Origin of the sequence: Intestinimonas massiliensis (ex Afouda et al. 2020), from assembly GCF_001244995.1 — a bacterium.
GTDB lineage: Bacteria > Bacillota > Clostridia > Oscillospirales > Oscillospiraceae > Intestinimonas > Intestinimonas massiliensis.
Map to the genome: position 1 here is coordinate 983688 of NZ_LN869529.1, position 57671 is coordinate 1041358.

Annotated in this window: 58 protein-coding genes (2 of these 58 cut by a window edge); 30 read left to right on the forward strand and 28 right to left on the reverse strand. The window is 50.8% G+C overall.

What is annotated here, in order from left to right; genetic code table 11:
* The 19 genes from BN2154_RS08735 to BN2154_RS08825 all read left to right on the forward strand — a co-directional run.
* Positions 1-718 carry the 3' portion of a VirD4-like conjugal transfer protein, CD1115 family gene (locus BN2154_RS08735; RefSeq protein WP_050618445.1) on the forward strand. Its footprint begins 1052 nt before the window's first position, so the window shows 718 of its 1770 coding nt (coding positions 1053-1770); the start codon falls outside the window, past its left edge; its stop codon occupies positions 716-718.
* A gap of 134 nt (positions 719-852) precedes the next feature.
* Positions 853-1068, forward strand: coding sequence for a Maff2 family mobile element protein (locus tag BN2154_RS08740; RefSeq protein ID WP_005934794.1), 216 nt, complete (start codon positions 853-855; stop codon positions 1066-1068).
* A gap of 94 nt (positions 1069-1162) precedes the next feature.
* Positions 1163-1378, forward strand: a complete 216-nt coding sequence (locus tag BN2154_RS08745) for a Maff2 family mobile element protein (protein WP_005934794.1) — start codon at positions 1163-1165, stop codon at positions 1376-1378.
* A 39-nt stretch (positions 1379-1417) separates the two neighbouring features.
* Positions 1418-2287, forward strand: a complete 870-nt coding sequence (locus tag BN2154_RS08750; RefSeq protein ID WP_050618446.1) for a VirB6/TrbL-like conjugal transfer protein, CD1112 family — start codon at positions 1418-1420, stop codon at positions 2285-2287.
* Complete coding sequence (locus tag BN2154_RS08755; protein WP_094762434.1) at positions 2277-2870, forward strand: MT-A70 family methyltransferase; 594 nt, start codon at positions 2277-2279, stop codon at positions 2868-2870. The genes BN2154_RS08750 and BN2154_RS08755 overlap by 11 nt, the downstream gene beginning before the upstream one ends.
* Positions 2858-3346 (forward strand): XF1762 family protein, encoded by a 489-nt coding sequence (locus tag BN2154_RS08760; protein WP_050618448.1) that lies wholly within the window; start codon positions 2858-2860, stop codon positions 3344-3346. The genes BN2154_RS08755 and BN2154_RS08760 overlap by 13 nt, the downstream gene beginning before the upstream one ends.
* On the forward strand, positions 3315-3695 hold the full coding sequence (locus BN2154_RS08765) for a PrgI family protein (protein ID WP_005934790.1): 381 nt from the start codon (positions 3315-3317) through the stop codon (positions 3693-3695). The genes BN2154_RS08760 and BN2154_RS08765 overlap by 32 nt, the downstream gene beginning before the upstream one ends.
* Position 3696: 1 nt before the next feature.
* Positions 3697-6096 (forward strand): VirB4-like conjugal transfer ATPase, CD1110 family, encoded by a 2400-nt coding sequence (locus tag BN2154_RS08770; RefSeq protein ID WP_050618449.1) that lies wholly within the window; start codon positions 3697-3699, stop codon positions 6094-6096.
* A gap of 15 nt (positions 6097-6111) precedes the next feature.
* Positions 6112-6705 (forward strand): hypothetical protein, encoded by a 594-nt coding sequence (locus BN2154_RS08775; RefSeq protein ID WP_050618450.1) that lies wholly within the window; start codon positions 6112-6114, stop codon positions 6703-6705.
* A gap of 152 nt (positions 6706-6857) precedes the next feature.
* Positions 6858-7688, forward strand: coding sequence for a DNA-methyltransferase (locus tag BN2154_RS08780; RefSeq protein WP_242853726.1), 831 nt, complete (start codon positions 6858-6860; stop codon positions 7686-7688).
* On the forward strand, positions 7688-9892 hold the full coding sequence (locus BN2154_RS08785) for a C40 family peptidase (RefSeq protein WP_050618452.1): 2205 nt from the start codon (positions 7688-7690) through the stop codon (positions 9890-9892). Before BN2154_RS08780 ends, BN2154_RS08785 begins: the two co-directional genes overlap by 1 nt.
* 16 nt (positions 9893-9908) lie before the next feature.
* Complete coding sequence (locus BN2154_RS08790; RefSeq protein ID WP_006573549.1) at positions 9909-10145, forward strand: DUF4315 family protein; 237 nt, start codon at positions 9909-9911, stop codon at positions 10143-10145.
* Positions 10138-10917, forward strand: a complete 780-nt coding sequence (locus tag BN2154_RS08795) for a DUF4366 domain-containing protein (protein ID WP_050618453.1) — start codon at positions 10138-10140, stop codon at positions 10915-10917. Before BN2154_RS08790 ends, BN2154_RS08795 begins: the two co-directional genes overlap by 8 nt.
* Positions 10914-12983: a DNA topoisomerase 3 gene (locus BN2154_RS08800; RefSeq protein ID WP_050618454.1), complete on the forward strand. Its 2070-nt coding sequence runs from the start codon at positions 10914-10916 to the stop codon at positions 12981-12983. The genes BN2154_RS08795 and BN2154_RS08800 overlap by 4 nt, the downstream gene beginning before the upstream one ends.
* A complete protein-coding gene (locus tag BN2154_RS08805; RefSeq protein WP_050618455.1) occupies positions 12980-13738 on the forward strand; it encodes an adenine nucleotide alpha hydrolase family protein in 759 nt (252 codons plus the stop codon). The genes BN2154_RS08800 and BN2154_RS08805 overlap by 4 nt, the downstream gene beginning before the upstream one ends.
* A 16-nt stretch (positions 13739-13754) precedes the next feature.
* Positions 13755-15644 (forward strand): DUF3849 domain-containing protein, encoded by a 1890-nt coding sequence (locus tag BN2154_RS08810; RefSeq protein ID WP_050618456.1) that lies wholly within the window; start codon positions 13755-13757, stop codon positions 15642-15644.
* 12 nt (positions 15645-15656) lie between these two features.
* The gene (locus BN2154_RS08815) at positions 15657-16850 is read left to right on the forward strand and encodes a MutS N-terminal domain-containing protein (RefSeq protein WP_050618457.1); all 1194 of its coding nucleotides are present in this window, start codon (positions 15657-15659) and stop codon (positions 16848-16850) included.
* A gap of 1 nt (position 16851) precedes the next feature.
* On the forward strand, positions 16852-17067 hold the full coding sequence (locus BN2154_RS08820; RefSeq protein ID WP_050618458.1) for a transposon-transfer assisting family protein: 216 nt from the start codon (positions 16852-16854) through the stop codon (positions 17065-17067).
* A 13-nt stretch (positions 17068-17080) separates the two neighbouring features.
* Positions 17081-18853, forward strand: a complete 1773-nt coding sequence (locus tag BN2154_RS08825; protein WP_242853727.1) for an antirestriction protein ArdA — start codon at positions 17081-17083, stop codon at positions 18851-18853.
* 361 nt (positions 18854-19214) lie between these two features.
* Here the strand turns inward: BN2154_RS08825 and BN2154_RS08830 are convergent, their stop codons facing one another.
* A complete protein-coding gene (locus BN2154_RS08830) occupies positions 19215-19544 on the reverse strand; it encodes a helix-turn-helix domain-containing protein (protein WP_006573527.1) in 330 nt (109 codons plus the stop codon).
* A 151-nt stretch (positions 19545-19695) separates the two neighbouring features.
* Between BN2154_RS08830 and BN2154_RS08835 the strand changes: the two genes are divergently transcribed.
* Positions 19696-20271 (forward strand): SLOG family protein, encoded by a 576-nt coding sequence (locus BN2154_RS08835; RefSeq protein ID WP_008816165.1) that lies wholly within the window; start codon positions 19696-19698, stop codon positions 20269-20271.
* 276 nt (positions 20272-20547) lie between these two features.
* Here BN2154_RS08835 and BN2154_RS08840 read toward each other — a convergent pair whose 3' ends face one another.
* From BN2154_RS08840 to BN2154_RS08865, 6 genes are all read right to left on the reverse strand, one after another.
* Entirely contained in the window at positions 20548-21159 is a 612-nt protein-coding gene (locus BN2154_RS08840; RefSeq protein WP_050618460.1) for a hypothetical protein, read from the reverse strand.
* 76 nt (positions 21160-21235) lie between these two features.
* Complete coding sequence (locus tag BN2154_RS08845; RefSeq protein ID WP_050618461.1) at positions 21236-23284, reverse strand: ATP-dependent DNA helicase; 2049 nt, start codon at positions 23282-23284, stop codon at positions 21236-21238.
* A 29-nt stretch (positions 23285-23313) separates the two neighbouring features.
* Positions 23314-24705, reverse strand: coding sequence for an NYN domain-containing protein (locus BN2154_RS08850; RefSeq protein ID WP_050618462.1), 1392 nt, complete (start codon positions 24703-24705; stop codon positions 23314-23316).
* Positions 24706-24730: 25 nt separating this feature from the next.
* Positions 24731-27820: a type I restriction endonuclease subunit R gene (locus tag BN2154_RS08855; RefSeq protein ID WP_015564516.1), complete on the reverse strand. Its 3090-nt coding sequence runs from the start codon at positions 27818-27820 to the stop codon at positions 24731-24733.
* Between the two features lie 16 nt (positions 27821-27836).
* Positions 27837-29660: a GmrSD restriction endonuclease domain-containing protein gene (locus BN2154_RS08860; protein ID WP_227202768.1), complete on the reverse strand. Its 1824-nt coding sequence runs from the start codon at positions 29658-29660 to the stop codon at positions 27837-27839.
* Positions 29661-29683: 23 nt separating this feature from the next.
* Entirely contained in the window at positions 29684-30043 is a 360-nt protein-coding gene (locus BN2154_RS08865; RefSeq protein ID WP_015564517.1) for a hypothetical protein, read from the reverse strand.
* Between BN2154_RS08865 and BN2154_RS08870 the strand changes: the two genes are divergently transcribed.
* Complete coding sequence (locus BN2154_RS08870; protein ID WP_154666660.1) at positions 30042-30713, forward strand: restriction endonuclease subunit S; 672 nt, start codon at positions 30042-30044, stop codon at positions 30711-30713. The genes BN2154_RS08865 and BN2154_RS08870 overlap by 2 nt on opposite strands.
* Here BN2154_RS08870 and BN2154_RS08875 read toward each other — a convergent pair.
* The 21 genes from BN2154_RS08875 to BN2154_RS08965 all read right to left on the reverse strand — a co-directional run bounded on the left by BN2154_RS08875 (position 30710) and on the right by BN2154_RS08965 (position 47328).
* On the reverse strand, positions 30710-31246 hold the full coding sequence (locus tag BN2154_RS08875; RefSeq protein WP_094762436.1) for a restriction endonuclease subunit S: 537 nt from the start codon (positions 31244-31246) through the stop codon (positions 30710-30712). The genes BN2154_RS08870 and BN2154_RS08875 overlap by 4 nt on opposite strands.
* Positions 31247-31259: 13 nt before the next feature.
* Positions 31260-32243 carry a site-specific tyrosine recombinase/integron integrase gene (xerA, locus tag BN2154_RS08880; protein WP_050618464.1) on the reverse strand — a complete coding sequence of 328 codons (984 nt, stop codon included), beginning with the start codon at positions 32241-32243 and terminating at the stop codon, positions 31260-31262.
* A gap of 108 nt (positions 32244-32351) precedes the next feature.
* Positions 32352-33560, reverse strand: a complete 1209-nt coding sequence (locus tag BN2154_RS15275; RefSeq protein WP_195892328.1) for a restriction endonuclease subunit S — start codon at positions 33558-33560, stop codon at positions 32352-32354.
* Entirely contained in the window at positions 33550-35052 is a 1503-nt protein-coding gene (locus BN2154_RS08890) for a class I SAM-dependent DNA methyltransferase (RefSeq protein ID WP_015564521.1), read from the reverse strand. Before BN2154_RS08890 ends, BN2154_RS15275 begins: the two co-directional genes overlap by 11 nt.
* Before the next feature lie 69 nt (positions 35053-35121).
* Entirely contained in the window at positions 35122-35361 is a 240-nt protein-coding gene (locus tag BN2154_RS15280) for a helix-turn-helix domain-containing protein (protein WP_006573514.1), read from the reverse strand.
* A gap of 149 nt (positions 35362-35510) precedes the next feature.
* The gene (locus BN2154_RS08895) at positions 35511-36875 is read right to left on the reverse strand and encodes a relaxase/mobilization nuclease domain-containing protein (RefSeq protein ID WP_050618465.1); all 1365 of its coding nucleotides are present in this window, start codon (positions 36873-36875) and stop codon (positions 35511-35513) included.
* Positions 36836-37165, reverse strand: coding sequence for a plasmid mobilization protein (locus BN2154_RS08900; protein WP_005934759.1), 330 nt, complete (start codon positions 37163-37165; stop codon positions 36836-36838). The genes BN2154_RS08895 and BN2154_RS08900 overlap by 40 nt, the downstream gene beginning before the upstream one ends.
* A gap of 236 nt (positions 37166-37401) precedes the next feature.
* Positions 37402-38061 (reverse strand): SIMPL domain-containing protein, encoded by a 660-nt coding sequence (locus BN2154_RS08905; protein WP_050618466.1) that lies wholly within the window; start codon positions 38059-38061, stop codon positions 37402-37404.
* Entirely contained in the window at positions 38058-38717 is a 660-nt protein-coding gene (locus BN2154_RS08910) for a vWA domain-containing protein (protein WP_050618467.1), read from the reverse strand. Before BN2154_RS08910 ends, BN2154_RS08905 begins: the two co-directional genes overlap by 4 nt.
* Before the next feature lie 101 nt (positions 38718-38818).
* Positions 38819-39241, reverse strand: coding sequence for a YolD-like family protein (locus BN2154_RS08915; protein ID WP_008396798.1), 423 nt, complete (start codon positions 39239-39241; stop codon positions 38819-38821).
* A complete protein-coding gene (locus BN2154_RS08920; RefSeq protein ID WP_050618468.1) occupies positions 39238-40746 on the reverse strand; it encodes a Y-family DNA polymerase in 1509 nt (502 codons plus the stop codon). Before BN2154_RS08920 ends, BN2154_RS08915 begins: the two co-directional genes overlap by 4 nt.
* Before the next feature lie 22 nt (positions 40747-40768).
* Positions 40769-42301, reverse strand: coding sequence for a hypothetical protein (locus BN2154_RS08925; RefSeq protein ID WP_008396796.1), 1533 nt, complete (start codon positions 42299-42301; stop codon positions 40769-40771).
* A gap of 5 nt (positions 42302-42306) precedes the next feature.
* On the reverse strand, positions 42307-43350 hold the full coding sequence (locus tag BN2154_RS08930; protein ID WP_050618469.1) for an O-acetyl-ADP-ribose deacetylase: 1044 nt from the start codon (positions 43348-43350) through the stop codon (positions 42307-42309).
* A 19-nt stretch (positions 43351-43369) separates the two neighbouring features.
* Entirely contained in the window at positions 43370-43579 is a 210-nt protein-coding gene (locus BN2154_RS08935; protein ID WP_006573505.1) for a hypothetical protein, read from the reverse strand.
* Between the two features lie 47 nt (positions 43580-43626).
* Positions 43627-43899 (reverse strand): hypothetical protein, encoded by a 273-nt coding sequence (locus tag BN2154_RS15285; RefSeq protein ID WP_015518051.1) that lies wholly within the window; start codon positions 43897-43899, stop codon positions 43627-43629.
* Between the two features lie 38 nt (positions 43900-43937).
* Positions 43938-44417, reverse strand: a complete 480-nt coding sequence (locus BN2154_RS08940) for a flavodoxin (RefSeq protein ID WP_050005984.1) — start codon at positions 44415-44417, stop codon at positions 43938-43940.
* A 6-nt stretch (positions 44418-44423) separates the two neighbouring features.
* Positions 44424-45110: an AlkZ-related protein gene (locus BN2154_RS08945; RefSeq protein ID WP_009323471.1), complete on the reverse strand. Its 687-nt coding sequence runs from the start codon at positions 45108-45110 to the stop codon at positions 44424-44426.
* The gene (locus tag BN2154_RS08950) at positions 45110-45415 is read right to left on the reverse strand and encodes a hypothetical protein (RefSeq protein WP_015564530.1); all 306 of its coding nucleotides are present in this window, start codon (positions 45413-45415) and stop codon (positions 45110-45112) included. Before BN2154_RS08950 ends, BN2154_RS08945 begins: the two co-directional genes overlap by 1 nt.
* Positions 45416-45445: 30 nt before the next feature.
* Positions 45446-46270 carry a hypothetical protein gene (locus BN2154_RS08955; RefSeq protein ID WP_050618470.1) on the reverse strand — a complete coding sequence of 275 codons (825 nt, stop codon included), beginning with the start codon at positions 46268-46270 and terminating at the stop codon, positions 45446-45448.
* Positions 46271-46294: 24 nt separating this feature from the next.
* A complete protein-coding gene (locus BN2154_RS08960) occupies positions 46295-46759 on the reverse strand; it encodes an ImmA/IrrE family metallo-endopeptidase (protein WP_223385148.1) in 465 nt (154 codons plus the stop codon).
* A 140-nt stretch (positions 46760-46899) separates the two neighbouring features.
* Complete coding sequence (locus tag BN2154_RS08965; RefSeq protein WP_005934745.1) at positions 46900-47328, reverse strand: helix-turn-helix domain-containing protein; 429 nt, start codon at positions 47326-47328, stop codon at positions 46900-46902.
* Between the two features lie 203 nt (positions 47329-47531).
* Here BN2154_RS08965 and BN2154_RS08970 point away from each other — a divergent pair, with 203 nt between their 5' ends.
* The 9 genes from BN2154_RS08970 to BN2154_RS09015 all read left to right on the forward strand — a co-directional run.
* Entirely contained in the window at positions 47532-47858 is a 327-nt protein-coding gene (locus tag BN2154_RS08970) for a hypothetical protein (RefSeq protein WP_050619593.1), read from the forward strand.
* The gene (locus BN2154_RS08975) at positions 47855-48583 is read left to right on the forward strand and encodes an ImmA/IrrE family metallo-endopeptidase (RefSeq protein WP_008816141.1); all 729 of its coding nucleotides are present in this window, start codon (positions 47855-47857) and stop codon (positions 48581-48583) included. Before BN2154_RS08970 ends, BN2154_RS08975 begins: the two co-directional genes overlap by 4 nt.
* A gap of 516 nt (positions 48584-49099) precedes the next feature.
* Positions 49100-49516, forward strand: a complete 417-nt coding sequence (locus BN2154_RS08985) for a hypothetical protein (protein ID WP_242853728.1) — start codon at positions 49100-49102, stop codon at positions 49514-49516.
* 511 nt (positions 49517-50027) lie between these two features.
* The gene (locus tag BN2154_RS08990; RefSeq protein WP_015564534.1) at positions 50028-50270 is read left to right on the forward strand and encodes a DUF6870 family protein; all 243 of its coding nucleotides are present in this window, start codon (positions 50028-50030) and stop codon (positions 50268-50270) included.
* A 213-nt stretch (positions 50271-50483) separates the two neighbouring features.
* A complete protein-coding gene (locus BN2154_RS08995; protein ID WP_050618472.1) occupies positions 50484-52118 on the forward strand; it encodes a recombinase family protein in 1635 nt (544 codons plus the stop codon).
* A gap of 15 nt (positions 52119-52133) precedes the next feature.
* Positions 52134-53840, forward strand: coding sequence for a recombinase family protein (locus BN2154_RS09000; protein WP_050618473.1), 1707 nt, complete (start codon positions 52134-52136; stop codon positions 53838-53840).
* Positions 53841-55448, forward strand: a complete 1608-nt coding sequence (locus tag BN2154_RS09005) for a recombinase family protein (protein WP_050618474.1) — start codon at positions 53841-53843, stop codon at positions 55446-55448. It begins immediately after the preceding gene.
* On the forward strand, positions 55445-55840 hold the full coding sequence (locus BN2154_RS09010; RefSeq protein WP_050618475.1) for a recombinase family protein: 396 nt from the start codon (positions 55445-55447) through the stop codon (positions 55838-55840). The genes BN2154_RS09005 and BN2154_RS09010 overlap by 4 nt, the downstream gene beginning before the upstream one ends.
* Before the next feature lie 77 nt (positions 55841-55917).
* On the forward strand, positions 55918-57671 hold the 5' portion of the coding sequence (locus BN2154_RS09015; RefSeq protein ID WP_154666661.1) for a recombinase family protein. Its footprint extends 727 nt past the window's final position; the window shows 1754 of its 2481 coding nt (coding positions 1-1754); it begins with the start codon at positions 55918-55920; its stop codon lies off the right edge, out of view.

Sequence of the window (57671 nt, forward strand, 5' to 3'; positions counted from 1 at the left end):
GCTGGACACCATTGGAGACCGGAAGACGGCACTGTTCGTCATCATTTCCGATACCGATGACACCTTCAATTTCGTCGTGGCGATCATGTATTCCCAGCTCTTCAACCTTCTCTGCGACAAAGCAGATGACGTTTACAACGGACGGCTTCCCGTCCATGTGCGCTGTCTGCTGGACGAGTTTGCGAACATCGGTCAAATTCCGAAGTTTGATAAGCTCATCGCCACCATCCGAAGCCGGGAAATCTCGGCGTCAATCATCTTGCAGTCCCAGTCTCAGCTCAAGACCATCTACAAGGATGCGGCAGACACCATCACGGGCAACTGCGACTGCACTCTTTTCCTCGGCGGCAAGGAGAAATCTACCCTAAAGGAAATCAGCGAGGTGCTGGGCAAGGAGACTATCGACCTTTACAACACCTCAGAAACCCGTTCCAACAACAACTCTTATGGCTTGAATTATCAGAAAACCGGCAAGGAACTGATGTCTCAGGATGAGATCGCCGTCATGGACGGAGCCAAGTGTATTTTGCAGCTTCGAGGCGTGAGACCTTTTCTCAGTAACAAATACGACATTACGAAGCATCCAAAGTACCGGCAGCTCTCCGACTATGACAAGCGGAACGCCTTTGACATCGAGAAATACCGGCAGCACAAGCTGGTGGTCAAGCCCGATGACACATTCGACCTCTATGATATGGGCGAGGTCGATGCAGATTAAAGCCCCGTCGCTGCACTGCGCAGTGGGTAAAGCCTGATGGCTTATCCCAAAGCAGAACAGCGACGGGGCTTCTTTTTTTATGCCCATTTTCAAAAATACACACTCAACTTTCATCGATTCAAGGAGGAAAATCTATGGCTTTTATCAATCAGGCTGTCACGGTTCTTCAGACGCTTGTTATCGCCCTCGGCGCAGGTCTCGCAGTGTGGGGTGTTGTCAATCTCATGGAAGGCTACGGCAACGACAACCCCGGTGCCAAGTCTCAGGGCATCAAGCAGCTCATGGCTGGCGGTGGTGTGGTGCTGATCGGCACGACCCTCATCCCTCTGCTCTCCGGTCTGTTCGGTTAATCCGGCAGCCGCGCAGAAGTAACCATCGGGGCGGGTGCTGGAAAAGGCACTCGCCCTTCACAATTCACCAACGATTTAAGGAGGAAATTCAAGTATGGCATTTATCAATCAGGCAGTTACGGTTCTCCAGACGCTTGTTATCGCCCTCGGCGCAGGTCTTGCGGTGTGGGGCGTTGTCAACCTCATGGAAGGCTACGGCAACGACAACCCCGGCGCTAAGTCTCAGGGCATCAAGCAGCTCATGGCTGGCGGCGGTGTGGTGCTGATCGGCACGACCCTCATCCCTCTGCTCTCCGGTTTGTTCGGCTAATCCACGGCAAGCCCAGCTTAACCGAAGGGTGGTGAAATATTGGGCAGCATTTTAGAAAAGATCGAACAGGCTCTCAAGGATATGCTGATCGGATGGATCGAGAGCAACCTGACCAATATGTTCACCGATGTCAATGAGAAGGTAGGAACGATTGCCGCCGAGGTCGGACAAACCCCGTCCGGCTGGAACGGCGGCGTGTACCAGATGATCCGGGGACTATCCGAAAACGTGATAGTCCCCATCGCTGGTATCATCATCACCTTCGTTTTGTGCTATGAACTGATCTCCATGATCACCGAGAAAAACAACCTTCACGACATGGACACATGGATGTTCTTCAAGTGGTTTTTCAAGGCGGCTGTGGCGATCTATCTTGTGACGCACACGTTTGACATCGTGATGGCAGTATTCGACATCGGGCAGAACGTAGTTTCCGGTGCAGCAGGAGTCATCCACGGCAACACGAGCATTGACATTGAAGCGACGATTGCGCAGATGCGTACCGGTATGGAGAACATGGGTGTCGGAGAACTGCTCGGACTGTCGATAGAAACGCTCCTGATCAGCCTGTGCCTCAAAATCATGGCGATCCTCATTACGGTCATTCTCTACGGGCGCATGATTGAGATTTACTGCACCGTGAGCGTTGCGCCTATTCCCATTGCAACCATGAGCAACCGCGAATGGGGCAGCATCGGCACGAACTATCTGAAAGGTCTGTTTGCTCTGGCATTTCAGGGCTTTCTCATCATGGTCTGCGTCGGCATCTATGCGGTGCTGATCAACGGCATGATCATCGCAGACAACATTCATTCGGCTCTGTTCTCTGTGGCAGCGTACACGGTCATTCTGTGCTTCTCGCTGTTCAAGACCGGAAGCCTCGCAAAATCCATTTTCCATGCGCACTAAGGAGGTCGGCAGCATGAAGAAGTACAGCATCATCTACGCCGATCCCCCTTGGGCGTATCGGACTTACTCCAAGAAGGGACAGGGGCGGTCGGCAGAAAGCCATTATCCGACGATGTGCATTGAAGACATCAAGGCACTTCCGGTTGGCGAACTGGCTGCGAAGGACTGCGCTCTGTTCCTCTGGATCACGTTCCCATGCCTCTGTGAAGCACTCGAAGTGCTGACGGCATGGGGCTTTTCTTATAAGACCGTGGCTTTTGTATGGGTGAAGCAAAACCGCAAGAACGATGACCTCTTCACCGGCATGGGGTATTGGACAAGGGCAAACGCGGAAATCTGCATCCTTGCCACGAAGGGACATCCGAAGCGAGTTGACGCCGGTGTGCGTCAGGTCATCCTCAGCCACATCGAAGAGCATTCCAAAAAGCCGGATGAGGCGCGGGAACGCATTGTTCGGCTCATGGGAGACCTTCCCCGCGTAGAGCTTTTTGCCCGTCAGTCTCCCGAAGGCTGGGACGTTTGGGGCAACGAGGTCGAATGCACGGCACATCTTCCAATGGAGGAAACACCATGCTGCGGCTAAAACCTATCTCTCTTCGAGACGCCAACGAGTATGTCCGGAAGTATCACCGGCATCATAAGCCGGTTGCCGGTCACAAGTTTTCCATCGGCTGTGAAGCAGACGGTGAGCTGGTCGGTGTAATCATCGCCGGGCGTCCCGTCAGCCGGTATCTGGATGACGGCTTCACATTGGAGGTTACAAGGCTATGCACCAACGGGGCGAAGAACGCTTGCAGCCTTCTCTACGGCGCGGCGGCAAGAGCTGCTGCGGCTATGGGCTATAAGCGCATCATCACCTACACGCTGGAAAGCGAAAACGGGGCAAGCCTTCGGGCTTCCGGCTGGATCTGTCAAGGCAAAGCGGGTGGGCTTCGCTGGACAGGCAAGCGTCAGCCGAAGGAGGATCAATATCCCGCACAAATGAAGCTGCGCTATGAAAAGCAGCTTAGAAAGGAGGAAACAGTCAATGGCATTTGTTCCGGTCCCGAAGGATCTTAACCGCGTCAAAACGAAGGTCATGTTCAACCTGACCAAGCGGCAGCTCATTTGTTTTTCCATCGCTGCGGCGGTCGGCGTCCCGATCTTCTTTCTGGCGAAGGCGCATCTCGACTTGTCTACGGCGGCAATGCTGATGGTGGTGATCATGCTCCCGTTCATCTTCTTCGCGCTTTACGAGAAGGACGGTCAGCCCGCCGAAAAGTATCTGTACCACATCGTACAGTCCATGTTCATCCGGGACAAGGTGCGTCCCTATCGCACTAACAATCTCTACGCTGAAATTCAGCAGAAAATCAAAGAACAGGAGGAATTGCAGCTTGAACAACAGCACAGCAAAGGCAAAGCCTAAGATGACCGTCAAGAACGGCGTCGTTTACGGCGATGCCCTTTCCGCTCAGGAAAAGAAGCGGATCGTCATGCAGAAGAAAAAGGACAGGAAGGCAAAGAAAGTCCGCAAGTCCGCCCAGCAGACCATTCCCTATGTGGAGATGTGCCGCGACGGTATCTGCAAGGTGAACAGCCGCCTCTACACGAAGTCAATCGCCTTTGAGGACATCAACTACCAGCTTGCGCAGAACGAGGACAAAACTGCCATCTTTGAGAACTGGTGCGACTTTCTGAACTACTTTGACAGCTCGATTTTCGTCCAGCTCTCCTTCATCAATCAGAAGGCAAGCCTCAATGAGTTCCGCAAGCGCATCAACATTCCGGCACAGGAGGACGCCTTCAACGACATCCGCTCCGAGTATTCCGGTATGCTGCAAAACCAGCTCACCAAGGGCAACAACGGGCTGATCAAGAAGAAGTACATCACCTTCGGCATTGAGGCGGACTCCCTCCGCACGGCAAAGCCGAAGCTCGAACGCATTGAAACCGACATCCTCAACAACTTCAAAACTCTCGGCGTGAGAACCGAGCCGCTGTCCGGCTACGAACGGCTGAAAGTGCTTCATGATGTGTTCAATATGGACAGCAATGAGCCGTTCCGCTTTTCCTTCGATATGGTTGCCCGGACAGGACTTTCCAGCAAGGACTTCATCGCTCCCACTTCCTTTGACTTCCGTGAAGGCAAGTGCTTCAAGATGGGCAAAACCATCGGCGCGGTGAGCTTCCTGCAAATCCTCGCGCCGGAACTCAATGACCGTATGCTTGCCGACTTCCTTGAGATGGACAGCAACATCACGGTCAATTTTCATATCCGGACGATTGACCAGGCGAAGGCGATCAAGAGCATCAAGTCGAAGATCACCGACCTCGACAAGATGAAGATTGAAGAGCAGAAAAAGGCAGTCCGCTCCGGCTACGATATGGACATCATTCCGTCCGATCTCGCTACCTTCGGCGGTGAGGCAAAGCGTCTGTTGCAGGATCTCCAGACCCGCAATGAGAGACTGTTTCTTGTGACTATCCTCATCATGAATACGGCAACCAATCGCCAGAAGCTCGAAAACGCGGTATTCCAGACCGCCGCCATTGCCCAAAAGTATAACTGTGCGCTCAAGCGTCTTGACTTCCAGCAGGAAGAGGGGCTGATGTCCTCTCTGCCTATCGGCGTCAATCAGGTGGAAATTGAACGAGGACTGACCACTTCCAGCACAGCGGTTTTCGTGCCGTTCACCACGCAGGAGCTTTTTCAGGGCGGTGAAGCTCTCTACTACGGGCTGAACGCGCTGTCCAACAACATGATCATGGTTGACCGCAAGCAGCTCAAAAACCCCAACGGACTGATCTTGGGTACGCCCGGTTCCGGTAAGTCCTTCTCCGCAAAGCGTGAAATGACGAACGCCTTCCTCATCACGGAGGATGACATCATCGTCTGCGACCCCGAAGCAGAGTATTTTCCCCTCGTGCAGAAGCTCGGCGGTCAGGTTATCCGTATCTCGCCGGTCAGCACGGATTACATCAATCCGTTGGACATCAACACGAACTACTCCGAAGAGGAAAACCCGCTGACGCTGAAATCCGACTTCATTCTCTCCATGTGTGAGCTGATTATCGGCGGCAAGGACGGCTTGCAGCCGGTTGAGAAGACCATCATTGACCGCAGTGTCCGCATGGTCTATCAGGAGTTCCTTGCAGACCCCAAGCCGGAGAAAATGCCGATCCTCGAAGATCTCTACAACATTCTGAGAAATCAGAAGGAACCGGAGGCACAGCGCATCGCAACTGCCCTTGAAATCTATGTTCACGGCTCTCTGAATGTCTTCAATCACAGAACGAATGTAGATGTCAACAACCGCTTCGTCTGCTATGACATCCGCGAACTCGGCAAGCAGCTCAAGAAGCTCGGTATGCTGATTGTGCAGGATCAGGTGTGGAACAGAGTTACCATCAACCGCGCCCAGCACAAGGCAACGCGCTACTACATGGACGAGTTCCACCTTTTGCTGAAAGAGGAACAGACCGCCGCGTACAGCGTGGAAATCTGGAAGCGTTTCAGAAAATGGGGCGGCATTCCGACCGGAATCACGCAGAACGTCAAGGATCTGCTTGCGTCCCGCGAGGTAGAGAACATCTTTGAAAACTCGGATTTTGTCTACCTTCTGAATCAGGCATCCGGCGACCGGCAGATTCTCTCGAAGGCGCTGAACATCTCGCCCAGCCAGCAGAACTACATCACCAACTCCAACGCCGGTGAGGGGCTGATCTTCTACGGCTCGACCATCGTTCCCTTCAAGGACGATTTCCCGAAGGACACCCAGCTCTACCGCATCATGACCACCAAACCCGAAGAAACCGTACAGAACTAAGGAGGATTTTTGAATATGAACAACAAGATGATTACCATTCCCTACGCGGACGCTATCGAATACGGAGAGAACACCTCCGCGCTGTTTAAGGCTCTGTGGGAGCTGACCGATCTGATCCGACTGGAAAGCGACCTCAAGAAGCATCACCGCGCCTACCTCCATGTGAGGGAGGACATCGACGAAAAGGTCAAGGAAGCGCGTCAGATTATGATCAAGGTATCTGTGGATATGATCGGCTTTTACTTCAATGTTGATGTTTCTGAGTGCAGCAACAACGACGAGAATACCCCGTTCGCTGACGCGGCGGATGATGAAGCCGTATCTATCCCCAAGGACAAGTATGAGCTGATGATCGACGATCTGCTCACGATGTCCGAAATCATTCAGTGCGTCGCAGATATGCGCACGCAGGATGCGAAGGCAATCCGCGAGTTCGGCAAGTTCGTCCCTGCTTTTGCCGCCTTTGAGAAGAACCGGCTGAGCCTCTATCGTGAGGCGGCGAAGGAAGCCGAGGAAATCTTCGACCGTTGGGCAGACGAGATTGACGATCTCGACGAGGACTTCATGGAAGATGAGGACTACGAGCCGGACGAGTATTACTCCGACTGATATGCTCTCAAATCCGAAGAAAGGAGCTGGTTTTTATAGAGCTTGACATCATTCATACCGGCGATTGCCTTGAAATCCTGAAAGCCCTGCCCGATGACAGCGTTCATTGCTGTGTGACGTCCCCTCCGTATTACGCGCTCCGCGATTACGGCATGGAGGCTCAGATCGGCAGAGAGACAACGCCGAAGGAATATATCTCGCGCCTGACGGAAGTGTTTACCGAAGTCAGGCGCGTTTTGCGTCCGGATGGAACGCTCTGGCTGAATATCTCAGACACCTACGCCGGTAAAGGCAATCAGGGCGATTTCATTGACCCGAAGAACCCCTACGGCAGAAACGGTCAGGCTGTGGCTCTCAACAACAAGGTTGAGGGCTGCAAGCCGAAAGACATGATCGGCATTCCGTGGATGCTTGCTTTTGCCCTCCGCGATACCGGCTGGTATCTGCGCAACGACATCATCTGGATGAAGGACAACCCCATGCCGGAGAGCGTCAAAGACCGCTGCGCCCGCTGCTATGAGCATATTTTCCTGTTCTCAAAGTCCAAGAAGTATTTCTTCGACTACAAGGCGATTTCCGAACCGATTGCCCCTGCAACGGCGGAACGCCTCAAGCGCGGCATGAAAGGCGGCAACAAATACGGCAAGCCCGTTCCCGGTCAGCCTCAGCCGCAGTCCATCAACCGCCCTCGTGAGCATGGCGAGATCAAGGATTGTGACATCAATCCGCTTCGCAACAAACGCGATGTCTGGAAGATCAACACCGTTCCCTTCAAGGGCGGTCACTACGCCGCCTACCCTCCGAAGCTGGTTGAGACCTGTCTTCTCGCCGGTTGTCCAGAAGGCGGCATTGTGCTTGACCCCTTTATGGGAAGCGGCACAACCGGCATGGTTGCCTCACAGATGGGGCGTCATTTCGTGGGCATAGAGCTGAACCCTGAATACACCGAGCTTGCCTACAAGCGGATTGGAGGTGAAATCTGATGTCCAAGGAACCGGAGCTTAAAGCCCGCGACAAGGTAGTCGTGCGGATGACGCGGGAAGGCGCGGTTGAGGAAAACCTGACGGCTGGCACCGAGCAGCGTGTGTCAAAGCGGCTGGAAGAAGCAGAGCTGGTGAAGCCCGCTGAGACAGCCGAGCCTTCCGAGGCTCTTTCCCCAGAGGAACAGAAAAAGATGCAAATGCGCCGTCAGCAGCGTCAGTTTCAGGCGGAACACGCCGAAGATAACGACACACAGCCGCCCTCGGAAACGTCCGTCACAGAAGAGAAAAGGGCAGAAAATCCACCCCAGAATGTACCTGAACCGCTGCCCTCGGAAACGCCGTTCAAGCCTCCAACTTTAGAGCAGCACGGCGTTTCTTCTCATACCGGCACGGTGATTGCCGAAACGGTTGTTACGCACAAGCTGCGCAAGACCTCTGCGGTTGAAGCAGTGGATGCAGATGCCATTCTCACTCAAGCGGCGGAAACCGCCTCCGCGAAGCCGGTCTCGGACGATGCCGTTCCGCCCACGAAGCGGATGCAGAAGCTCGAAAGAAAATCCGAGAAGGCGCATGATCGGCTGGATGCCGCCCGTGAGAAGCTGCCCACGCACAAGGTTCTCAAGAAAGAGCGTGTCTTTGATGAGGAAACCGGCAAGGGCAAAACCCGCCTTCATTTTGAAGATGAGCTGAAAAAGCCGAAGGGCAAGGGCAAGCTGCAATTCGAGGCAGACAAAACCGTCCGCAAGGTCGGTGACACCCTCGCCTCCGGCATTCACGGCAAAATCCATGAGGTCGAACAGGAAAACACGGCGGTTGAGGCGGCGCATAAAACGGAGATCGCCGCTGAGACTGCCGCTCGGCATTTCAGTCATCATCGGGAAAGCAGCGTCAACAAGCCCTACGAGAAGGTCTCCAAGCTGGAATACAAGGCGGATGCTGCGGATGCGAAGCTCCAATATGAGAGAAATCAGCAGGAGCATCCTGAGATGAAGAAGCAGAACATGAACAAGTACTACCAGAAGCAGAACATCAAGAAGGAATATGCCGCTGCTCGAAATGCCGGTTCTCAGACTGCCGGGACTGCAACAAAAAGCACCAGCAAGAAGCTCGGTGAAAAGGCGTCCGACAAGATCAAGGAGTTCTTTGAGAAGAACAAGAAGGTCTTCATCTGGATCGGCGTCGGAATTGCCCTTCTCGTTTTGCTCGGTGCCGGAATCAGCTCGTGTTCGATGCTCACCTCTACCGGCTCGTCGGTTATCGCTTCCTCTTATCTCAGCGAGGATGACGCGATGCTCGGCGCGGAGGCGCAGTATTGCCGGATGGAGCAAGAGCTGCAACGCTATCTCGACACCTACGAAAGCACCCACGACTACGATGAATACCACTTCGATCTGGATGACATTGAGCATGACCCCTATGTGCTGATCTCCATTCTCTCGGCTCTCCATGAGGGCGAGTTCACGCTGGATGAGGTGCAGGGTGCGCTCCAAATGCTGTTTGAAAAGCAGTACATCCTCACCGAAGAGGTTATCGTCGAAACCAGATACCGCACGGAAACCGACACATGGACGGATGCAGACGGCAACACGCACACGGAAACCTACCGCGTCCCGTATGACTACTACATCTGCAATGTGAAGCTCGAAAACTTCAATCTCTCCCATGTCCCGGTCTACATCATGGGGCAGGAACAGCTCTCCATGTACGCAACGTATATGTCGGTGCTGGGCAACCGCGAGGATCTGTTCGGTAACTCCCCCTATGTGGACAAGTACATCACAAATCCTCCCGCCGACTACGATGTCAACCCGGAATACCTGAACGACGAGAAGTTTGCAACGCTGATTACCGAGGCGGAAAAGTATCTCGGCTATCCGTATGTGTGGGGCGGCTCCAATCCCGACACGTCCTTTGACTGCTCCGGCTTTGTCAGCTATGTTCTCACGAACAGCGGTCTTGTAAATACCGGACGGCTTGGCGCACAAGGGCTTTACAACGTCTGTACGCCGGTTTCAAAGGCGAATGCACAGCCCGGTGATCTCATCTTTTTCGTCGGGACGTATGACACCCCCGGTGTGTCCCACGTCGGCATTTACGTCGGTGATGGGGTCATGATCCACTGCGGCGACCCCATTCAGTACACATCCATCAATTCTTCCTACTGGCAGCAGCATTTCTACGCCTTCGGAAGACCCGCCTATTAAAAGAAAGGAGTTTTGCATGAATCCCAAGTATCAGAAAGTCCTCTCCGACATTGAGAAGGCTGAAAAGAAGAAGTCCGAAATCGAAGGTCAGCTCAAGGAGCTGTACGACAAGAAGACAGAGCTGGAAAACCTTGAAATCATCAATACCGTGCGCTCTATGGTGATGGACAAGGATCAGATCATGGCGTTCCTGTCTTCCATGAAGGGCGGCACCAAGCCCGCTGAAAATACGGAGGTAATCGACAATGCGTAAGAAGTTTCGTTTTCTGACCGTCCTTGCGGTCTGCGTCATGGTGCTGTCCTGCTTCTCGGTGACGGCGTTTGCCTATGCCGATGACACCGAACAGAACCTTCCCGTTACGGAGGCAACCCAGCCGGAACAGCAGCCCGCAGTCACTCCCGACCCTGAAAAGCCGAAGGGTGAGCCGATTGACGATGAGGGCAACGCCCACACCCGCGACTTGCTCTATGACAAGGCAACCAACAAGCAGTTCATCACTGTCCAGACGAAGAACGGCAACACCTTCTTCATTGTCATCGACTACGATGCGCCCATCAACGAGGATGAGGAACAGTATCAGACGTACTTCCTGAACATGGTCGATGAAAGCGATCTGCTTGCGCTTTTGGATGAGGACACTGCGGCTGCGCTGACCACCTGTAACTGCAAAGAAAAATGCGCTGCCGGTCAGGTCAACACCGACTGCCCGGTCTGCAAGACCAACATGAGCGAATGCACCGGCACAGCCCCCGTTACGCCTGAGCCGGACAAGGATGCGGAAACCGATGTCCCCGCCCCTAAACCCGAAAAGAAATCCAACATCGGCATGATCCTCGTCATCTTCGTTCTTGCTGGTGCTGCGGGTGCAGCTTATTACTACATCAAGTTCGTCAAGGGCAGAAAGCCCAAGGATGAAGATATGGACTTCTTTGATGATGAAGGCTACGAAGAAGAGCCGTACATCAACGAGGATGATGAGCCGCAGATTGCGGAGGATGCTGAAACGGATGGTGATGAAGATTGATCTTAGTCATTGCTGAAAAGCCCAGCGTTGCCCAGTCCATCGCAAAGGTTCTGGGCGCAACGTCACGAAAGGACGGCTACATGGAAGGCGGCAATTACATCGTTTCATGGTGCTTCGGTCATCTGGTGGAGCTGGCAGACGCCAGCTCCTACGATGAGCGGTATGCCAAGTGGCGGTATGACGATCTGCCCATTGTTCCGGAAAGCTGGATGTTCGAGGTCACGAAGGACAAAGCCCAGCAGTTCAAGGTGCTGTCCTCTCTCATGAAGGACAAGCGCGTCACCGAGCTGGTCTGCGCAACCGATGCAGGGCGCGAGGGTGAGCTGATCTTCCGGCTGGTTTACAACAAAGCCGGATGCACCAAGCCCTTCAAGCGTCTGTGGATCAGCTCATTGGAGGACTCCGCCATCCGCGAAGGCTTCAACCATCTCCGGGACGGCAAGGAATATGACCGCCTCTATGAAGCGGCACTCAGCCGCTCGAAGGCGGACTGGATTGTCGGCATCAACGGCACCCGCCTTTTCACCACGCTCTATCACAAGAAGTTGGTGGTCGGGCGCGTCCAGACGCCGACCCTTGCAATGCTGGTGGAGCGCGACGGGAAAATCTCCATGTTCCAAAAGGAGAAGTATTTCAACGTCCACGTCGGCAAGGGCGATCTGACCGCCGATCTGGAAAAGGTCAAAACCGAAGAGGAAGCAAAAAGAATTGCGGCGGCTTGCGAGAAAAAGCAAGCCGTCGTTTCTTCTCTCAAGCGGGAGACGAAAACCGTCAATCCTCCGAAGCTCTATGATCTGACCACCTTGCAGCGCGAGGCAAACCGATACTACGGCTTCACCGCCCAGCAGACGCTCGATCTCGTACAAACACTCTACGAAAAGAAGCTCCTGACCTATCCGCGCACGGACAGTCAGTTCATTACGGACGATATGGAGGACACCGCCCGTCAGGTCATTTCTATTGTCTGCCGCCAGCTTCCGCTTTTCTCCGGTGTTTCGGTTACTCCGGACATTGCCCGCGTAACCGACAACAGCAAGGTCACAGATCACCACGCCATTCTCCCGACCGTCCAGCTTGAAAAGCAAGAGGTTTCCGCGCTTCCTCAGTCGGAACAGAAAATCCTCAACCTTGTCGGGATGCGCCTTCTGTGTGCGACCGGCGAGAAGCACACCTACGCGGAAACGCAGATCACGCTCTCCTGCGAGGGCTACGAGTTCAAAACCAAGGCGAAGACCGTCGTTCAAAACGGATGGAAAGCCATCGAAGAGCTGTTCAAGGCTTCCCTCAAGACGAAGGAAAAGGACGATCCCATGAAGTTCCTGCCCGAAGTCCATGAGGGTGATGTTCTGGATAGTGTGTCCGCCAGCGTTACGGAACACTTCACGACGCCTCCGAAGCAGTACACGGAAGACACGCTCCTGTCTGCGATGGAGACTGCCGGAAACGATCAGTTCGACGATGACACCGAGAAGAAAGGTCTTGGAACACCCGCGACACGCGCCGGTATCATTGAAAAGCTGGTGAAATCCGGCTTTGCAGAGCGCAAGGGTAAGTCTCTCATTCCCACGAAGGACGGCTGCAACCTTGTCTGTGTTCTGCCGGAACAGATCACCTCTCCCGCAATGACGGCGGAATGGGAAAATACGCTCATGGAGATTGAACGCGGCAATGCGGATGCAGACGCCTTCCTCAGCGGCATTGTCCAGATGACCGGGGATCTCGTGAAAGCCTACCCGTTTCTCTCCGATGCCGAAGCCCAGCGTTTCGGCACGGGCAAGGAGGAAATCGGCAAATGTCCTCGTTGTGGATCTCCGGTCTATGTCGGCAAGGGCAACTTCTACTGCTCGAACAAGGACTGCTCCTTCTGCCTGTGGGAAGACAACAAGTTCTTTTCCAGCAAGAAAAAGAAGCTGACCAAGAAGATTGCAAAGGAGCTGCTGGACAAGGGCTGGTGCCGAGTGACCGGGCTTTACACGCCGAAGAAGCCTCAGCTCTATGATGCGGTCATTCGTCTGGATGACAGCGGCGGCAAATACGTCAGCTTCAAGATGGAGTTTGATCGATGACCCGCCCAAAGTATGTTGCTTCATGCAGCGGAGGCAAAGACAGCGTAGCGACGCTCCTGCTGGCTGCACAGCACAATGAGCCGCTGGACGAAGCGGTTTTCAGTGAGGTCATGTTCGACAAAGACACAAGCGGCGAAGTCCCGGAACACCGGGACTTCATTTATGACCGGCTCAAGCCCTTCTGCGAAAAGGAGCTGGGCATCAAGTTCACCATTCTTCATGCAGACAAGACCTACGATGACGTGTTCCACTACGTCATCACCCGCGGACCTCATAAGGGCATTGTTCGCGGCTTTGCATGGGCTGGTATGTGTGCAGTCAATCGTGACTGCAAAATCCCGCCAGTCCGCAAGTACAATGCCGCACTCTCGCCGGACACTGTGAGCTATGTCGGCATCGCGGAGGATGAGCCAAAACGCCTTGCTCGTCTGGATGGCTTGAAGAAGGTCAGTCTGCTTGCCAAATACGGTATGACCGAGGCAGACGCCTACAAGCTCTGTCAGGATCACGGGCTGCTTTCCCCAATCTACGCTCACTGCCGGAGAAACGGCTGCTGGTTCTGTCCCAATGCAAGTGACAAAGAACTGCTGCACATAATCACAAATTATCCGGATATGTTTGACCGGCTGATTGAATGGGAGAACGAAGACAACATATTCCATCGTCGGATGACGCGCAGAGAAACCCCGTCTGAGGTAAAGGCTCGTTTACTGAGCAAATCCCAGACGGGGTTTTCTTCGCCCAAAAGCAAATAAGAAATGGAGGTTTGAGATGGCTGAAAACAAAAATGCACAGCAAGTCCGCGAAATCACGGACAAGCTGGAACAGGGCATCAAGGAGCTTTTTGAATCCGAGCGGTTCAAGGAATATCTCCGCACGATGTCCAAGTTCTACAACTATTCCTTCAACAACACGCTGCTCATTGCGATGCAGAAGCCGGAGGCAACCTATGTTGCCGGTTATACCTCGTGGCAGCGCAACTTTGACCGTCAGGTCATGAAGGGCGAAAAGGGCATCAAGATTCTCGCACCCGCGCCGTACAAGGCGCAGGAAGAGCGCGAGAAGATTGATCCCGTAACGCAGAAGCCGGTAATCGGCGCAGATGGGAAGGCTGTCACGGAAACGGTTGAGGTCCTGCGTCCTGCCTTCAAGGTGGTAAGTGTCTTTGATGTTTCCCAGACGGACGGCAAGGAGCTTCCGGACATTATCGTCGATGAGCTGAAAGGCACCGTCGAAAACTACGAGGCGTTCTTCGATGCGCTCAAGCAGGAGTCTCCCGTCCCTATTTCCTTTGAGGACATTCCGGGCGGCGCAAAGGGGTTCTTCTCTCCGGTTGAAAGCCGTATTGCCATTCAGGAAGGCATGAGCGAAATCCAGACGGTCAAAACCGCTATTCACGAGATCGCCCACGCAAAGCTCCACGCTGTAAAGCCGGACGAGAAAGCCGCACCCGAAGACAAGAAGGATCGGCATACCAAAGAGGTTGAGGCGGAAAGCGTAGCCTACACTGTCTGTCAGCGGTACGGCATTGAAACCTCGGACTACTCCTTCGGGTACATCGCCGGTTGGTCTTCCGGCAAGGAAACCAAGGAGCTGAAAAGCTCTCTGGACACCATCCGCAAGACGGCGGCTGAGATGATCGAGGGCATTGACGCCAAGCTCAAGGTGCTGCTGGCAGAGAAAGCACAGTCCGTAGAGAAGGAAGTCGAAGCTCCCGTAAAGGAAACCGTTCCGGAGGAAAAGCCGGAAGTACCCATTTACCGCGAGACGGCGAATTACGCCTATGAAGCCGGTGAGCTGGAGTCATATCGTGCTTCTCTCGCCACAAACGTGGAATGCCGCAAAGCGATTGAAGCGGCGATCAGCTCCAACTACGGAGACAACCGGCTGAATGCGGATGCTGCCGTGAAGAGCGTCCTTGAGCAGTTCTCTCCGGAGCGTGTCCGATATGTCCTCGCAAACACCATTCAGCAGAAAGACTTTGACGGGCGTATTCCCCAACCCCTCAAGGAGTGGGCGAAGAGCGTTGAGGTCTGTCCAGAGAATGCCTCCCGCTTCCTTGTGGATAAACCCAATCCCGGACTGACGGCACTTTTCGTGGATGCGTTCCGACAGCAGACCGAAGCTCAAAAGGAAGTCATGCCTGAGAAAGCAGCGGAAAGAGACCCGGAAGTCGTTGCATGGGAGAACGATGAGATTACTTCTATTCAGGTAAAAACCGTGGAGGTCAAATCTCCCTTTGCTCTCTTGCCGGAGGAAGCAGCGCAAGCACCGAAGGCGCACCGTCTGACTGCCGAAGAGAAGGAAATCAAAGCCGCCGTCATGGACACGCTCAAGGGGCAGATTGCCTATAACAACGACGGAATGCGGGCGTCCTATCGCGCCTCTAACCATTCCTTCAATCTGCTGGCGCGGAACGGCGTCAGGATCGAAGGCAACACGGTCACGCAGAACGGTGAGCCGCTGTTCAAAATCCATCGTCGTCATGCGGCGCGGAAAACACAGGGCTGTTACCGTGAGCTGGTGCCGACGCTGGAATACGTCAAGCAGGAGCAGAAGCAGGAAAAGCCCTCCATCCGCGATCAGCTCAAAGCTGCCGCAAAAACACAGCCGGAGAAGAAATCCCAGGTCAAATCCAAAACACACGACATGGAGTTGTGAGAAAGGAGACGCATGAAGAAATACACAGACGTTGACATTATCGCGGAGCTTCAGAAGCTCGTGGACAGTCATGTAGACAGCTACAAGGAAGACTTCGACATCGACAAGCGCATCATCCGCCGCGCTGCCGAAAGCCAGAATCCCGAAGACAGGACGCTGATGTGGTTCTGCCGCCCACACGGAACGCACTGCCTCAATGAAAATCAGGTCTTCATTCAGGGAACGCGGGATCACAACACCTTCCGATTTTACGCAGAACAGACCTACGACGAGTGTATTGCCCGTGTCATCGTTCCGAAAGCCGTCAAGCGCGGCAAGGTGTTCGGAGATGTCTTTGAGATCAATTACCGGGAACAGGCGGCAAATGTAGCGCAGAACTCGGTTGCGCCGGATCATGACCGGCTGACCTTTGCAGACGGCTATGTGCTGGACGCCCCCTGCCGCAGCAGCTTCGATGCAGCAATGGCTCTGGTCGGTGAGCATGGCGGCGTCAAAACCCACCAGACGCTCCCGAAGGACGCGGATGCTCTGGCGGAAGTGCTGTCCAAGCAGAAAACCCGCCGTGACAGACTGCCGGATGCAGGAAGGACAGAGACGCTTTCGCCTCTGCCCGTTGCAGAACTTCGGAAGTATGAGGCAGTCAAAAAGGCGCATCCGGACGCGCTGGTTTGCTTTGCCCAGAACGGCTATTTTGAGCTTTACGGCAAGGATGCAGAGAAAGCCGCGCCCTTGCTCGGCACGAAGCTCCTTGAGAAGAAGGTACGCGGCAAGCCTTCTATTCCGGTCACTGGCTTCCGTGAAAGCGCATGGGTAGCCGGTTCTCACAAGCTCTGGAAGTCCGGCGTGGATGTCTTTCTCAGCAAGGACGGCGAGACATTCAAGGAACTCAAAGGCGCAGATTACATTCCTGTCGGTGCGACACTGAATGTGGATGGGATCAAGTGCAGAATCGACGCGGTTAATTTTGCCGCTGATGAAGTCCGGCTGACCAACATCGAGGACAAGAACCGCCCCATCCGCTTTTCTGAGAGCATCCAGTATGTCCGCGCCTATGTGGAGGATGCCGGAACTGCCATCTACGACACCATCCCGAAGAAGCCCGCTGCCCGTGAATCCATCCGCGACAAGCTGAAATCCGCGCAGAAAGCCCAGCCGCCCCACACACCGAAGCCGCAGAAATTGAAAGGAAAGGATATGGAACTCTGATATGAAAAACTTTACCGTGGAAGAAATCAACCTGATGTGCTGCTTCAACACGTCCAGCCGGAAGCGACTGATCGACGATATGAAGAGCGTCACCCTGAACGACATGGACGGTGAGATTGCGGAGCTGATGTATAAGACCATCCGGAAGCTCGAATCCATGACCGACGCAGAGTTTGAGGAACTGTATATCATGCCGGACGGCATGGTAGATGACTGAAAGGAGGATGCCTATGCCCGTATTAGACGGTAATTTTGAAGCCTTCGTCACAAACCTTGGAAAGTACAACGAGGGTGAGCTGGTCGGTGAGTGGGTGAAGCTGCCCACCACCGAGGAAGAGATGCAGAAGGTCTTTGAGCGCATCGGAATCGGCAAGCAGGATGAGTTCGGTCAGCCCTATGAAGAGTGGTTTATCACCGACTACGAATGCCCGATCTACGGCGTTCAGAAGATGCTCGGTGAGTACGAGAGCCTTGATAAGCTCAACTACCTTGCCGCTTTGATTGACGAGCTTTCCCTGAGTGATCAGGAAAAGTTCGCTGCCATTATGGAATCTGGCTGCGATGAGGTCAGCGACATCGACGATCTCATCAACCTGACGTTCAATCTGGACTGCTACGACATCATGCCCGGTATCAACGACGAATCCGACCTCGGCTACTATTACGCCCACGAAGCCGGTATCTACTCTGAAAAGGATCTCGGTCCTCTGGCAGATTACATCGACTATGAACGCTATGGGCGCGACATTGCGATGGATGAGCAGGGACGCTTCACCGATGAAGGCTATGTCCGCGTCGCAAGCGAGAGATGGGACAGACAGTTCGACGGCGATCTTGATGACATTCCCGATGAATACCGGATCACCGGCTCAGGGGAAGCCGCCGAGCGTGACAGCACCATCGCCGTTCTCGTCGTTGAGCCGGGAAAGGAGCCTTATGTGAAGGAGATTGACTCCGGTCTGGAGTCCTTGCAGCATGAGGTCGGCGGCTGCATCGAGGCGATTTACCCCTACGAAGACCCGGTTGCCTTAGTCTGCAACGAGGAAGGCAAGCTGGAAGGTCTGCCCCTGAACCGCGCTCTGCGGGATGAGGACGGTGACATCTACGACGTTGTTGCCGGAACATTCATGGTAGTTGGCTTGACGGATGACAGCTTCGGCTCTCTGACCGTAGAGCAAATGCAGAAGTTCTCTGACCACTTCAAGGTGCCGGAGCAGTTTGCAAAGCTGGGCGATAAGATTGTAGCGATTCCCATGATCTCGAAGGAACAGCAGAAGCAGGAGAGCATTGAGCAGAAGGACTTTGAGATGAATGCCGACACCTCCGGTCTGACGGTTGCCGGTCACATCGGGACGTGGCACACCATTGAGCAGCATGAGGTCGGCGGTCACAGCTTTTATCTGATGGAGCATGACACCTACGGCGATGAAGCGGCTTGCATCATCGTCGATGAGCGCGGCAAGCTCGTCCTTGATGATGTCTACAACGGCTTTGACGATGACACGCTCCGCCTTCTCGACCTTGAGGTCAAGGAAGTGCCGGAAATGCCCGATCCCACGCTCTCCGTTCAGGATATGAAGGACTACGGCTACGCATGGGCTGGCGTTCTTCCCGCCGGTCAGGAGGCGGCTGAGAAGGCTTTGGAGAAGGGCTGCGAGGTTTACCGGCTCTATTCGGATAACACCGAGGGCTTGTGCGTGGATGCAACGGAGATTGCCGATCATGCGGCAAAGGGCGGAATGCTCGGTATCAGCAAGGAAAGCTGGATGGCAACTCTTGAGAAGGAAAACTACCTCAAGGCAGCGGAGATGTCGATGGAGGATGACTACGGCATGATTGATGGGATCATCAACAACGGTCCGAAGGAGGACAAGACCCTTGATGCCAAAGCTCCCGAAACCGGCGAGAAGTCCTCCATCATGGACAGGCTCAAGTCCGCAAAGGCTGAAAAGCAGAAGGAATGCTGCCCTCCCAAAAAGCACAAAGGAGAGATTGAGCTGTGAGCAGAAGTCAGAAATGGCGGCAGGAGTGGTCGTTCTTCATTGGGGACAGCGGACGCCGGAGGTATAACCGCTTCTGCGTCCGCTGCGTCCATGACTGTAAGCAGAGCTTCCGTGCGGATCTCATCGCCTGTCCGCACTTCTCCCGCAAGGCATCGCGGTGTAGACAGTTAGGGGTCGAAAAAGCCTGTGATTGCAAGCCTCAGAGTGACGAGGAATGACCGCCCAGTGTGATTATATTCCCCGCACAGTTCCAGCAATAGAGCGAGAATAAGTGTCGATTTCGGCACTTGTTTGAATGCCCGGAAAACGAACCAAAAGCCTCTGTCGATGCCCGTTTTGGGTGTCGGCAGAGGCTCTTTTTTTATGACATATTCAAAATAGCGGACAGCAGCTCTTGAACCTGTTGCCGGTATTCCGGCTTTATATCCGAAATACGTCTGGCAAGCGCAAGGGCTTCCGCTTCTGGCTCATCGGTCCCAAAGATAATTCGGTCCGCACTGACGCCCAGCAAACGGCAAAGACGCTGCAAGGCTTCAAGAGAAATACCAGAAGCACCACGCTCAATAGCGCTCAGGTGATTCGGCGTCATGCCAAGCATTTCTGAGAGCGTGTCCTGCGTATAGCCCGCCTGTTCTCTTGCCACTTGAATATTGCCGCCGATTTCAATATTGATGTCCTTCTTCTCTCGCATAGCCTCACCACCTTTGCATTTAGTGTACCTAACGGCGGTGTCATTATCCACGGTACGCCGTCGTTGATTTTACTAACGACAATGCGTTGACTGTCCGTGATGAGGGTGATAGAATGGAGTTACCTACCAAAAGAGTGAAAGAAGGGGTGTCATGTCGCGCATTATTGAGTTTAGAAAGTCTGCTCAAAAAGCTGAAAAGCAATCCGTTCAAGGCAAGACTTGTGCGTTTACCGGTCATAGACCGCAGAGTCTTCCGTTCGGCTTTGATGAATCCGATAAGCGTTGTACTTCTTTGAAATCTGTTATGCGGGATCAGATTGTAGCACTCATCGAGAACGAGGGCGTCACGCATTTTATTACCGGCATGGCTCTTGGCGTCGATATGTACGCTGCGGAAATTGTACTCGATTTGAAATCAAAATACCCTCACATTACTCTGGAAAGTGCAATCCCTTGTGAGACACAAGCGATCAAATGGTCTGTGGCTTCACGGGAACGGTATTATAATATCGCGGCAAAGTGTGACAAGGAGACCATGCTGCAACGGGAGTACACGCCGGACTGCATGGACAAGAGAAATCGGTACATGGTAGATCACGCCGATTATATTCTCGCAGTATGGAATGGATGCCCCAGCGGTACCGGGAACACCGTGAGATATGCCCACAAAAAGGGCAAATCTATCATCGTTATCAATCCGGTTTCCCTTGATGTCACGCGGGAATAAGGCAAAAATCCCACTCCTGAATCAAGCGTTGCGAAAACCGTGAAGTATTTCCCGATAGTGAATACACATTGCACTACTCGGTGATTATTGGAAACGTGTACGGCGTATGCTGCCCAGTGAACATCTCCACGGAACACATCGAATTTTCACGGCTTCGTAAAACGGAAAGTGTCACCTTATGAACAGTCCCTTGCCGAGAGAAAAATAAATCGCTGGAAACGGGAACGCCCCCGGCACTGTGCGTCTGGCACAGTGTCGGGGGCGTTTTTCCGTGTCTTAGTTATGAGCCAGTTCATTTAGGAGCAGCTTTCGATAGTCCACATCCAAGACGCAGCGATGGAAGTCCATCAGACGGTGTTCGTCGAACAGCTTTTCACAGAGCTTGGTCAGAGGATGATTCATCAGCTTTGCAGAAATGCCAGTCTCGTTGAAAAACCTTGCCCATGTGAAGACCTCTTCTAAATCCTCCTGCCCAAGCGTGGCGGGAATGATGGCGTTGCAGAGGCGGACAATGGGGCTGTCCGCAAATCGCTCTGCCACTTCCTCCGGTGTGCATTCATAGCGGTCACAGTCAAAGGAAAGTGCATCCTCAATTTTAAGATAATTTTCGGTTTCATCCCGCGTCAAGGTTATGGTGTAGTCTCCCATACCGGACGGCACATCAATATTCTCCATGACATCAAGCTCGAAACGGGAGCCGCCGATGATCGCCTCAAAGGAGAAGGACTGACAGATTACTGCTGGGTTCTTGTCTATCTTGTCCTCATTCAGAAAGGACAGCGGATTGTACTCTGTTAGTTCCCAGTCGATTTTTCCTCTCTCTGTTTGCTCGGCAATCTGCTGGATCAGATGTTGTTCTTCTTCGTGCAGATTTTCATTGTACAACATGATACACCTCCGTTTTCTGATTGTCGTTTTTTGGGGGGGCTGCTCTATGTTTCCGAAGAGACTGCCGTTTGTATCATCATTCCTTGGCTGAGGGCAGACCTTCGTAAAACTTCCTAAGTTCGCCCAAACTGCTTGTCCGATTTTTGATAGGCAGGGAGTCCCATGTAATGTCATGATAGCGTTCCGGCGGCTCATCCCGCAGTCTTCGGTCGATGATGCAGACAATGCCGGTGTCTGTGAAATTGCGGATCAATCGCCCGATGCCTTGCTTGAGCTTGATAATCATTTCGGGAACGCGAACATCCATCAGAGCATCCTTAGCAATGGAACACTTATACTCGATAATTGGATCGGGGACAGGGAACGGAAGCCGGAAAATGATGACATTGGAAAGGCTTTTTCCTTCAATGCTGATACCTTCCCAATATGCGCCCGTCCCCAGAAGCACGGAGTTCGTATCTTCCTTAAACTCATTCAGCACCTTGTCCTGCGACGATCCCGGCTGTTGCATCAGGATTTTGTACGGAAGATTTTTCTCACTGAGAATGGAGTAGACCTCTTCCATGTCGGTCTTTGCCGTAAACAGCACGAGTGCCTTTCCATTGGAAATGCTCAGGATCTCAAGCAGCCGCTCCACACCATTTTCAATGAAGGCTTCATGTTCTCTGGTCGGGTGCGGGAGATCGTCGCAATAGTAGATCATGGCGTGTTCATCGTATGGATATGGGGAAGGCTTTGGCTCGGATAAGCAGCCGCGATCACCAGCGGGAAAGCCGGTATTGCTGATAAAGTAAGAATACTGTTCTTCCAGAGACCCGCTCGTGGCGTTCGTCAGCGTGGCAGAGGTCAAGATGGTTCTTTCATCACCATTGAAGTATAGGCGGCTCACAATTTCTTTTGTGTTTTTAGGGCAATAGACAAGTTCCGTGTTGCTGCCGTGCTGCTCGATCCAGATCAGCATATCGTCTATCTGGTCAAGAAGCTCCGAAAGGGATTCGCTGACGGCATCCAGATCATCAGAGGCAGCAAAGGAACGGTTGTTTCTGAAATCCATGCTGGAATAAATCTGAATGCTGGACGAAAGGTTATGTATGGCGGCGTTCATTTCAGTAAGCAGCTCAACTGCGCTGCCGTTTTGGTCAAAGAAAAAGCGGTCAGCATAGCGCATATCCTGATCTGCCTCGTTGATCTGCTTTTGGACTTGTGTTTTCAGGCAGTTATAGAAGGCGATGATTGAGCTTTCCGCCTCTCGCTTTTCTCTGGACACACTGCTCTGGTCAAAGGATCGCAGCTCATAGAATGCGCTCTTAATCATTCCAAAGAGCATACCTTGCCCGAAACGCTCCGTTGTGGCACTCCGCACCTTATCATCCAAGTTGTGTGCTTCATCCACGACAAGCAGATCAGCGGCGGCGTTAATCAGCCCGTCCTGACCGCGCCGGAGTTTCATGAGATGCTGGGTTAGAAAATCCTGATTGCACAGTACCACTCCATCCGTAAACTTTAATGCTGCGCGGACTTTGTAATACTTGCACTTCTTTTCACAGGAGCCACAATTCTTCATGCTGAACCGCTGCACGTTTACCTTGTCCCAGACTCCTTGCGGCAAAACCTCCGGGAAATCCTTGCGTTCCTCATACCCTTGCTTGATTCCTTCTTTGATCGCGTCCGGTGGGTCTGCTTTCGGGTCACACATATACTCATCTGCGCGTTTGTTGCAGAGATAATGGGTCTGTCCTTTTGCGAGGATAACATCTCTGTTCAGCCCAAGAAGGGGCATTACCGCGTGGACATCGCGCCAGAGCTGTTCTTGAAGCGCAATGGTCGAGGTTGCGATGATAACCGGCTTGTTCATGCGTTTGCTGTACAGCAGCACCGGCACAAGATAGCCAAAGGACTTTCCAATGCCCACGCCAGCTTCAATCGCAAAATGCTGATCGTTTATGAGGGCGTCCACAATCTCAAAGGACATATCCTGCTGTCCCTCACGCATTTCCAAACCATGCTGCGGGGCTTCATCCCAAAAGAAGGTGCTGACTTGCTCACTCATGGAGTACAGCTCTGCTTTTCTGCGCTTTTTCCGTTCCTCCAATGTATTGAATCCAAAATAGAATCTGTTGTCCATCCACATTCCTCCCGGAATAGAAACCAAGGCTATCCGCGTTTCAGTTCAATGCTGACGTTTCCGTTCTCGTCGATGGTCAGCGTCATGTGTCTGATGTGCTTCTCATAGAACTGCCGCCGCTCTGCGGGAGACATTTCGATCCTCGTGTTTCGCAGAGCAGCGTCAAACATATCGTTGACGTTCAGGTGAACGGAGTTGTCAATCCAGCGGTACATCTCCTTGAATAGTGCGTTTTTCTTGATGTCCTCGCTGTTGCCAGAGTAGAAGTCATCCAGATAGCAGTAGAATATCCCGGATTCTGCGAGTGCCGCCTTCATATCCGGTCCGCATTTTTCCCGCTCAATCATGACAAGGAATCTGGCGTCCGGCAAGGAAGAGATAAGCCCCCAGTAGTCGGAATCGCTTGAGACAATGACGAAGGAATCCACTTGCTTCTGGTAGTGTTCCTGACAGGCTCTTGCAGTGAGCTTGATGTCTACCAGTGATTTGTTCTGCTTGATCCGCTCAATCATGATATGTTCAACGGGGATGCGGATGTAGTTTTCAAGAATCCGCCATGCCGTAGCAGTATGCACGTCATCAAAGAGAATGATCGCCGTAATCTTCTGCATGACCTCATAATCAAGATTTTTTAGCGTGGCGCACAGCTTGTACGGGTCAGAGTTTTCGCAGTCCACTACTAATACGGTTTTCTCGCTGTCATCTATGAAGTCGTAGATATTGTTTTTTACAAAAGCCCCTGCATCAGAGACTTTACTGTATTCCGTGAAGGCGTCGCAATGCCATTGATAAAGCAGGGTAGCAAACTTCTTATCGTTATAGAGGACATTACCCTCGTCCATCGGTACCCAGTTGATATACATTTGATAGGGGTAGTAGGAGAGACTTGCGTAATAGATGTCCGCAGCATCTTTCGTTCCGTCCTCTGTCAAGCCGTTTGGCATGATGAACAGCTCTTTTATGTACGCCCAGTTAATCCAGATTGGAAAGAGGCTTTTGCAGTTGTTAATGCGGTCTGAAATCAGCCGGTTGATCTCGATAATGTGGTGGCAGAGCTTTGTACTCGACTTTTTGATAAAGCTGATTCCGTCATTTGAAAGCTGCTGCATACTGGACATTGGAAGAATCTCAGGCATCGAAAGAAGCCCACGGTATTCCATCCGCATGATGTCATTTATTTTCCGGTAATTGCGCTCAATGGCGGTGCGGATGATACATAGATTACGAATGATGCGGGCATTTTTATCCTGTTCAAGCCGGTTGTATATCTCTATCTTCGGCGGCTCGTGTTCATTTTGGAAAATACGAAGCGGGACGCCGATCAGGTAGGCGACCTTTGACACAAGCTCATAGGTGCTGTCTTTGTAGGCAATCTGCTCTCCGGCATATTCGACGCCATTCAACATGACTGAATTGCCCATGATCTACTCCTTTCTCGTAGGGGAGTTAAGCGGTCATTACATTGTCTGTCCACATCTCACACTGGCTCATGACAGTCTGGACAGCATCATCCATACCCTCAGGCGGATATTTGTGTTTTTTCAGCAGCCTTTTGACAAGACGGCGCATTCCTGCTCTTGCGCTCTCTTTCTTTTGCCAGTCTATTGTCTGGTTTTTGCGAAGCAAATCTGTCAGTTCTTTCGTGATAGCAATAAGCTCATCATGCTCGTAAAAGTCCTTGATTGCTTGCGGCTTCGTCAGAGCATCATAGAAAGCAAGTTCGTCCGCTGTCAATCCAAGTTTTTCACCCTCGGCGGCAGCAGCGGCAATGTCTTTCGCCAGCTTGAGTAATTCTTGAATGACTTCCTCGTTGGTCAGCATTCCGTTCAAATAGCGGTTCATTGCGCTCTGAATGATTTCGGAGAACTTCTCAGACTTGACGATATTTGTTCGGCGGTAAACAGAGACCTGTTCGGAAATCAGTTTTTTCAGGAGTTCGACTGCAAGATTCTTCTCCTTCATGTTTGCCACTTCTTCAAGGAACTTCGGATCGAACAACGAAAACTCAGTCTGGACATCAGAGAAAAGGTTGATAACGCCTTCGCTTTTGATACTGTGCTTCAAAAGCTCGTTAATGCGCTCATTTACTTCCGGAAGCGTAAACTTCTTTCCGGTACCGCCTGAAACCAAGCGCACGGTCATTGTTCTTACGGACTCGAAGAAAGCTGCCTCCATGCGAGTTTGCTCGTCTACCAAGCTGCTGCACAGCGAAAGTGCCTGCTTGAGAAGCAGGGCTTCTTTGATAAACACATTCTGTGTCTTCTCATGGTCGGGAAGCTCGTACTCTGCAACACTCTTGCCGAGTATGAAGTTCACTCCGCCGCTGATGAGCTTCGCCCTGTCAAGGTCGCTTCCGGTCATGAATTTCTCATAACTGAATCCGTGGAACAAATCTCTGCAAATAGAGAGCTTTTCAAGGAACTTCGGATATGCAGCCTTGCTTACATCTGTATCACCATAGTTCTTCTTGTCTCTGGCAGTATAGTCGTTCATTGCCTGTTTCAGTGCAGCCGCAATACCAACGTAATCGACAACCAAACCGCCTTCTTTATCTTTGAAGACACGATTGACGCGGGCGATAGCTTGCATCAGGTTGTGTCCAGCCATCGGCTTATAGACATACATCGTAGCAAGGGAGGGAACATCAAAGCCGGTCAGCCACATATCCACGACGATGGCGATTTTCAGCGGAGAGTTGTTGTCTTTGAATTTCCGCGCCATATCGTCCTTATGAGCTTTGTTGCCGATAATCTCACGCCATTCTTCGGGATCGTTATTGCCTTGCGTCATGACCACTGCAATCTTTTCCGTCCACGCTGGGCGTAGCTCAAGAATGCGCTTATAAATCTTCATTGCTATGGGACGCGAATAAGCAACGATCATCGCCTTGCCGGTCAGGATATTCTCACGGTAATTCTCGTAATGATCAAGAATGTCATTTACCAAGGAATTGATCGTCTGGTCGGCACCGAGGATTGCTTCCATCTGACCAAGTTCCTTTTTGCTCTTTTCAATGACATACGGATCGGCGTTGTCAGCCATAATATCATACTCATTATCGATCAGATGGAGGGTGTTCTCGTCGAGTTTCAGGTGAATCACACGGCTCTCGTAATAGACGGGTCTTGTAGCTCCGTCTTCAACTGCCTGTGTCATATCATAGATGTCGATGTAATCACCGAAGACTTCTCGTGTGCTGCGATCTTTTGTGGAGATCGGTGTTCCGGTGAATCCAATGTAGGTCGCATTAGGAAGCGTGTCTCTTATAATGCGGGCAGTGCCGATAACGGTTTTCGCCTCGACTTCGCCGTTGTCCTTCTGCTTGACCACAACCTTCTCATTGAGACCATATTGCCCACGATGCGCTTCATCAGCCATCACGATAATGTTCCGGCGTTCCGAAAGAGCTTCGTTGCTTTCTTCAAACTTCTGCATGGTCGTGAAGATTATGCCGTTTGCCTGTCTGTTTGCAAGCAGTTCTTTCAGATTCTTGCGGCTCTCAGCGTGCTGCGGCGTTTGCCGGAGGAAGTCCTTGCAGCGGGCGAATTGTCCGTAAAGCTGGTCGTCCAGATCGTTACGGTCGGTAATGACAACGATAGTGGGGCTTTCTAACGCTTCTTGCAGATAATGAGCATAGAAGACCATAGACAACGATTTTCCGCTGCCCTGTGTATGCCAGAAGACGCCGCCCTTGCCGTCTGTCACAGTCGCGTGCTTCGTAGACTCAATCGCCTTTTTGACTGCAAAATACTGATGATACCCAGCGAGTATCTTGAATGTATTCTGTCCATCCACATTAAAGCAGATGAAGTTTTTCACGATGTCAAGGAAGCGGGTCTTCTCAAACAGTCCTACAAAGAATGTGTCAAATGATGCGTGTTGCGTATTCTCATAGCTGCCGTCTGTTGTTTTCCACTCCATAAAGCGGTCTTCGCCGGACGTGATTGTACCAGCCTTTGAAGTGGTCAAGTCGCTCATGACACATACCGCATTATAAATGAACATAGAGGGGATCTCATACATATAGTTCCGGAGCTGGCGGTATGCTGCGGAAGCGTCGGTTTCTTCGCGGGACGGAGACTTCAACTCCACAATGACGAGCGGGAGACCATTGACAAAGAGAATCACATCTGGTCTTTTTTCGGAGTTCTCAATGAAAGTCCATTGATTCGCAACTGTGAACTCGTTACTGGCAGGATTTTTGAAGTCTACAAGGTAAACAAGGGTAGAGCGTTCTTCACCCTTGTCATAGTATTTTACCGGGACTCCGTTTTGGAGGTAGTCCATAAAGACCATGTTCTTCTGCAAGAGCGTTCCAGTTTCAAAGTTCTTGAGCTTATAGATTGCCTCCGTCAGAGCGTCCATAGGTAGGCTCTTGTTGATCCGCTGCAAGGAAGGCAGCAGAACATCCTCATAAAGCGGCGAGTGATAATCGCGCTCCACGTCCGGTCCATAGATATAGTTATAGCCCAGTTCTTCATTGAGAAGCTGCAAGACAGCGTTCTCGTAATTTGATTCTGTAAAATATCCTGCCATAGTTTGTCACTCCCTTTTACGCCAGACTCGCCCCGAACTGATCCAGCGTGTTTTCTGCATCTCTGTCAGTGACGGGCTTATTCATCGCTTTTTCAATTAGGTTTAGAAGGCTTTTTGCTCTGTCGATGAAATAGCCATTGAAGTCATCTGCCTTCAATTCTGCATAGTTGATAAAGTGCGATTCCACCCGTGCTTGCAACTCATTCTCGGTCAGTCCATCAACCTTCTTTAGAATTGCCCCCAGATACTCACTCGGCGCATTTCCGCCAATCGAGCGGTTGGTGGCTGGAAGAATCGGGGTCTTGTTAATGATGGAATTATACCGTTCGCGCTTGATGCCCATTTTCTCGCAATATGCTTCGGGGAATATATGGTGAATATCCGGAGACTCAAGCATACTGTTTACAATGTCAATCGTCGTGTTGTTCATAAAGTCACGACACTTCTCCTTGTAAAGAAGAGCCATTATACCTTTATATGCCGCGCTCAAGCGAGTTTGAAGGGTTAGCAGCCGCGTAGAAGAAAAGACTGCGCTGTTAATCGTGTGCATTGCATTCGGACGTCCATTGACCTCTTCAACCATGTCCTCAATGTCATAGGCATAGCGGGTTTCGTTCGCACCGCCATACATCTCACCCAAAATCCCGCACCAATACCACCGAGAAAGAGTTTTGATTGTGTTTGGCTCATTGCATTTGGATTTTCCGAGAACAGCGCAGATTGCCGCAAGTGGAATCAACTGCGTTGTATAGGGCAAATCTCTTTGACGGAAAACGCACTGATCCCGAAGAAGAAACTCCTTTGCGATTTTGAACCCAGACAGCACTGCATCCCGGTTCGCTATGTACGATTCATAAGGAAGTCCCAGAACATCTTTCTTTTTGCAGGAGATTGTGTTTGTCTTTCCAGACTGCTTGTTCAAATAGCTTGTAAAGAGACAAACCGTTGTCAGGAAGGTAGTCTCATCAATCCCATCGAACAGGTCTGTTCTCAGCGTGTCACCGAAACCGCAAATTGTATTTCGACACTGCACCCAGTCTTTTCTCAGGTCAAAGTCTCTTGTGGCATAAGTTGCGGTAACAAGCTCAAACACCGTGAGAGGAACACCACCGGTATTGACGTTCTCAAACACCTTGCACACTGCCTCTCGCGGCGTGGACTTGTCCAGCGTAATCACAGGCAGCTTATACCCGGAAATTGTATTCAGCACATCCGCCTGAAAACGCTTGAACTCGTCCATTGCCTCCGGCTTCATTCCATAGTGCGTCATGTAGCCCATGAACCAGTCCATAACGGCGTTGCTATCGAACACAATATTGACCGGGAACAGCTTATTCTCGTATTCATATTCTCTGGTTGAGAGGTCGAGCTTCACATCACGGTCAAAGTTTTCTTTGATCTTGCGGTCTTCCGGAATAGACAAGACTGCATCAAAACGATCCTCATCATCGTCAAGGCACTTCTCCATTGAGAGATAGTAATAACGCTTAATAGCCTTGCCTTTTTCTGTTTTGGTCGAGACCGGCTCTTTAGAGGATGTTGCCTGATAGATGGAAGTAAGTCGCTGCTGTCCATCAAGAATCAAATGCTCCGGCTTTACTGAGACGCCTTTTACGCCCGTAATTGTGCGGTATTTGAATTGAATGTCCGGATTACCGTATTGTAGCCGCATAATGGCACCCATAGGGTAGCCTTGCGACAAACTGGCGATAATTCCTCTAATTCGGTTATCATCCCAAGTCCAGTCGCGCTGAAACTCCGGCAACTGCATTGAGCCGGACTTAACCTCCGCTAAAAGCTGACTTAGGTTTGTATCAAGAGATTGTGGTGAAATAATCACGTCTGCGCCTCCTTCATTGAGTTTTACTGATCGGACGAGCCCAGTCTGCTTTCCAAATCTGAAATATCGCTGCGGATGGAAGAGATGTCCGACTCAATATCGTCAACCCGCTCGGATAAAGAAGCCTGCTGACTTTGAATGTACTCCATTTGTGAGTATAGACCTCGCACTGCCAGAATCAATTCTACCATCAGCCCCTTATCATCGAGGGAGAGAAGACGGTCTTTTTCAGCCTGTATCTTTTCCGCCTCCTGTTGAAGCCGCTCTTTCTCACGAACTGCTTCTGCTGCGGCTTTCTCAAGACGAACCCGTTCCTTTTCAAGACGCTTTTTCTGGCGCTCGTCTTTGCTTTTTTTCAAGCTCTCCTGAACTTTATCAAACATGGTACAACCTCCAAATCAGGTAAACGATAATTTACAGCAACAAGCGTTCTCAGTATTTGATAATCTCATAGCTAATGCCGAAAACAACGATTACACTGTGTCCGACTATGCTTTTCTTAACCCCAAGCGGACATTGGCAAAAAACCAAGTGGCGAGAAGCATAGATATGAGCCAGCTATCGACAAGCGGGGCTTTTCCGTCCGGCTGGGAAATGAAGCCGTTTAACGGGGGAATGCGGTTTACAAACGGAGATACGCTTTTAGCTCGCATTACTCCCTGTCTCGAAAACGGCAAAACTGCTTTCATTGACTTTCTTGATGATGGTGAAGTTGCTTTTGGCTCGACGGAGTATATTGTCCTCGCACCGAAAAATGACACACCACCCGAAATGCTATATTGTTTGGCTCGCTATCCAGCATTCGTCGATTATGCAGTCAAAAACATGAACGGAAGTAGCGGGAGACAACGTGTTTCTGCCGAAACAGTAGGGCAATACCGACTTCCCTTGTTTGACAAGCACAGTCTGGTGCTATTTAAGGAGGTTGTCTCACCAATGTTTTTGAAGATGCGCTACAATTCCCTTGAAAATATGAGACTGGCTGAACTGCGAGATGCGTTATTGCCTAAACTCATGTCCGGCGAGATCGATGTCTCTGCCGTCCAGCTCTAAGCCGCTAAATTATCGTTTATCTGCTCGTTGCAGGTGATCTTATCTTCGAGGCATTGCATCGTTTGTACGATAACTTCTTGTACAGCAAGCGAAGGAACGGGTATGGTCAAATTGGCAACTTCGGAAAATGTAATCTGAGGGAATGTGCCAGATCGCGTTTCAGCTAACAGTTGAAGTTCTGCAACTGTGGAACTATTCTTCAAGAAATAGTATAGGTACTTAGGAGATACCACATCCTTTTTTGCACGAATTACCATCAGTTTAGTTGAAGCGATATAGTCTATGGGCGAAAAATCCACATAGGCAAACCGCCTGTTCTGTGGACGGATCTCGCTATATAAAATATCGTCTCGCTGAAAAGTCTTCTTGAACTGCCCTTTCAAATTGGAGTTTGGAACTCGTTCGTGGTTGAGAACTCTACCCTCTAAAACGTCCGAGGTATTGATAAGCGTCACCATATTCTTTTTTTCGCGATAAGTGTCCGAAATAGACGAACAAACTTCACCAACGGGCATATATATTGTTCCATTCATACTACCCACCATCCTAACCGATGTATTTTCTATGTGCCAGCTTCACATTCTGCTGTTTCACCATTGCATAGTGCATGGTGGTGTCGATTTTCTGATGCCCTAAGAGCTGCTGGACTTGCTCTATGGGCATTCCTTTGTCTATGGCAGTTGTAGCCAGTGTACGCCTGAACTTGTGAGGGTGAACCTTCGGGATATTCAGACGCTTTCCCAGCTCCCGAAGGCGTGTCTCCACTCCGCCAATCATCAATCGGTCAAAGGGAGCTTTCAGGGAAACAAACAAAGCTGGGTTTTCATCCGTTCGCCCCTCAAGGTAGTTTTGAAGGTGGATTTTCGTCCTTGCGTCGAAATAGACCAATCGTTCTTTATTACCCTTGCCGATAACAACGCATTCGCGCTCATTGAAGTTGATGTCTTCGCGGTTTAGTGTGACCAGCTCACCAACACGCATTCCAGAGGAAGCCAGAAGATCAATCATCGCCAAGTCTCGTGCTGTTGTGCAGTTGTCACGCATCAGCTCTAACACTTCATCGGTGTAGGTGTCCTTGACCACCTTTGCAGTCTTAACTTTGTGAATACGGCGTACCGGGCTTTTCACAATGAAATCCTCATCTTCAAGCCATGAGAAGAAGCTGGACAGTATCCGGCGGATGTTGTCTATGGTCACTTTGCTCGACCTGCGCTGAACTTGATAGTTTGTCAGATAGCGGCGCAAATCATCTGTGGTGATCTGTCGCACAGCCTTTCCAACTCCGGCAATTAGAGCCTCAATCGTCTTCCGGTAGTAGCTCAGGGTTTTCTCCGAACAGCCTTCGATCCGCTTTGCCGTGATAAATGCTTCGACTGCATCTGCTTCGTCTGCTGGAATTGAGCCACTATCATAGGTGATCGTTGCCCCTTCCAATATCTCAGCCATTGCATCCCGAAGGTGCATGAGTTGTTCGTTGTTAAGATACGGCAGCATTTTTCGCTGTATCTCCGTGATGAGTTGTTCTGTCATTGTCGTGTCTCCTTTCGAGGTAAGAGAACGACATTCAGTGGCAGTCCCTTTTGTAAAACTCTCGCCACTGGTGAGAGTTATTCAGACGGTAAACGATAATTTAGCAGCTTAGAGCTGGACAGCAGACACATCGATCTCGCCAGACATCAGTTTGGGCAGCAAATTATCTCTCAATGTCGCAAGCGATTGATTCTGCTCTTCCAAAATACGTTGCTGTGCAAAGATAGGAGCGCAAAAGTCGCTGAATTTGGCAAGAGTTTCAGCGTCAGGAATAACCGCCGGGACATTTTTCATAGTGCTGCCAGATACTTCTTTGAATGTTGACCCGGATGCCATGCCTTCAATGACCGGGAGAGTGTTTTTCAAAAAGAAGTAAACAAATGGTGTTCCAATTTCCGGCTTAGGCACAACCGATTTGAAACCTTGATTTGTTGTTACTTCACCAGCGGCGATAGCAATATAACCTATTGGCGCACGAGATGAGAACAACACTGTTCCTTCTGGCATGATTGCTGCGCTGCTGTTCTTCAAACCAAGTTCAGTTATGTCATTCTCACCATGAGAAACGAACTTCGACTTGTTGATAGATAAATCTTTCGGGGTTATCCATGCTATACCGGACTCCGTGTAATACTCAGGTTCAGCTTTTGAAGGTGTACTGCCTCCAACAACAGTACCAAGATCGCTAATTGTTCCGATAGCCCATTCTGGATCAGCATTATCAACAAATAATTCTTGAAAATAGGATTGAGCTTGCTGCTCTAAATTATCGTTTAACTCTTGATTGTTCACAATCTTTTTTTGGATTGTGGAAATAATCTCGACAACACATTTCTGAATACTTAATTCAGGCAATACGACCTCAATCTGTTGAAAGGTCGAAGATGGTCTCGCCAATGCAGGGACGCCAACCTGTGAGGCATTGCTTAGAAGTTTATGCTGTCCTATTGGAGTGTGGAAGTAATAGACAAGGTATTCGGGCAAAACCTTGTCGTTGCATCGCACCCTAAACTGAGATTGCGAAATCACATACCGGTCATATTTTGAATCTTGAGGAATAAACACTATTTGCCCAAGCGTTCCTCTGTGTGTTATTACAATATCCCCGCGATGTGCATTTGCCTTGTTAAGAGAGTCAGCTTTTTTCCTTGTGACATAGCGGAATGTCTTTTCGGATAGAGAAAAGCCCTCAAGATTACTACCATTTAGGACAGGTACGCCACTATCCACAAAACACGAGACTTTAATATTTGATCCGAATGGACCCATCGCAATTTCATCAATTAGGTCAGCAATACGATACGTTTCATAGCCCATATCCAATCGCCCCCAGTCGTTCTTTGATCTGCGTCTCAAGTTCATGGGACTTTGCGAAAAGCTCAGAAAGTTCAGAAGTCAAACGCCCCATTTTCTCTTCAAACGGCTCGCCGTCATCTTCCTGTTCCTCAATACCAACATAGCGTCCCGGAGTGAGAATGTAATCCTGCTTTGCAATGTCCTGTGTAGTGACAACAGCACAGAAGCCCTTTTCATCTTCGAGTGTTCCATCAACGAAGGCATTATAAGTGTCGGCAATTTTCTTGATGTCTTCATCCGTCAGTTCGCGCAGCTTCCGCGTAACCATAGTGCCGAGTTTCCGTGCGTCGATGAACAGCGTTTTGCCTTTTTGCTTCTTGTTCTTTGCAAGGAACCAGAGCGATACCGGGATCTGCGTCGTGTAGAATAGCTGCGTCGGCATTGCAACGATACAGTCCACAAGGTCAGCATTGATAATGTTCTTGCGGATTTCACCTTCACCGCCGGACTGCGAAGAAAGCGAACCATTTGCAAGTACCATACCGATACGTCCATTCGGAGCGAGATGCCAGATCATGTGCTGCAACCACGCGAAGTTTGCATTTCCAGCAGGAGGCGTACCATACTGCCAACGGACATCATCAACGAGTTTATCTGCACCCCAGCCAGAAAGATTGAAGGGAGGATTCGCCATAATAAAGTCTGCCTTGAGCTGCGGGTGACAATCGTTAAAGAATGTGTCCGCATTAAACTTGCCGAGGTCGGCTTCAATACCGCGAATGGCAAGATTCATCTGCGCCATCTTCCATGTGGTCGGGTTAGAGTCCTGACCAAAAACAGAAATCTTGTTGATGTTGCCGCCGTGATTTTCGATGAACTTTGCGGACTGAACAAACATACCGCCAGAGCCGCAGCACGGGTCATAAACACGCCCATTAAACGGCTGCAACACTTCAACAAGGGTACGCACAACGCAAGAGGGAGTATAGAACTCACCGGCAAGTTTGCCTTCTTGCTCGGCAAACTTGGAGAGGCAATATTCGTATGTGCGACCAAGAATGTCCTTGCTGTTTCCATGCTCGATCATCTGAATATTGGTGAAGAGATCAACCACTTCACCAAGACGCCGCTTGTCCAGCTCTGGACGGGCGAAGTTCTTAGGAAGAATATCTTTGAGACGCTTGTTTTCTTTCTCAATACTGCGCATTGCATCATCAATCACCGTGCCAATTTCCGGCGTATGAGCGGCAGCAGCAATCGCGCTCCATCGTGCATTCTCAGGGACAAAGAAGATGTTTTCGGCAGTGTATTCGTCCTGGTCTTCTTCAAATCCATCGCCTTCTTCAACCAGCTCCTTGTACTTTGCCTCAAAGCGATCTGAAATGTATTTCAGGAAAATCAGTCCGAGAACGACCGACTTATATTCGGATGCGTCGATGTTTCCGCGCAGGACGCAAGCCGCGTCCCAGATTTGTTTTTCAAAGCCGATATTGCTTGTGTTATTTTCAGCCATTTCAGCAACCTCCAAAGTTATAGTTTCACACTTACTATTCTACAAAAAGAGCTGTACGAAAAACCGGACTCAGTTCTTGTCCGTTCGCACAGCCTCACATATATCTCCGATGTCACAGTTCAAGTAATCACAAATGCGCAGCAAAATAGAGAGGGACACTTCTTCCCCCTTATTCAGTTTTGTCCATGTTCCGGCAGACAGCCCTACTTCATGTCGTAGAGAAGCCTTCTTTATGTCGCGTTCCAGAAGAAGCATCCATAGTTTCTTATAGCTTATGCGCACGGCAACCATCCTTTCGCTTGCTTGCATTCAACATCGTTTATAATATTATACTGGATTTCATTCTCAAAAGCAATCCGTTGATGCAGAAATTAAAGAAAAAGTTTCAATTTCTCGAACCTTCTCTCAAGGATGCAGGGCATCTCCTGTTGATCGGAGATGCCCTGCTTTTGACGAGATTATTCGCGCTGTGTGCTGCGCAGATGATCACGGTCATGGTCAGCAGAAGGAGCGAGAAACGTATCAACATTAGACTTGATCGTCTCTATTTGTTTTACTTCTTTTTTGAGCTTCGCACGTTCATCATAGAGCCGCTGTTGCTCATCGAGAAGTCGCTGCTGTTGCGCTTGCAGCGTCTTCAAGCTCGGCAGTTTTTCATCGCCCTGCATGGCAAGCAGCGTACTCCGTGCCGCCTCGAAGATCACAAGCTCTGCCTCATGCTTTGCCTTGAAACCCGGCTTATCTTTTGCCTTCTGGAAAGCGTCATATACAGGTTTTAGGCGCTGGTAGTTGGAGATGTTTTTGATAAGCGGCTGGACTTCCCGCAGCCGCGCTTCAACGCCTTTCAGCTCCTTGCCGGTACGATCATAGGAGCTGTGAACATCCTCGACCTTCTTCTCAAGATCGGCGTATTGGAGCAAGTTGTTGTCTGTGAGATAGTTGAGCGTCCGTGCCGCTTCCTTGAGGATAGTGAGCTTTGCTTTATGCTCATAACCCTTGCTGTCGATAAGCCTGATCCGCTCCTGAATATCTCCGATGAGAGAGATGCCCTTCGGCGTGGTCTGTCTCTGACTTCTTCGGGGCGTCCGTCCGGCAATCCGCTCCTTGATGCGTTCCTCGGTGTAGTTCTCTCCGATGGTCTTAGAACGGGTAAACCGATCCTGACCTTCAGCGCGGAAGGAGATGTATTTGCCGGGTTTGATTTCATAACCGGCTTCCTGCATGAGCCGCAGAAAATCATCGTAGTCCTTCGCTGTGATGACAAGCCGGTCGATGGTCTGCTTGAGTTTTTGCTTCCAGCTCGTGCCGCGTTTGGCTTCGGTGTACTCCTTGTAGCTCATGCCTTTGTTCTGAGAGGGAGGGATAACAGAGAGACCGTTTTCCTTACAGAGCCGGTCGCTGACCTCACGCATATCATAGTAAATCCGCTTGTAGCTCTTGTAGGCGTGGTAGTCCACAAAGTCAACCGCATTGAAAATCAGATGGTTATGAACATGGTCCTTGTCAATGTGCGTGGTCAGCACATACTCGTATTTTCCACCGAGGATTTCATCCGCAAATTGCTTGCCGATCTCGTGGGCAAGCTCCGGCGTGACCTCTCCAATTTCAAAGGACTGGATCACATGACGGGCTATGATCCTGACCGGATTCATCCCTTTTTGCTCGGCTATTCTCCGCGTCCATTCAAATTCCCGCGCTGCGGTCTCGCTGGCACAGCCGTAGGACGAGACCAGCAGCTTCTCGTCGGTCTTTTCGGGATTCAGAATGTACGCGATTGCCTTGCTCAAAGTTCCTCGGATTGCTTTGATTTTAGTAACTGCCATACCGCGTCCATCTTTTCTTTCAGCTCGTCAATATCGTCCTGATAGAATCGTCCCGTCGAGTTGATCCTGCGGCAGACGGTATTGATGTTCACGCCGATCTTGTTGATTTCGGCGGCGAGCTTTTTCTGCTCTGTGTAGTCTACGACAATGATGTAGCCGTCAATCAGCATCTTCCTTGCATACGCACCGAAGTTCTCCGTGCCGATCATCTCCATCTTCTTTGCAATCGTCCGTTCTTCCTGTGGTGTCAGCCAAATCTTCTTCTGAATGTCTCGTGTTCTTCGTACCATGCTGCGCCCTCCGTCGTAAAGATTAGAAGGGTTTGGGACTATCCCAACAAGCAAAAATCTGATGTTAAGGGCAGGGTCTCCTTAACTGATTTTTCTCCGGTGGGTACTCACCGGATTTGCTTGCTAATCTCCCAAAATCGTATTCCCCGAAGATTCCTCCGTGAAATGTCCCTTCACTTTACAACGGACACAAAAAGGGCGTTTGTTGAGTACCGGATTTCAAAAAAGTCAAAAAATCATTGGATTTCCCATGTGAAAGCCACTGTGTCTGTCACATCAATATCAACCGGCTCAATCTCAGGTGCGGCGCACTTGCTCATCGCCATGAGAGGCTGAATGCAGTCTTCAACATCGTAGCTTGTTCTGGAAAAAACATTGAGTTCGCCCCAGTTGTAGTCGATGTTGAGCAACTGCCCAAGCGTACTGCCTGATGCTTTGCAAAGAATCTCCGCCTTCGCTCTGGCGTTCTCCGTCGCGCTGATCAGCAGCTTTTCGCTGACCGCTGATGGGTTTCTTACAGTGAATGCGATACTGAGTTCCGGCTTTGCACCGCAATCCGCAATCGCAGAAATGATCTTTGCAAGCTGTTTGCTGTCAAAGTCAAATGCAAGTTTCAAGCGATAGCTGCAAGCATATCCGACAAACTCTCGCTTGTAATTTCCTTGCCGATCCTTGACGTTCTCGTACCTTGTCTGGACATCAAAGCTCGTGGTTTTCAAGTCTTCTTTGTGATACCCAACGCAGACTGCGGCACCTTGCAGTCTTTCGATTCTCTCGGTAGCTTCCGACATTGCACGGTCATAGGTTTTAGATAAGGTTTCAATGTTCAAGGAGAGGATGATGTAATCCGGTCTTGCGGAGACATTGCCTGTCCCTTTTACGGTGATCGTTCTCATTGCTTTCTCCCGTCCTTTCTGGAATTAAAGTCCTCATCAATACGCTTTTTCCAATTCGTACCCAGTGGTACGCTGCAACGGACAGCAGAAACCGCTTCGCTCAGAACCTCATAGTTGAGCTGCGTTCCCTTATGGTCAGAGTGATAATTGACCGCTCGGTCTGCTCCAATACCGAAGTGCTTTGCCGTTTCAACTGCGTCAATATTTGCGCCGAGGAATAGAAACTCCCAGCCGTACTTTTCCTTCTGCCGCTCGATCATTTTCTTAACTGTCTCGCTGTCATAACGGCGGCTTGCATTCTCCATGCCGTCCGTTGTGATGACGAACAGCGTATGTTCAGGGACATCCTCATTTCTTGCGTACTTGTGGACATTCCCAATGTGATGAATTGCTCCGCCGATAGCATCCAGAAGGGCAGTACATCCGCGAACGGAATAGTCCCTGTCGGTCATCGGATCCACCTTCTGAACCGGCACACGGTCATGGATAACCTCGCTCACGTTGTCAAAGAGAACGGTAGAGATCAATGCCTCGCCATTCTCTTTTTTCTGCTTTTCAATCATGGAGTTGAATCCTCCGATGGTGTCTTTTTCCAGTCCGCTCATAGAGCCGCTGCGATCAAGGATGAATACGATCTCCGTCATGTTCTTTCTCATGTTTTGTACCTCCGTATATAAAAAAATGACTGCTTGGTGTCTCACCTTACAGTCATATTGTACTTCGGTATTCACTTCATTTGGTCGCATGGCAAGCGACATTATTCTAAGGATAAGAACAGCTCTCCGTCAATGCTTAGGATGTCATCCATCGGAATCTTCGTGCCGTCCTGCATGGTAATTAGGCGCTCAAAGTCATCAACCTTTATGACTGCGCCGGTTGCAGTTACATACGCACCGCCAGCTTTGCGCTCATCAGGTTTGAAGTAGGTTATTTCAACCTCCGGCTCTTCATCAAGGGCATCCATGAGAAGCTGATACCTCATGTTCAAAGCGGTCAAGGCTCCCTCATCAAGCTCAATCCTTTCGTCGGTCAGACGTCCGGTTTCCTTGATTGCAGAATCATAGCCGGTGAGGGCGGCAAAGGGTGCAAACTGCGCTGCACGATCTGACATCGGCATTTGTGGTCGCGTTTTGGAAACGTGATGAGGAAGTCCCATGATCTCGTCGTATTTTCCGTTCACGCCTTATGCCCTCCAATCTGCGCATTGCGGTCTTTCGCGGTTGCGCCTTCTTCAAGATTCATCGCCTTGAGGATGGCGTTCTTTCCGTACTTCTTTTTGATTGCAAGCGTGGCGGCTTGTATTTTCCGCTCACGTTCCAAGGCGGCGTCCTCGGCTTTCTGTTTTTCCTCTTCGGCAGCATAGTCAGTGAAAAGGTCAAGCTGGACAGCACCGTCATTTTTCTTCGGCGCGTCCGCTTCCGGCAGGACATGATTTGCTACAACATACATACGGCGGACAAGCAGATTCTTGTCCACGATCCGGTCAAACAGCTCTGACACAGCACACATTATTTTGCGGGTAGAGGATGTGTGACCGTCGAGGTTAATAGAGCCGTGCGCCTGTTTGGGAATCTCCCGACCGTAGGGGTCTTTCCCCACCGCGCCGTGATACTTTGCCCGTCGTGCAGGATCGGTCAGGTTCTCAATGTCGTAGCCAACTGTGAGAACCATCTGATCGGTGACAAGCCCCTTGTCCACCAAGTCCAGCACAAGCAAGTCCGTCATTTCCCGGACAACCAGCTTCGCCTTCTGCGGCTCATAGGGACAGTGCAATACCTGACCGGAACTGAGGCTGTTGGAGCTGGGACGGTATGCCTTGATCGCTTCAATGGTCGTAGGCTCCCAGCCCCACGCATGGTCGATGAGCAATTCCGCATTCTTGCCGAACAGCTTGTAAAGCAAGTCCTCGTTCCGCTCTGAACAGAGGGCAACATCGCCCATTGTGAACATCCCATTCTGCTCAAGTTTCTTGGCAATACCTCGACCCACGCGCCAGAAATCCGTGAGAGGCTGGTGCGCCCAAAGCTCACGCCGGAACTTCATTTCATCCAGTTCGGCTATTCGGACGCCGTTTTTGTCGGCGGGGATGTGCTTCGCTACAATGTCCATTGCCACTTTGCAGAGAAAGAGGTTCGTGCCAATTCCTGCGGTTGCTGTGATGCCGGTTGTTTCAAGCACATCGAGGATGATCTTCATGGCGAGGTCATGTGCCGAGAGCTTGTAAGTATTCAGGTAGTCCGTCACGTCCATGAACACCTCGTCGATGGAGTAGACTACGATGTCCTCCGGCGCGATATACTTGAGGTAGACCTGATAGATGCGGGTGCTGTACTCCATGTAGTACGCCATCCGAGGCGGCGCGATGATGAAGTCAATCGCCAGAGACGGATCTGCTTGCAGCTCTGAGAAGAAGTGCGACGAGCCTTCCAGTCTGCGTCCCGGTGCGTCGTGCTGCCGTCCGGCATTTGCTTCCTTCACGCGCTGCTTGACTTCAAACAGCCGCCCGCGTCCGGAAATGCCGTAGCTTTTGATGGAGGGCGTGACGGCAAGGCAGATGGTCTTGTCCGTCCGGCTCTCATCCGCAACGACGAGATTTGTGTCCAGAGGATCTAAGCCGCGCTCCCGGCACTCCACGGAGGCGTAGAAGGATTTCAGGTCGATTGCGATGTAAGTGTGTTGTTTCACCTTCTTTGCCTCCGCTTTCTTCTTAGATCAGCCCTAATGACATTTCATTGGAGCTTTTAATGTTGAATACGATACGCCATTCAATATCACCCTCCACCGGCTCAAAGTGTAGAGAGGAACAAACTGCATGAAGTTTTTCTTTTGAGCTGTCTCCACACACGATTGCGATTGGACCGTCCGCTCCGCCGATAATGCCGATACAAGCAATATCGTTTCGTGCCTCTGGTGCATAGCGGTCAGAGCATGGCGCAATTTCCAAAGGCTTGTCCCCCTCAGCGCAATCACAGATCGTAACATCGCTGTCAGGTTCAGGAGAAAGTGTATAGCTCATAGCAGTAAAATGCGTAGGATAAAACCAGCGGTCAGAACCGTAACGCTTTTCGGAAATTGTCTGCTGCTCTAATTCCTGTACAGTCAATGTGTATTTTTTTCCACTGACCGGATGGAGGAAAGAAAACGAATCACCGGGAGCGTGTGCCTTGAAATGTGGTCCCGGGACACGACACGACTGCTGCTCCATTGTAAGGGAGAGGGCTTTTATTTCAGGACGGCGTTTGCTTGTCCACGGAAAAGCTGCCCGAAAAATCATCCATCCATAGGATGTATCCAAATCATAGTGTTCCAATGCCCACTTTGCTTCCGCTTCATTGATCACCCCGTCTGGCAAACATGGATTAAAGACCACGGAACAGCCGTGGGAGGTCAGCATTGTTTTCCCGTTCAATTCCAAACGAGGAATAAAGTCAAGGCAAAGTGGATTGTCTAAATCTATCTGCATTTGCTGCTCCTGCGTGAAGTATTCGCAGGAGTCGTTTTCGGGGTGTAAATCCCATTTAGTTATGAACTTGCGAATGTCTTCTTCCGGGGTACGCATACAAAAGTCCATGACGAGTCCCTTGCTGCAAGAATACGCCGCAGGAATAACCCAATGATGCCTCGCCCAGTCAAATTGCTTATTCAACCGGATTTCCGTTCCGGCATGGTCTTTTCCCGAATGTCCCCAGAAGTTTCCCTCAAAGTAGACCTTCCACTCAGGCATGGTCGGTTCTGCTTCTGGGTTCATATCAACATCATAATAGTCCTCGGTGTACTTGATCTTACTATAATCAAAAGATGCTTGCAGCTTTTTGATGTATACCCACGGCTGTTCCATAGGCGTCAATTTCATTTTCTCAGCAAGCTCTGATAGCGTTCTTTGCTGATCCTGCGTTGGAGGGTTGTCCTGCAAAAAGGCTTCAAACTGGGCTTTATCCCACATCCACGCCTGTTCCAGCGCTGCCGAATCACTGCAAGCAAGGAGCAACCTCAGAAAGTCTTCAAAATCGTTTGCCAGCGGATGAACAAAATCCGGAGCCGAGTTCATGGGACTGACGGAAAATACCATACCGCCAAAGTCTCGAACAAAGCAGAAGTGGATGCCGTCCACACCCGCCCAGCCAAAAATAGATGCACCTTTTGGCGTGCAAAAGTATGGGTTGTTATCTTCACGACGCTCCACCCCTACGGGCGAAAGGTCAATACCACTTCGCAAAAATTTCTGAAACACTTTATCCATAGACCTTATGCTCCTATTAAACTTTGGTCGAAGGCAAACAGAGCCTCGTTGATCTCAAAGACATTATAGTTCCCATGCTCCACGAAATACTCCACGATGATGTCAAACTTGTTGGAGTGGGAGAGCGCAAAGCCAGCCTTCATGAGCATATCCTTCATTTCAACAAGCGGCAGCTCAAGGGCAATGGCAAACGCAATGACCGTGGGCTTGGAAGGCTTATAAGACTTGTCCGAGCGGATCTTCGAGAAGAGCTTCCGGTCAATATTCGCCTTCTTATAGCACTGCGCGTCCGTCATGCCGCGCTCATCAATCTTTCGCAGAAGCATCTCGGAAAAACTCTCGTCGATCTGTCCCAGCGCGTCATCAAGGGTTGCCGCCTTTTTGGGGGCAGCCGCCGCAGAGACGGGAGGCATGAGCTGTTCGATTGCCTCTTCACAAACGGATGCCTCGCAAGGCATGGGTTCTTCCATCCGGAAGGCGTTCATCCTGCGCAGACGCTCGGAACGATTATCAGTATGCTCGTCCACATAGCGGTCATCTATGTACGCTGCAATATCGGCAAACAGCTTGCCGCTGATCTGATAGGTTTTGCGGTCAAAAATGACGATGTACACCGTCATTTCGTTTTCGAGAAGGAAACTGCTAATGGTGTCAATCGCCACTTTGAGAGCCTGATCCTTCGGATAGCCGAAAATGCCGGAGGAAATCAGAGGGAACGCAACCGATTCGCAGCCGTATTCTTTCGCCAGCATGAGCGAAGTCCGATAGCATGAGATCAGCCGTTCGCGCTCACCATGCCGCCCGTCATACCAGCGCGGACCGACAGCATGAATGACATATTTGCAGGGCAGCTTATAGCCCTTCGTGATTTTTGCGCTCCCGGTTTTGCAGCCGTGGAGCGTTTCACATTCCACCAGCAGCTCCGGTCCTGCGGCACGATGAATGCAGCCGTCCACACCGCCGCCACCCAGCAGCGACTCGTTGGCAGCGTTGACGATGGCGTCCACATTCATTTTTGTGATGTCATTTCTGACAATTTGAAGCGGCATTATTCTATCCTCCGTCCTATCAAAGCGGCATCGGTGTCCGGGCGATCAGAATGACCGCCAGAATCGCGCCCACAAATGCCGCTGCCCCTACGACCGCCAACACCTTTTTGTCGAGCTTCTTCTTCGCTGCCTTGCCAATCAGCGCAGCGCAAGCCATGCAGACAGCCGCAGCAACAAGCGCAATGCCCAGCGTTTCCCATAGCCAAGAAAGTTCATGTAGGATTTTCATGCGATCATCATCTCCTGTTCATTAAACCGGAATTTGACACTTTGTATTTATCGAGAATACTCTTGAAACCATTTTGCAAAGCGTGATTTATTGAAAATAATGAATTTATATAGTTCTCCATTTTTCATATTAACTGTTGCAATTGGAAAGACTATCCACTTCCAAGAGATTTCTTTTATTTCCTGCATCGGCAAAACTAAATTTCTGTATTTTTTGTCAACTGTAAGCTTGTTTGTCTTGTAAGTAAGCGACTGACTATCGAGGTACAGACCTCCTCCAAGTATGCCATTGTGACACAAACTGCAAACAAAAGATTTCATAGAAACATCCCTCCATTAAATCCCGAGTTGTCTGCCCCTTAAAGTCCAAGTCCTTCAACCCACGCCGCAAGCTCCTGATGCCCGACGCTGCCCTTGAAAACCTTGCCGTCCATCAGCTTTGCGCCTTTGCAGCTCGGCGCAAGGCGTTCGTTCGTCTTGCCAATGTCGCTTCCTCCGGAGGTTGCAAACGGGATGATCGTCTTGCCGGTCAAATCATAGCTCTCAAGGAACGTATTGATAATCGTCGGCGCGACATACCACCAGATTGGGAAGCCCACAAAGATGGTATCGTAGTCCTTCATGTTGTCCCGCTTGACGGCAATCTCAGGACGGGAGGCAGGATCGCTCATCTCAATCGTGCTGCGGGCTTTCTTGTCCATCCAGTTCAGATCAGCTTCCGTGTAAGGCACCTTCGGCTCAATCTCAAAGATGTCCGCGCCGATTGCCTCTGCCAGCGTCTCGGCAACCTTCGCGGTCACGCCGGACGCAGAAAAATATGCTACAAGTTTCTTGCTCATGGTGTTTTATCCTTTCAATATCTTCGTAAGCTGCTGTACCGACGCACCCGGCAGGATGGAGGAAAGATGCTGCATCATGCGCTCTTTGGATTCCTGCGGTTCTCGCTGATATGCAGATGTGATAAGGTCGTACCCGAAAAGTTCTTCCGGCGTCGCATACTCTGCGACACCCCAGCCATAAGGTCTTCCGTATCTGTCCTGCATATAGACGAAATCCGCGATGCAGACATAGCTCTGCATTTGCAGCCGCGTGATGCACGTCTCAAAACCGGTGTTGCCGCCCTTGCGGTAGTTCAGAGCCTCTTTCAGCCGTTTGGAAAGCATCCTGCCTTCACCGGCTATGGCTTCATATAGCTCCTTGTCCTTGTAGGACGCCAAGCCGTCATCCCAACGGGCGTCAAAGTCATAGCCGTTACGCCGGACGTTTGCGAAGTCAGGTATCCACTCTCGGCTCACAAATCCAGCCTTCTTGTTGAAAAGTTTGCCGTAAAGACATTTGCCGCTCCGCGCAGCAGGGCCCTTCCACTCCCACGGACCATCTACATCGTCCGCAAACCATAACTCAGGTGGGCAAAGTTCCTCGATGGAGAAGCCGTGAATCTCGTTCCGAAAGAAGGGCAGAAAGCCGTATTGCTCGACGGCGGCAATCAAATCATCTGCACTATGTAGTTGTCTGGCATATCTCTTTGACATTACTCCGCCTCTTCAATCACGCCATAATCAATCAGGATATTCTTCTCCGCATACTGCGGGTAAACAACACCCATCATCTCATACTGATAACGTCTTACGCGGCGATGCTCCTGAACCGGTTCCGGTGCATACGCAGCGGTTTCGCAGTGCGCATACTCCGGCATTTCCGCAAGATCATCCCGAACGGCACGGATAAGCGCGTCTGCCACATCATCAATGTTCTTGCCGGTCTCCACGGCAACCAGTTCGTGCTTCCGAACTGCCTTGTCCAGATCACCGGGGGAACGGAACAGTTTGTACTTCATCATGCACGTCCTTTCTCTCTATCGGTCTGTCTATTCTTCCTGAAATCTGTTCTTTAGGGACGCAATCATCGCTTGTGCGGCAATGCTCAGATACAAAACTCCAATTTCATAGATAAAGTCGCGGTCAATCTCGATAAAGCATTCTCTAACGTGTGTAAAAACCAGACCCAGCAAGTCCCTGTATAGTGGATCATCAAAGGGCTTGAACCGCGTAAACTTGCTTTTGGCAGCGTCCCATGTCATAGACGCTTCGCCCTCAGCACTGGTCATTGCCTCACAGAGAATCATGCTGACGCCCATTTTTCCGTTGCCGGTCAGGAGTTCTCCTTCGTAATAGCTGAGTAGGTCTTTCTTGCGTCGAAGCGGAACTACATCGCAGTTGTCATCCAGCTCAAATGCAATCAGCTCCGCAATCAGTTCCCGCCAGACCGCATAACCGGCGTTAATAGTTCCGTCCTCTTCGCGGCTGATGGTATCGTCCATGCAGTATCGCTCAAAGAAATTATCTCCGTCAATCTCGTTGCGGGTGCAGAAGATATGCGCCAGCTCATGCAGAAGAATGTGCTTCAACTCTGCCGGATGACGCGCTATGTCTGTGCGCAGAAGGATTCCGTCCGCGCCGTCTCCTGTGCCGACGAATGCAGAGGCGTGAAAGTCAAAATAGCCGTCCTCTGTATATCGGTCTTCAAGACGGTCAGGGAAATACTGCTTGCAGAACTGCTCAAAGACTTCCTGCTGGTTTTCCGTCTGAAAGCAGCGCAGTACAAGGTTGTCCTCACTGAACTCTGCCCCCAAGCGTTCGTTAAAGATGGAAGCGGCATAGAAAATGGCTTCTTTATAGTCGTCGCTGTTCATCTAATTACTATCCTTCATCCTCATTCACCCCTCCGGTCTGACATTTTTCAGGAAGTCAGAGTGCGGTACATAAGGCAAGTTGAGCTGCCAGCCCATGCGGTTCAGTTCGTTGAGCTTGATCAGCATCAGGTTGATGTTTGTCCCCATTGCAGCCGAGAGCTGCACCACATCGTAGTCCTGCTTCATCAGGTCAATCAGCTCATCATCGTCAATGATCAGGTGGGAGGCAAACGCATTCGCCTCATATTCGTGTTTTGTGCGCATATCGAACAGCACGAACTCCGGGAGCGGTTCGTTTCCTTTGGCAAGATCACGGTGAAAGGTATCATGCCCGATCTCGTGACCGCAAACCATTTGCATGATCAGATACTCCATGTTGGAGTTCAGAAGAATATGCCGCTCTTTATGGCGGTAGGTGTACATTCCGAGCAGATCGTTCAGATTGTCAAGAAAATGGAGATGAATGCCCAGCTCACGGGCAATCTTCAAGGTATCTCTTGTTCCACAGCTTTTGACAATGCTGTTCGCCTTTTTGTATATTTCCTCGGAGCGAATTATCACGGGACCTTCACCCCTTTCATGTTGAAAACAGTCAAAGTAAATCCGTCAAGAAACCGAGACGCAGACAGTTATTCCTCTGCGTCCGTACCGGTCTTCTTGTATTTCTTCGGCGTGTATTTCTCAACATTCCGGGCTTTGGATTCCCAATATATATCCTGCAACGCCTTCATCACAGCATCCTTGTCCTGCTCAGACAGCGTACCGCCCGCAAACAAGCCGGACATCCCTTCAATCAGGTCCTTTGCCTGTTTCATGCCACGAGAGCCGTACTGCTCGGATGCCTGAACCACAAACTCTTCGTCCTCGGTCAGCAGATAGTTCACATCCACCTTGAAGTATTCCGCGATTTTTCTGTAAGCGTCCTTGGTACGGGGAAAGGAAATGCCGTTCTCGTACCGGGTAATCATACGCCTGTTGATTCCCAGTGCATCGGCTACTTCCTGCTGGGTCAGCTTCCGCTTCTCCCGTTCAGCCTTGAATTTCTCTCCAAACGTCATTTTGGTAATCACTCCTGTTCACAAAAAGTTTGCGACATCAAATTGCGCAAGTCTATTGACAAAGGCACTTGAAGTGCGTATAATAATGACTGAGCAATCCAACTACTCATAGTATATCCTGAATTGCTCATCCTGTCAAGGGGCATGAGTAGTTGTACACGAAAAAGTTACATCTTTTGAGCAGTTCAAATGGACAGGCATTTATGCTGCCGAAGATCATCCGTACCGACATACACCGGTATGAGGGAACAGGAGTGAGAAAAACAGAAATGGCTACACAGTACAGAAAAGCATACGTCCCGGTTACGCTGGATGTGGACAAGGAGGGGGCAATCCTCCCTCGCCTCATCTGGTGGGACAACGGTGTAATCTTTCAAATCGACCAGATTCTATACAAATGCCGCGCTACATCCAAAAAGGTTGGGGGCGGAGGCATCCGTTACACAGTTCAGATTCGCGGAAAGGAGTCATTTCTTTTCCACGAAGGAGACAAGTGGTTCGTCGAAGCAAAGGAGGACAACTGCTCATGATTTTATCCCAGCGCCAACTTGAAGAAATTGCAGCATCAACAACGAAGGACTTCAACCGGTTCTTTTTCGGGGATGAGGCGGACAAGCCCGACCGATCAGCTTTGCCAACACCCATTGATCAGTTTGCAAAGAACTATCTCGGTCTTCGCGTATCATTCGCCCGTCTCTCGCCGGACGGAAGCATCTGCGGTGTCACTGCCTATGCCGACACTGAGTACAAGATCACGGAACTTGGTATTACGCGCACACTGGCTTTGAAGCGTAATCAGGTCATCTTGGACGAGAGCTTCATTCGATCCGGCAACGTGCAGCGGCTCTGCGCCAAGCGCAGATTTACCCTTGCCCACGAGTGCGCCCATCAGATTCTCTTCCAACTGGAATCGGAAGAGGTAAAGGCGTCCTGCGAAATGAAATATTCCGCACGGACAGCCTATACGCCGCGAGAGCTGAAAACCCGCGAGGACTGGAACGAGTGGCAAGCAAATGTCTTGGGCGCGGCGATCCTGCTTCCTCAAAAAGAGGTTGACCTGGCAATGCGTCGGTTTGCAGAAACGCCGCTGATCAATTACGAGGGGAGGTATTCGTATGGTGATCACTTAACGCTGCGCCTTTTCTGCCGGTTGTTCGGTGTCTCCAAGACAACGGCGTCTATCCGTCTTCGTCAGCTCGGCTACATGGTAGATCGTCCATTCAGTGAGTATGTTGACCCATTGGAGGTGTGGTAATGAAGAGAGCATCTATTCGGGTTCAGGAACCGACGCCGGAGCTGATCGAAAAAATCCGCAGGGCAAGAGTTGCCATTTCCCAGCAGAAGCCCCGATACCTGAAATGTCCCTATTGTCAGCATAATGCCATTGCTGTCTACGAGGACACGAGGGGTCATGTAGAATCCAAGTGCAAGAAATGCGGGCGGATCACAGTCTTTGATGTGCTGAACATGAGAAGACTGCGCCCGCGTACCAAGTAAGAACCGGAGGACAAGCCTCTGTTCTAAAATAAAATATATGTCATAGCTGAGCTGTGGAGCCGCCTGATAGGTGAAGTCATCCTAATGCCGCATGAGACAGAGTGTAATTACTCTGTTTTATCGGCATGGGATTCAAACCTCACCGTCATGCGGCTCTTTTTCTGTCTTCACCCTTCCCGCTGCTCCCGCGCAGCGGAAAGGATGAACAATGAAAATCCCTAAGACCCCTATCGCGTTCGATTACGACCTCTGGACTACGGAGGACGGCAAGTGCATGGTGCGCGTGAAACGAACCGGCGAAGTTTCCGAGGTTGACCGCAAGGTTATGAGAATCCTTCGCGCAGAGGAAAAGCGGATCAGGCGCTCGTATGGCTCTGACAGCACCTCCGAGGATGAGGACAGTGCAGAAAAGTCTTCTGATTCTGTACTGTCTCTCGACGCTATGCCGGAGGACGATGTGAAGTCCGCTGCATGGCTGGCAGACTCCCGCGACTGCATGGAGGAACTGATCACCGCCCTCAAAGAGAAGGAGCTTCTTTCCATTCTGACCGAGAAGCAGCGCGAATTGTATCTTGCGATGACCCGTGAAGGACTGACTCTTCGAGAGTTTGCCCGGAGGAAAGGCATTGGCATCAGAGCTGCATTTGACCTCAAAGCAGCGGTGCAGAAAAAATTTCAAAAAATTTTTTGAGCGGTACTCAACAAACGGCAAAAAGATGTCCGTTGTAAAGTGAAAGGGTCAATCAGACCACTTCACTGCTCCTTGAAAACTGAATAGTTCAGTGCTGCGGATCTTTCCGCTTCTGCGAAGCAACACAGCTTCCGACGCCAAGACCTCCCGAAAGGGAGTGAGCGACCTCCGGAGAGCTATAACAGTCGTGTGGTGCGGCTGCTTGCGACGATGCAGATGCCGGGTATAATGATACTTCCGTCTTTTCTTTGAATGGGCGGCTCGGAGCGATCCTCGGAGGGGTGAGAGTCCCATGATACCGATTGACCATTGGTAGTCCGCAGCATTCCCAGAACTGCATAGTTCTTCTGGCAGGGGCGCGAGCTGCAAATATGCCGGACAATGAAACAAACCCAAAAGAAACTTACTATATAGTTTCAGGATGAAAACTATGTGGCAGGGTATCTTCACAAGATGCTCTGCCATATCCTTTTGTCCTGAACATTTTCACGAAACAGGAGGTGCTTAGAATATGATGGGCATAGAAACAATGAAAAATGTCAGCCCGAAAACGGTTGACCGTAACACACTCGTTCAAAGAAGCAGCATCCGGCTTGATCCTGCGGCACCGCAAGAGGTCAGGCTGAGGGAGTTCATCAAGCAGATCAGAAATCCCTACTGTTATCTGGACGGGAAAACTGTGGTGAAAATCACCTTCGCCGCGACGGACACAACAATGGAAGATTGTCTGGAACACTATCTGAGAGGTCTTTGATTTATGAACAGTCTGAATCTTTTCACCCGGTTCTATGGACAAGCGATTGAGCCTGTGGTATAATAAAATCGGTCAAAAAAAGAAGAATACGGATTAAGCCGCTTGCCTTGATGGTCATGTGGCGTTTTCGTGTTCCTCTTATAAGAGTTGAAGCAAGCCTTCGTCTTTCTGATTTGATGTACCACACCAAACAGAAAAACGGAGGTTATTTTTATGCCAGATAAGGTTTACCGCACGGCGATCTACTGCCGTCTGTCCCGTGAGGATGGAGACAAAGTTGAAAGCAACTCCATCGCCAGCCAGAGAGCCATCTGCGAGGACTACATTGCAAGGCATGAGGATTTGGAGCTGGTCTGTGAGCCGTTTGTGGATGACGGTTACAGCGGCGTTTCCTTCAATCGTCCTCAGTTCAAAAAGCTGGAAGAGGCAATCCGCAAGGGTGCGCTTGACTGCATCGTGGTCAAGGATCTCAGCCGCTTCTCAAGAAACTACATCGACGGCGGGCGCTACATTGAAAAGATTTTCCCGCAGCTTGGCATTCGCTTCATCGCAATCAATGATGCGTATGACAGTCTGACCGGTGATCCGCAGTCCGACTCCTTTGTTATCCCGTTCAAAAACCTGATTAACGATTCTTACTGCAAGGACATCTCCATGAAAATCCGAAGCAGTCTGGAAGTCAAGCAGAAGAGCGGTGAGTTCGTCGGTTCGTTCGCCCCTTACGGCTACATGAAATCGCCGGAGAACAAAAACCAGCTCATCGTGGATGAAGCGGTCAGCGAATATGTGCAGATGATCTTTTCCATGTACAAGGACGGCTTCTCCATTGGGCGCATTGCAAAGCGTCTGAACCAGATGGGCGTTCTGTCCCCAATGGAATACAAGCATTCCGCCGGTGTGAAGTTTGATACCGTCTTCAAAACCGGCGATACCGCAAAATGGACATACAAAGCCGTCCAGCGTATTCTCACCAACGAGGTTTATATCGGCGTTCTGGCGCAAGGCAAGCGCGGCACTCCCAACTACAAAGTCCGCGTTGTGAAAAGCAAGGATGAATCCGAGTGGGTCAAGGTAGAAAATGCGCATGAAGCTCTTGTGTCCTACGAGGACTTCATGGCAGTCAAGGTCATGATGCAGCGGGATATGCGCTGTTCGCCCGATCAGGACGAAGCGCATCTGTTTTCCGGCTTCCTGTTCTGCGGAGACTGTCAGCAGCCAATGATCCGCAAGACCGTCCCGTCGAAGACGAAAAAGTATATCTACTACGTCTGCTCCACCAATAAGCACACCCGGACGTGCAGCCCGCACAGCATCGCCGCAAAAGAGGTTGAAGAGAAGGTCTTCCGTGCCATTCATGACCAGATCGAGCTTGTCATCAATCTGGAACACGCGCTTGCGATGATAGAACGGCTTCCGTCTCAGAGCCGTAAGGCTTTCAATTACGAAGCTCAGATCGCCAAAATCAAGGAAGAGATTGAACGGTACCAAAAGCTCAAGCTGGGGCTTTACGAGAACTTCATCGGCGGCGTCATTGATAAATCGGAATACTTCGAGTTCCGCAGCAGCTACACCAAAATCATTGAGGACAAACAGGAGGCACTTCTGCGGGTCAAAAAAGAAATGAAGCAGACGGTGACAACCGGCACGACCGAACGGAACTGGGTAACGCTTTTCAAACAGTATGAAAACGTCGAAGAACTGAACCGCCGTGTGCTGATGTCCCTTGTTGACCGCATTCTGATTCACGAAAACCATGCAATCGAAATTGTCTTCAAATACAGGGACGAATACCAGCAGACGATTGAATACGTTCTCGGCTATGCCGATGAACTGGATATTGCCGTATAAAGGAGGGATGAGCAAATGGCAAGAAAAAGCAGAAAGCAAATTGCAGTCGAAGAGCCGGTTATCGAGTCTGTTTCTTCCGAGGTCTTCTCAACAGCCATCTATGCCCGTCTTTCCGTTGAAAACAGCGGCAAGTCTGAAAAGGTTGATGTCATCGCAAATCAGATTGAGATTTGCAAGTCCTACATTGCAGAGCGTCCCTACCTGAATCTGATAGATACCTATGTGGACAACGGACGAACGGGTACGGTTTTTGATAGACCGGAGTTCAACCGTCTGATGAACGACATCCGCACCGGCAGAATCAAGTGCCTTGTGGTTCGTGATCTCAGCCGGTTCGGGCGAGATTACATTGAGGCAGGAACCTATCTGGAACGGGTCTTTCCGCAGATCGGGCTTCGGTTTATCGCCATCAAGGAAAACTACGATAACTTTGATGCGGACGGCTCCGGCGAAAGCCTCATCATCCCTCTGCAAAACATGATCAACACCCTCTACTCGAAGGACATCTCCCGCAAGGTTTCTACTGCGCTCAAGGCACAGATGGAAAGTGGAGAGTTCAAGAAGCGCAATCTCCCGTATGGTTATCGCTGGGATGAAGAACACAGCAATATGGTCTTCGATGAGGAAACCGCACCGATTGTCCGGAAGATTTTCCAATGGAAGATTGAAGGGCTGTCCCTTCCTGCGATTGCAGATCGGCTTGATGCAATGAACGCGCCCAATCCGGAGTTTCAGAAGTATCAGGTTGGCGTCCGCACAGGCAATGCTACGGCGAAAAAGATTTGGAACAAGTCTTCACTCACTACCATTCTGGATAATCCCCACTACGTCGGAGATACCGTTCTCGGACGGACGCTGAACGCTATCTACAAGGGCGTCAAAAATCAGCATATCGACCGCGAGGAATGGATTGTTTTTCCCAATACTCACGAAGCGATTATCTCCCGTGAGGACTTCCAGAAGGTACGAGAAATGCGGAACGCTGCTGCAAGGACAAGGGTTGAGAAGATGGAGCGCACGGAAGAAATCCGCGCTACGTTGATCAATCTCTTTGAAGACAAAATCGTCTGCGCAGACTGCGGCAGGAAGCTCTATTTCCATCGCAAGCGCGTTGACAAGCACAAGGACGGCGCATGGTACGCCTTCTATGAGTGCAGTTCATCCGTCAAGCGCGGCAATCTCTGTACGCCACACTATACGCGGCAGGACAAGCTCGAAGCCGATGTGCTTGCGGCGATCCAGCTTCAAGTCAAGGCGGCTCTCAATTACGACAAGCTGCTTGCCAAGCTGAGAAACAGCGAAGGCGAACGCAGCATCCGCGATCAGCAGAATGCGCTCATCACAAGCCTGAATCTGAAACTCAGCGGCATCTCCAAGAAGCGTACTCGGCTCTATGAGGACTTCACGGAAGGCATTCTCGATGAAGAGGAATACGCCTTTGCCAAGAAAGCCTACGATGAGCAGTATGTCGATCTTTCACGGCGGTTGGATGAAGCGGTTCAGCGGAAGGTAAAGTTTGCCGAGGCAATGTCCGAGGACAACAAGTGGCTAACGCTGATGAAATCCGTCAGCGGTGCAACGATGCTCTCTCAGGAGTTGGTTGACGAGTCCGTAGAGCTTGTGAAAGTCCATGAGGACGGCTCAATCGAGCTGGTCATGAAATACGGCGATATTTACGCTCTGACCGTTCAGAGTATCAAGGAAGTACAGGAGGCGATGTAAATGAGCAAGGAATACAACATCGGCATCTACATCCGCCTCTCAATGGCTGATGAAGATTCCGGCTATGGCAGCAAGGCGGAAAGTGACAGCATCGGCAACCAACGTATGCTCATCAATCGCTTTCTTGACAATCATCCGGAGCTGTCTCACTGTCAGCGGTCTGAGTTTGCGGATGACGGTTATACCGGCACGAACTTTCACCGTCCTCAGTTCACGCAGATGATGGAGAAGGTCAAGCGCGGCGAGATTAACCTGATCTGCGTCAAAGACTTTTCCCGCTTTTCTCGTGACTACATTGAAACGGGAAACTATCTGGAATGCACTTTTCCATTCATGGGCGTCCGCTTTATTTCCATCAACGACGGCTATGACAGTGACGATTACAAAGGCACAACGGGCGGTCTGGAAGTGGTTATGCGCAGCATCATCTACGCCGCATACAGCAAAGACCTTTCCGTAAAGACCACATCGGCAAAAATCCAGATGATGAAGCAGGGCAAGTATGTCGGTGGCTACGCCCCATACGGCTACGTCCTGCATCCCACCATTCGGAACAAACTTGCCGTAGACCCGGAGGCGGCTGATGTGATCCGTCGTATTTTCCGCGAGGCGCTGGAAGGCAGCAACACCTCTCAGATCGCCCGCAGCCTGAATGATGACGGCATCCCGACGCCGGGGCAATACTTCAAGAGCAAGCATCCCGACAAGAAGAAGTTCAGTAACATGAGCGAGAAAATCAGTTGGGAAACCGTGATGGTCTATAACATCCTCAAAAACCTTGTTTACACCGGAACACTGGTCAGCCGCAAAATGAAGTCCTGCGGTGTCGGCTCAAAAAAGCGTGTTGTCAATGAGCCGATTATCGTAGAAGGAACGCATGAAGCTATTATCAGCAAGGAAGACTTTGAGCTTGCTCAGAAGGTCATTCGAGGCGGAGGACGGAATCCCACGCGCAAGCAGCATGACTATCCGCTCAAGGGACTCGTCCGATGCGGTAACTGTAAACGTGCTATGACACGCCGAAAGAACAAGGCTGGCATTCGATACTTCCAGTGCATTCACTCGGTCAACAACGGAAACACAGACTGTCCGGTTGGCAGGAGCTTTCCGGAAATGGATATTGAGAAGGTTGTCTTCCATGCCCTTACTCAGTTTCTTGCTTTGGCACAGAAGGAAGCAATACAGAACCGCGAAGTCGGTGATCTGCGGAAATCTGCCATCAAGGAATGTGCTGATAAAATCCGCACTCTGCAAAAGCAGAACGAGCAGAACAAGGCGTCCAAGCTGAGGCTCTACGAGAAGTATGCAGCCGGAAGCATCACGAAGGAGGCGTACATTCAGCAGAAAGCGGCAGCGGATGTGAAGATTGCTGAAAACGATGGAGCAATCCAGCGCAGTCACGAGCGGATGAAGGAGCTTGACTCCGAGACCGCCTGTTCAGATGAAAAGCTGGATGCGGTCTGCGAACAGTACGGCGACTGCAAAGCTCTGACCTATGAGCTGACCCACGCATTCATTTCTGCGGTCTACATTTACGATCTTGACAACATAGAAATCGTCTGGAAGTTCAAGGACTTCCTCACTACATCAGAAGGAGAAGCCAAATGAAAGTATTTCTTTATATCCGCGTTGCCTGTGCGGATCAGCTTGCGGCAGCAGACCAGCGGGAAGAGCTGGAACGCTATGCGAAGGACAAAGGCTATGAGGTGGCTGCTGCTGTGGCGGCAGACGGCATCTCCGGCGTCCATACGGAAGGTATCATGAACTTCCTGCTGAACGAAGCCAAGCGTCAGGACATCGGTACGATCCTCACCCGCGACACCTCGCGAATCAGCCGGGACACTTCCTCTTTCATGAGGTTTGAGCGAAAGTTCCGGGAGAACGGCATCCGGTTCGAGTATCTGTCCAAGCCTGACAACGAGCTTCCGGTCACTCCGATGTTGGAGGCATTTGCGGCGGCGTATAAGAAGCGTCGCACAAAGAACGGCACAAGAGCGTAGAGAAAACGCAAGCCGTTCACGGGTGGTTGTCCACCTATGAACGGCTTGTAAATTCTCAAAATTTTTTTAGTCCCTACTTGACACAAGAAGACCTCTCCCGGCTGGGCCGGAACTACATTGAGGTGGGCAAGCTCACCGAGGAATTTCTCCCGCTCCATGATGTGCGGCTGGTGGCGGTGTCCGATGGCGTGGACAGCGACGAAGGCGAAGATGATTTTACCCCGTTCAAGAACATTATGAATGAATACTACGCCAAAGACATTTCCAAGAAGCGCCGCATCGTCAATAAGATGAAAGGCAACGCCGGGATTCCGCTTTCTCCGCCGCCCTACGGCTACATAAAGAACCCGGACGATCCCCGGTTTTGGGTGATTGACCCGGAGGCTGCCGAGGTGGTGCGCTGTATCTACCGCATGGCGCTGGACGGGTATGGGCTGGCTGAAACTGCCGCTGCCCTCGGTGCGGATGGGATTGTCAACCCGACCTACTATTGGCACAGCAGGAGTACAAGCAGGGGAGGCTCTAAAAGCACCGTGGAGCCCACAAAATGGGGACACACCACGATCAAGAAAATCTTGACCACCCAAGAATATTGCGGCGATGTCATCAACTTCAAAAGCTATTCCAAATCCTATAAAATGAAGCGCCGGATTGAAAACCCGGAGGAAAACCGGGCGATCTTCCTCAATGTCCATGAGCCTATCATTGACCGGCCAACTTGGGAAAAGGTACAGGCGTTAAAGGCCGGGACACGGCGCAAGCGTCCCACCGTTACGCAGGAGTCCAGCGCCTTTTGCGGCTATCTGAAATGCCCGGAGTGTGGCGGCAATCTGAATTTCCATTTTAACCAGGGCAACCACGACATCAAATTCTTTAGCTGTAAGAACCACAATTCCGGGCTCCGTAAATGCTCGTCTACCCACTATATCCGGCCGGACTTCTTGGAGCAGGTCGTGCTCTACGAGATCCACCGGCTGGCCTGCTTCGCTAACGAATACGAAAATGACTTCATCAAAGCGATGGTAGGTCGCTCGGCAAAGGTAGCGGAAAATGACCGGGTACGCAAGAAACGGGAGCTGGACGGACTGTTGGCCCGGGACAAGGAACTGGATATGTCACGGTTGGGCCGGGACTATTTGCAGGTTGGAATGTATACAGACAAGTTTTTCCCAGAACATGATGTGCGCTTTATCGCTGTCAACGATGGCGTGGACAGCGCCGAGGGGGAAAATGAGTTTGCACCATTCCGTAATATTATGAATGAGTGGTACGCCAGAGATATATCCCGCAAGATACGCAGTTCCCATCGGTTGCGTGGAAACACAGGCGTTCCGCTTTCCCAGCCGATGTATGGATACATCAAAGACCCGGAGAACCCCCGGCGGTGGATTGTGGACGAGGAGGCCGCCCAAGTGGTGCGATATATCTATAAGCTGTGTATCGACGGCATGAGCGAGTACCGCATTGCCGACCATTTGGAAAAGCAGAAAATTCTAACCCCCACGGAGTATTGGAGAAGTAAAGGTATCCGCAGGAGCGGAAAAAAGGGCGGCGCATACAAGGATAGCCCCTATTACTGGTGCAAGACCACCATCAACAAAATTCTCAACGCCCGTGAGTACATGGGCGATGTGGTGAACTTCAAAACCTACTCTAAGTCATTCAAAGACAAGCGACGCTTTGAGAACCCCGAGGAAAATCAAATGATTTTTGAGGGTGTCCACGAGGCAATTATTGACCGTCAAACGTGGGAAATGGTACAGCGCACCCGGCAAGGGAACAAGCGGCGTCAACCCAAGAAAGTTGAAAAGAATATGTTTTCGGGGTTGCT

What these genes read in the sequence shown, in the direction of transcription:
- BN2154_RS15280 (WP_006573514.1), bottom strand. Translation starts at nt 35,361, where the DNA reads ATGCAAGCAAGCGAAAGGATGGTTGCCGTGCGCATAAGCTATAAGAAA.
- BN2154_RS08890 (WP_015564521.1), bottom strand. Translation starts at nt 35,052, where the DNA reads ATGGCTGAAAATAACACAAGCAATATCGGCTTTGAAAAACAAATCTGG.
- BN2154_RS08755 (WP_094762434.1), top strand. Translation starts at nt 2,277, where the DNA reads ATGCGCACTAAGGAGGTCGGCAGCATGAAGAAGTACAGCATCATCTAC.
- BN2154_RS08835 (WP_008816165.1), top strand. Translation starts at nt 19,696, where the DNA reads ATGTCGCGCATTATTGAGTTTAGAAAGTCTGCTCAAAAAGCTGAAAAG.
- BN2154_RS08850 (WP_050618462.1), bottom strand. Translation starts at nt 24,705, where the DNA reads ATGGGCAATTCAGTCATGTTGAATGGCGTCGAATATGCCGGAGAGCAG.
- BN2154_RS15275 (WP_195892328.1), bottom strand. Translation starts at nt 33,560, where the DNA reads ATGGGCTATGAAACGTATCGTATTGCTGACCTAATTGATGAAATTGCG.
- BN2154_RS08805 (WP_050618455.1), top strand. Translation starts at nt 12,980, where the DNA reads ATGACCCGCCCAAAGTATGTTGCTTCATGCAGCGGAGGCAAAGACAGC.
- BN2154_RS08895 (WP_050618465.1), bottom strand. Translation starts at nt 36,875, where the DNA reads ATGGCAGTTACTAAAATCAAAGCAATCCGAGGAACTTTGAGCAAGGCA.
- BN2154_RS08775 (WP_050618450.1), top strand. Translation starts at nt 6,112, where the DNA reads ATGAACAACAAGATGATTACCATTCCCTACGCGGACGCTATCGAATAC.
- BN2154_RS08925 (WP_008396796.1), bottom strand. Translation starts at nt 42,301, where the DNA reads ATGGATAAAGTGTTTCAGAAATTTTTGCGAAGTGGTATTGACCTTTCG.
- BN2154_RS09000 (WP_050618473.1), top strand. Translation starts at nt 52,134, where the DNA reads ATGGCAAGAAAAAGCAGAAAGCAAATTGCAGTCGAAGAGCCGGTTATC.
- BN2154_RS08955 (WP_050618470.1), bottom strand. Translation starts at nt 46,270, where the DNA reads ATGAACAGCGACGACTATAAAGAAGCCATTTTCTATGCCGCTTCCATC.
- BN2154_RS08760 (WP_050618448.1), top strand. Translation starts at nt 2,858, where the DNA reads ATGCTGCGGCTAAAACCTATCTCTCTTCGAGACGCCAACGAGTATGTC.
- BN2154_RS08840 (WP_050618460.1), bottom strand. Translation starts at nt 21,159, where the DNA reads ATGTTGTACAATGAAAATCTGCACGAAGAAGAACAACATCTGATCCAG.
- BN2154_RS08830 (WP_006573527.1), bottom strand. Translation starts at nt 19,544, where the DNA reads ATGCGAGAGAAGAAGGACATCAATATTGAAATCGGCGGCAATATTCAA.
- BN2154_RS08975 (WP_008816141.1), top strand. Translation starts at nt 47,855, where the DNA reads ATGATTTTATCCCAGCGCCAACTTGAAGAAATTGCAGCATCAACAACG.
- BN2154_RS09005 (WP_050618474.1), top strand. Translation starts at nt 53,841, where the DNA reads ATGAGCAAGGAATACAACATCGGCATCTACATCCGCCTCTCAATGGCT.
- BN2154_RS08845 (WP_050618461.1), bottom strand. Translation starts at nt 23,284, where the DNA reads ATGGACAACAGATTCTATTTTGGATTCAATACATTGGAGGAACGGAAA.
- BN2154_RS09010 (WP_050618475.1), top strand. Translation starts at nt 55,445, where the DNA reads ATGAAAGTATTTCTTTATATCCGCGTTGCCTGTGCGGATCAGCTTGCG.
- BN2154_RS08740 (WP_005934794.1), top strand. Translation starts at nt 853, where the DNA reads ATGGCTTTTATCAATCAGGCTGTCACGGTTCTTCAGACGCTTGTTATC.
- BN2154_RS08910 (WP_050618467.1), bottom strand. Translation starts at nt 38,717, where the DNA reads ATGAGAAAGAACATGACGGAGATCGTATTCATCCTTGATCGCAGCGGC.
- BN2154_RS08780 (WP_242853726.1), top strand. Translation starts at nt 6,858, where the DNA reads ATGGAGGCTCAGATCGGCAGAGAGACAACGCCGAAGGAATATATCTCG.
- BN2154_RS15285 (WP_015518051.1), bottom strand. Translation starts at nt 43,899, where the DNA reads ATGAAATCTTTTGTTTGCAGTTTGTGTCACAATGGCATACTTGGAGGA.
- BN2154_RS08985 (WP_242853728.1), top strand. Translation starts at nt 49,100, where the DNA reads ATGGTGCGCGTGAAACGAACCGGCGAAGTTTCCGAGGTTGACCGCAAG.
- BN2154_RS08865 (WP_015564517.1), bottom strand. Translation starts at nt 30,043, where the DNA reads ATGTTTGATAAAGTTCAGGAGAGCTTGAAAAAAAGCAAAGACGAGCGC.
- BN2154_RS08990 (WP_015564534.1), top strand. Translation starts at nt 50,028, where the DNA reads ATGATGGGCATAGAAACAATGAAAAATGTCAGCCCGAAAACGGTTGAC.
- BN2154_RS08790 (WP_006573549.1), top strand. Translation starts at nt 9,909, where the DNA reads ATGAATCCCAAGTATCAGAAAGTCCTCTCCGACATTGAGAAGGCTGAA.
- BN2154_RS08940 (WP_050005984.1), bottom strand. Translation starts at nt 44,417, where the DNA reads ATGAGCAAGAAACTTGTAGCATATTTTTCTGCGTCCGGCGTGACCGCG.
- BN2154_RS08785 (WP_050618452.1), top strand. Translation starts at nt 7,688, where the DNA reads ATGTCCAAGGAACCGGAGCTTAAAGCCCGCGACAAGGTAGTCGTGCGG.
- BN2154_RS08795 (WP_050618453.1), top strand. Translation starts at nt 10,138, where the DNA reads ATGCGTAAGAAGTTTCGTTTTCTGACCGTCCTTGCGGTCTGCGTCATG.
- BN2154_RS08905 (WP_050618466.1), bottom strand. Translation starts at nt 38,061, where the DNA reads ATGAGAACGATCACCGTAAAAGGGACAGGCAATGTCTCCGCAAGACCG.
- BN2154_RS08855 (WP_015564516.1), bottom strand. Translation starts at nt 27,820, where the DNA reads ATGGCAGGATATTTTACAGAATCAAATTACGAGAACGCTGTCTTGCAG.
- BN2154_RS08935 (WP_006573505.1), bottom strand. Translation starts at nt 43,579, where the DNA reads ATGAAAATCCTACATGAACTTTCTTGGCTATGGGAAACGCTGGGCATT.
- BN2154_RS08825 (WP_242853727.1), top strand. Translation starts at nt 17,081, where the DNA reads ATGCCCGTATTAGACGGTAATTTTGAAGCCTTCGTCACAAACCTTGGA.
- BN2154_RS08945 (WP_009323471.1), bottom strand. Translation starts at nt 45,110, where the DNA reads ATGTCAAAGAGATATGCCAGACAACTACATAGTGCAGATGATTTGATT.
- BN2154_RS08965 (WP_005934745.1), bottom strand. Translation starts at nt 47,328, where the DNA reads ATGACGTTTGGAGAGAAATTCAAGGCTGAACGGGAGAAGCGGAAGCTG.
- BN2154_RS08875 (WP_094762436.1), bottom strand. Translation starts at nt 31,246, where the DNA reads ATGAATGGAACAATATATATGCCCGTTGGTGAAGTTTGTTCGTCTATT.
- xerA (WP_050618464.1), bottom strand. Translation starts at nt 32,243, where the DNA reads ATGACAGAACAACTCATCACGGAGATACAGCGAAAAATGCTGCCGTAT.
- BN2154_RS08745 (WP_005934794.1), top strand. Translation starts at nt 1,163, where the DNA reads ATGGCATTTATCAATCAGGCAGTTACGGTTCTCCAGACGCTTGTTATC.
- BN2154_RS08950 (WP_015564530.1), bottom strand. Translation starts at nt 45,415, where the DNA reads ATGAAGTACAAACTGTTCCGTTCCCCCGGTGATCTGGACAAGGCAGTT.
- BN2154_RS08870 (WP_154666660.1), top strand. Translation starts at nt 30,042, where the DNA reads ATGGTACAACCTCCAAATCAGGTAAACGATAATTTACAGCAACAAGCG.
- BN2154_RS08765 (WP_005934790.1), top strand. Translation starts at nt 3,315, where the DNA reads ATGGCATTTGTTCCGGTCCCGAAGGATCTTAACCGCGTCAAAACGAAG.
- BN2154_RS08770 (WP_050618449.1), top strand. Translation starts at nt 3,697, where the DNA reads ATGACCGTCAAGAACGGCGTCGTTTACGGCGATGCCCTTTCCGCTCAG.
- BN2154_RS08810 (WP_050618456.1), top strand. Translation starts at nt 13,755, where the DNA reads ATGGCTGAAAACAAAAATGCACAGCAAGTCCGCGAAATCACGGACAAG.
- BN2154_RS08900 (WP_005934759.1), bottom strand. Translation starts at nt 37,165, where the DNA reads ATGGTACGAAGAACACGAGACATTCAGAAGAAGATTTGGCTGACACCA.
- BN2154_RS08970 (WP_050619593.1), top strand. Translation starts at nt 47,532, where the DNA reads ATGCTGCCGAAGATCATCCGTACCGACATACACCGGTATGAGGGAACA.
- BN2154_RS08995 (WP_050618472.1), top strand. Translation starts at nt 50,484, where the DNA reads ATGCCAGATAAGGTTTACCGCACGGCGATCTACTGCCGTCTGTCCCGT.
- BN2154_RS08820 (WP_050618458.1), top strand. Translation starts at nt 16,852, where the DNA reads ATGAAAAACTTTACCGTGGAAGAAATCAACCTGATGTGCTGCTTCAAC.
- BN2154_RS08815 (WP_050618457.1), top strand. Translation starts at nt 15,657, where the DNA reads ATGAAGAAATACACAGACGTTGACATTATCGCGGAGCTTCAGAAGCTC.
- BN2154_RS08930 (WP_050618469.1), bottom strand. Translation starts at nt 43,350, where the DNA reads ATGCCGCTTCAAATTGTCAGAAATGACATCACAAAAATGAATGTGGAC.